This is a genomic window from Dactylosporangium sp. NPDC049140, assembly GCF_040648435.1.
In genome coordinates, this window is the sequence record NZ_JBEZDS010000037.1 from 1 (window position 1) to 56442 (window position 56442).

A 56442-nucleotide genomic window follows, 5' to 3' on the forward strand; every position below is an offset into this window, starting at 1 on the left:
ATCTGGTGTCCAGTTGATGGTCGCTGTGCCGTCGGGCCCGACTGGCGCGGTCTGCGTCGTCGTCTCGAAGTCGAACGAGTAGGCGAACTGCGTGCCACCGGGCACCTTTGCGGTGAACGTGAAGGAGCCGCTGACGCCGGCTCCGCCCGCCTCGGCGCTCTCTGGGTAGTCCGTCGAGCTGACCGTCGGCGTCGTGTCGAAGTAGAAGTAGCTTTGGCTTGCCGGGGACACCCAACCGTTCGACCCCGTGCTGGTGACCATGCGAACCGGCACGACTGGCATCTACTACGGAGCCGATGGCTGGCTCGACTACTCCATGTGCATGCTGCGCACCACACGGCTCAACGGCTACTACCGCGACCCGATACTGCTGCAGGTCCGGCACTCCAGTGGCGCGGGTGAACGTGTCGAGGACCCGTGGTTCACCGGCTATGAGACAACTCCCCGCTGGCTGCGGCTGCAGCGACGTGGCGTCGGCATGCGCAGTATCGATCGCGGCTTCGCGCTTGATGTTCCCGACGGGGAGGCATTGCGCGCAAAGCTAGCGGACATCTTCGACCGGCATGGGGTCGTGCACACCGCGGACGGGGTCGACATGCTTCCGATCCCCCGGCAGGAAGGCGCCGGCGGCCTCGACGCTATCGACCGCGTGGTCGCCGGAGCGTCATTGCTGCGCGACCTGGTACAGGCCGGCCTGTAGATGTCAGGATGGCTGAGGCGCGTGTCAGCGTAGGTTCAGGGTTCGCGTCCCTAGCGGCCCACCATCTGACCGGCACGTCCCCTGTGGACGGTGGTTACCGCCGTGCGGTTTTTGTCGGCCGCGACGCTCTCGGCGCTGTTGGGTGGCTCGGGCGGGGCAGTGGCAGGTCGGATACATCGCAGTCGCTGTTATGGTGCCGAGCCACCCGCAGATGTCTGTCCCATCGACACATCCGCCAAGCCGCGGGCGCATGATGCAACACCGACTGAATGGCGTACCCCGTTCGCAGATGGGGGGCGGCGGCGGTGCCGTCGCCTCCCATCTGCATGGGGTTCGCCCTTACCGTGCGGTCGGGTGGATCGTATGTGGCGTGGCGGCCGATGCCGGCGCCGCGGCGGGTGCGGCGGTGTTGGTGCCGCCGGTGACCGGCAGGCCGCCGGTCGGGACGAACATGCCGAGGTGGAGCGTGCTGCCGGTGGGGGCGGTGGCGATCGGCAGGACCGGGTAGGCGTTGCCGCCCGGACGCACCGAGGTGGAGATGTAGTCGCCGAACATGCGGCCCTGCGACGTGTTCGGGATCCACGACAGGTTCATCGGGCCGGCCAGCTGGGTCGAGCCGCTCCAGCTGGCGCCGCCGTTCGTGGAGGAGATGTAGCCGGTGCTGAGCTGGCAGGTCGCGGCGGTGCATGAGGTGTTCGGGTAGAAGTAGTACGTCAGCCCGATCCGCGCCGATGCGCCGGAGGTGGAGACGTCGACGCCGATGCCGGGGATGAAGTGGTCGACGGTGCTGCTGGTCGCGTCGATCGGCACGCGGGTCGGCGCGGCCCAGGTCGTTTCGCTGGTCGACTTGGCCAGGACGATGTCGTTGGCCGGGCAGCCGGAGCGGAAGCGGCAGTCGGACCAGGTGACGTACACGGTGCCGGCCCCGTCGACCTCGGCCGAGGGCAGCGTCTCCTCGCGCAGCCCGCCGGCCACGGTGTGGTGGCTGATCGTGGACACCTGTACGGTCGAGTTCCAGGACGCGCCGCCGTTGGTGGAGCGGAACGAGCGGATCGTGTCCGACAGCCCCAGGTAGGGCACGAGGACGTGGCCGTTGGGCAGCACGACCGGCTGGCCGCCGAGGCCGGTGTGGGTGCCGCCGGGGGCGAGCGCGGCGCCCCAGGTCGCGCCGCCGTCGGTCGAGGTCTTCATCCGGATCGAGTCGCCGGAGCTGGTGATGTCGTACTCGGTGTAGCAGTTGCCGTAGAACGGGCTGGCCGCGGTGTTGTCGCAGACGATCCAGTTCTTGTCCAGCGAGCCGGTGGCGGTGGTGACCGGGCTGGACCAGGTCAGACCGCCGTCGGTGGAGCGGCTGGTGAGCACGTTGACCGCGGAGCCGCTGATGCCGAGGCTGGAGATCAGCCAGACGTTGTGCTTCGCGTCGTAGGCGACCGAGGCGTCGCTGGCCTGGCCGTAGGTGCCGCCGCCGTTGGTGGTGATGCCGGGCAGGAAGCCCTTGGTCCAGGTCGCGCCGCCGTCGCTGGAGCGGGCCCAGCCGATGTTGGAGGCGCCGCCGCCGGAGACCCGGCCGACCTGGAACGCCGAGACGATGGTGCTGCCGAACGCGAACGTGTCCGGCTCGACCTCGCTCTGGTGCTGCGCCTGAGTGTCGGTGTACGGGTCGGTGCTGACCTGGGTGAACGCGACGTTGGCCGCGGCCGGGGCGGTGCCGAGCAGCAGTGCGGCGAGGGTGGCCACACCCGTGGTGAGGGCGCCGACAGGGACCGTGCGTAGGAGGGTGCGTGGATGCATGGTGACATCGCCTCTCCGGGAGTGCGACGGCGAGGGTTTCACCGTCGCCAATCCCGTTGGTATCAGAACCACCATCCAGAATAAATAGACAACTGTAGATTTATTGTGGGTTTTGGCTGTGGCCGGTTCGTCCGGCCACAGACCGGGGTGTCGTCCGGCTAGGGGTTGATCTCGACGTTGGTGAAGATGTCGGTCTCGCCGATGCCGGTCTGCGCGATGGCACTGTCCCGCCCGTCCGTCCACACCGGGTAGACGGCCTTGGTGCTGGCGGCGAGGCCGTTGTAGTCGCCGATGAACGCGCCGCTTCCGAGGAAGCCCAGGTTCGGGTCCCAGTCCTTGGTGCTGATCTTCGCGCTGGTGAAGCTGGCCGCGTTGTTGCCCGATACCGCCTGCCAGGTGTTGATCCGGACATTGGCGGGGTCCTGGCGCCGGTCGAACCAGATCGCATAGAACCGGCCGTTCTCATCGGAGGCGGCCCAGGGCAGGAACTGGTCGTTGCGGGCGGGTGTGCCGTTCGCGCCGGTCGACAGGAATGCCGAGTCGGACCAGTGCAGCCCGCCGTCGGCGGAGGTCTGGTAGGAGATGTCGGCGGCGGACAGTGGGCGGTTGATGTTGTTCTGGTAGACGTACAGCAGGGTGCCGGTCCGTGGGCTGTAGGCCAGCGACACGGTGTTGGGTGCGCGGAAGGCGGTCGGCGGCAGGGTGTCGTCGCGGGCGTCGTCGAGGAAGTCGGCGTATTGCCCGGGCTTATCGATCTGGACCGGCTGCGGCAGGAACGTCGCGCCGCCGTCGGTGGACTTCTGGAACAGCAGGTGCGGGTCGTAGGAGGCGTTGCACTCTTCGGAGACGAAGCCGATGTCGAGTGCGCCGTTCTGTTCTACGACCGGGACGCTGAACTGGTTCGCCGACAGGCCAGTGCCGTCGCCGCCCGGGTTGTCGGGCTGAATGGCGGTGTGCGCCCACGTGGTCAGGGCCGGGTTCTCGGTCGGGATTGTGTCGGTGTACGACAGCTGCAGCGGGCAGTAGTCGCTGAACCCGTCGGGCTGCAGGTGGAACTTCGTGTACGTGACGTAGAGCCGGCCGTAGTGCGGGCTGGTCGGCGTGTTGTCGACGGCGATGAGTTCCTTGTCGTTGAAGATCGACTCGTCGACGGTGCCGGTGGTGTAGTCGTAGTTCGACGCGGCGCGGGCGGCCTGCCGGCCGGGGGTCCAGGTCTGGCCGTTGTCGACCGACTTGTAGACCTGGATCTCGGAGTAGGCCTGCGACCGGAAGAAGCACAGCTGCGACAGGTAGAACGCACCGTCGCGGCGGCTGTAGGCGACGCCCGGGTCGCCGCCGTTGCAGAAGTCACCGGTACCGCGGAACTGCGGCGTGATGCGGGTGCTGGCCCAGTGCTTGCCGCCGTCGGTGGTCCGCATGACCACCACGCCGCCGCTGACATAGTCGTTCGCGGCGGCGACCGCGATCAGCGGGTGGTTGACGTTGTAGGCGACCGCGGTCTCGTTCTGCGGCAGCGGCGGGTTGCTGTCGTCGTTCATCTGCACGTTGCCGCCGGCGGCCTTGGGTGCGGCGACGTAGCCGCCGGCGTTGGCCTGTGTTGCGGCCCGTGAGTTGGCCGCGGCGGCGCCGGCTCCGGAGGCGGCGTACATGGCTCGGACGCCGTTGGAGATCCCGCCGGGGTACTGCTTGATGTGGCTGATCCACCGCGGTTCGCTCGCCGCGTTTGCCGTTGTGGGAGCGACCAGTGCGCCGGCGACCAAGGCCAGTGCGGCCACCGTGGGAACAGTTCGTCGCATGACACCTCCATGCAGGCAGAAGGCTCAAGCTGACCTGCATTGCTTCGCCATCGTGCCAGTGCCGGTGAAGTCACAGGCCGTGCTCAAGATGACGAATTGACGCTAACCCTCGTCGATGCCAGCGGAACCCTTGCCGTTACCCGACGTACGTGGGTCAGCGCAGGCCGTTGTCCAGCCGCATGGTGATGGAGGTGTAGTGCCCGGCGGCCACGGTGACCGGCAGGTTCGTCGGCCGGCGGGCCGGGCCGCCGCCAATGAGGACCGGGCGTAGCAGGTAGCTGCCGGCGGGTACGGCCACCGTGAAGTGCCCTTGGGCGTCGGTGTCGACCGTGGCGACGACCGCCTGGGCAGTCGCGTTCAGCACCGTGAGCCGGGCCTGGACCGGCGTCGGCGTGCACGGCGGGTCGGCCCTATCGACCGGGCAGGCGATCATGACAGTCTGCCCGGCGATCCCCGTACCGGCCGGGACGCTGCGGGATGGGCCCGGCGCGGCCGTGCTCGTGGGCGGCCCACTGGTCGGTGGCTGCGCGGTCGACGGGACGGCGGACGGCGGAGCGTAGGTAATCGTCCGGGCCGTCGCCGGTTGTCCCGTGTCGTGCGAATCGGAAGCGCATGCACTCGGCGCGGCGACCAGGAGCGCCGCGGCAAGCAGGGCGAACAGTGTCCGAGGCATGACGATGTGATGCTACCGCCGCCGCAACGGTTCCGCCGGTGTGCCCGGACGTTCACAGTATGGCGAATTGCGAATATCGCTATGTCATCTGGCCTCATATGCGCCCATCGCGTTGTGTCATCTCGTTGCGACCGGCGGGAACGACTATCTTTCGGATGACGGGTCGACCGGCCGTGGCCGTGTCGCTGCAGGGATCGTCGAGGAGCACAGATGACGACGCCGTCAGCGGACCGCTTCGAGCAGGTCAGCATGCTGTTCCGGGCGTTGGCGGCGCCGGTGCGCCTGGCCATCGTGGAGTTGCTCGTCCTGCATTACGAGCTGCAGGTGCATGAGATCGTGGCGGCCGTCGGCGTCACCCAGGCGCTGATCTCCCAGCATCTACGGGTCCTGCGCCAAGCCCGGCTCGTCGTCCGGATTCAGGACGGCCGGCGGGTCACCTACCGGCTGCGCAGCGCCGACCTGAGCAGTGTGGTCGGCGCCGGCCTGGCGTACTACGACGAGCCGTCATGACGACGCCGGCGGTCGCCCTGCGCGAGTTCAAAGACCTGCTCTACGGGCTGTACGTCGCCGCCGGCCGGCCCCCGTTCAGCAAGATCGCCGACGATGCCGGTCGCATCGCCGGCGAACTCGGCGCCGCACGCGGCCCGTCCCCGGTCACCGTCGGGGCGATCCTGAGCGGGCACACCGGCCTACCCGGCGAGGAGTACGCGGTCATGGTCGGTGTGGCGCTGGGCCTCCGTACCGACCGTGATCCGGCCACCGTCGGCGAGCAGGTCCGCGCCGCTTGGCGCACCGCGCACGACGCCTCGCGCGGGTCGTTCGGCCGGCGCCTGGGCGTATCCGTCGGTGCCGCGGATCCGTTCGCGTTCGGCGTGCACCGCGCGACTCGGCCGGGGCGGGAACGGCTGCCGCCGTACGTCCGGCGCCCGCACGACGACGTCGTGGCCGGGATCGTCGCCGCGGCCCGCGCCGGTGCCAGCCGGGTCCTGGCGCTCGTCGGGCGGCCGGGCGCGGGCCGCAGCCGGGCAGCGTGGGAGGCCATCCGGGCGCTGCCGAGCCTCTGGCGGATCTGGCAACCCGCCGACGGGGCGTCGGCCACCGACATCACCACCGCGCTGAGCGACGCGGGGCCGTACACGATCGTCTGGCTCACCGACGCCGCGCACCTACTGGAACCCGATCCCCCGCTCGCCGAGGCGCCGGTCGTCACCGCGCTACGCGCGCTGCTCGACGATCCGGCCCGCGCGCCGGTACTCGTGGTACTCACGCTCTGGCCGCAGCAGTGGACGACGCTCACCGCGCGGCCACTGGCCGACGAACTGGATGTCCACGCCGACACGAGATCGCTGTTGTACGGCAACGACGTCGCCGTACCGGACACGCGCGGTGCCAGGAAGATCTGCGAGGTGCTGCGGCGGTACGACACGGCGCCACCGGCTGCCAGGGCGCTGCTCGACGCCGCCGTCGACGCCCGCCGGTTCGGCTTCCCACCATGGCTGTCCGGCGCGTTCCTGCGGCACGCCGCCGGGGACGGCCGACCGGCCGACGACGTCGCCGCGGCCATCGCGTTCGCCACGGCGACGCCGGCCCTCCTGACCATCCATGGCTCGGATGCATACCGGCTGGTCGAGTGTGTGCACCACGACGTCGCCGCCCGCCGCTGCACCGTGTTTCCGCCAGTCCGGTTCTGGGACGCGGTGACCGCGACCGTGACTGACCCGGGCACGTTGCGCTCACTGGGAGTCCATGCCGAGCGGCGCGGCCGGCTGAACCGGGCCGGGCACATGTACCGCCTGGCGATCGAGCAGGGCGACACCGCCGCCATGGGCCTGCTGGTGCGGCTGCGTGAACGGGCCGGCGATCGAGCCGGCGCCGACCGGCTGGCGATGCTCGCCGGCGACCACGGCGACCACATCGCACTGCGGTGGCTCGCCCTGCGCTGCGACGGCGACGGTGACGCCACGCGGGCCGACACACTGGCCACGGCCGCAGCCGCGCGTGGCGACGCCACCGTGGCCTGTGCGCTCGCCCAGCGGCACCCCGGTTCGGAGCGGGCCGAGGCGCTGTATTGGACCGCCGTGCAGCACGGCGCGCGGCTGGAGGTCGCGGCGCTGGCCGCCATGGCCCAGGATCGCGGCGACCTCGCCACCGCCGAGACGATAGCCCGGCAGGCCGCGGCCACCGGCGACACCACCGCCCTGCAGCGGCTCGCCGACGCCCGCCGCCGGGCCGGTGAGCTGGACGCCGCGGAGCGGCTCGCCGTCGCCGCCGCACAGTACGGCCACCGCTTCGAGCGGCGGCTGCTGGCCGAGGAGCGGCGCCGGTTCGGCCGGCGGCCCGCGGTGGAGTCCTTCCTGCGCCGCGCCGCGGCCACGGTGAGCCCGGGCGACGCGCAGCGCCTGACCGCGCGTGCCGCCACCGATGCGGTCGGGGCCCTGGCGATGGCGTTGCGGCTGGCCAGCCGTAGCCATACCGGACCGCTGCACGCCCTCGCCGTGCTGCGCCAGCAACGTGGCGGCACCAGTGCCGCCACACGGCTGGCCGTGACGGCCGCACGGTACGGCGACCCGTCGGTGCTGGCGGAGATCGCCATGGCGAGGGGCCGCCTCGGCGACATCGCCGGCGCCGTTCAGCTGGCCGAGCGGGCCGCGGAGCTCGGGGACGGCACCGCACTGCGCAAGCTCGCACGGTCGCGGCGCCGAACCGGTGATCACGCGGCGGCCACCCAACTGCTGCGACAAGCCGCCGCACACGGCGACCCCGACGCCATGTTCGACCTCGCCCGGGCCAGGCAGGAGGCCGGCGACCGCTCGGGCGCCGAGGCCGGTTACCGCGACGCTGTACGCGGCGGTGTCTGCGACGCCGCGCACGCCTTGGCCCTGCTGCGGCAGGACACCGACCCGCCCGCCGCCGCCACCTTCGCGCGACGGGCCGCGGATCTCGGCGATCCCACCGCGCTGCGCGACCTCGGTCGCATTCGCGAACTCGCCGGCGATCGGACGGCGGCGGCTGACCTGTACCGGCAGGGCAGCGACCGTGGCGACACCGCGTCGGCCCAGCTGCTCGCCCGGCTGTGGGACAGCGACGACCGGCCCACTGCCGCAGGCCATGCCACGACCGCCGCCGAGCAGGGCGACACCATGCCGATGCGGCAACTCGCCGACCTGTGGGCGGCTGCGGGTCGGCAGTCCGAGGCGGACGAGCTGTACTGGTCGGCGTACGAACACGGCGACGCGGACGTGCTGATGCGGCTGCCGCACATGCGCGCCGAGGAACGGGGTGATCAGGTCGACGCAGACCGGCTCGCACTGCAGGCAGCTGATTGCGGCCGGTATCGTGCGGTGGCCGACCTCGGCGCGGCCCGCGAGCTGACCGGGGACCTCGCCGCCGCGGAACGGCTCTACCTGCAGGCGGCGACCGCCGGCGCCGCTGTCGACCTGCGCAACATGATCCGCCTGCGGCTGTCGTCGACGCTCGACGTCTCCGAGTGCATCCCGGAACTCTACGAGCATGCGTTGCGCAACGGTGTTGCCGGAGCCGGTCTCGCGCTCGCCCGGGTGCGCCTCGCGCGCGGCGCCGTCGGCGAGGCGGCGGCCTTGTGCCGGCGGGCGGCCGACCGGGGTGAACCGGGGGCGGTGGCGGAGCTGGCCCGCCTCCACCGCCGCACCGCAGACGGCGCGGCCGCCGCCCTGATCGACCGATACGGCCTGCAGGACGACGGCCGCGCCGCCAATTCGTTCCGTTGGTGAAGTGGTGCCGATGGTTACGGTTTGATCAGGCTGATCCGGGTGCCCCAGTTGGCCAGCGCGGTGCGGGTGCCGCCGCAGCTGCCGAACGGCGTCGCCTCGTACTGGGCGAGGGTGCAGGTCTGGCCGATGTACTCGCTGGCGATCCAGATGTTGTTGCCGTCCACGGCGGTCGCGCCGTAGTCGCCCCACCGCGGGCGCGGCGGGTCGTTGAAGGCGCGGTAGCCGCTGAAGCCGTCCTGCGGGCCCAGGCCCGCCTTGGCCAGGTAGATCGTGCCGGCGCCGGTGCGGCCGTCGAACGCGGAGTACGCCGCCGACGGGAAGTAGCCGTCGCCGACCAGAGTGAACGCCATGACGCCCTTGCCGGCCGCATTGACGCCGATGGCCGGGTACGTCAGGTTGTTGCCCGCGAGGCCCAGCTGGCCCTGGGCGGCGAGGTCGGCCCGCACGGAGCTGCCGCGCAGCGACGGGCGCACGATGTACCAGCCGATGCCGGCCTTCGTAGCGCCGCCGACGCTCACCGCGGTGTCGAGCGCGCCGTAGAGCTTGCCGCCGGCGTAGGTGACCTGCTGCATGCGGGTGTCGTTGCTGTCCAGCGGCGAGAGGGCCTCGGGCTTGAACGGGTCCGGCGCGCCGAGGATGAACGTGGCGCACGGGTCGTCGTTGAGGCACTCGCGCAGCGGCGCCGGCCCGGACTTCTGGTTCGCCGCGGGCGGCAGCGAGTACCGCTGCACCCCGACCCGGGTGTTGCTCAGCCCGAGGCTGGGCGATGCGGAGTCGAGGGACCAGCTGTTGGTCAGCGCCCAGGTCACGATGCTGTCCGACACGTAGTCCTTGGTGCCGGTCGCCTCCTCGGCCGCGTTGGAGGACAGGAAGAACTCCGTGCCGCCCTGCGCGTAGGAGTAGTCCGCGACCGTCGGGGACTGGGCCGGCCAGACGGTGAAGCCGTTGCGCCCGCGGTCGGCGCCGGGGGTGTCGAGCTCGGTGACGAGCACGTCCGCGTCGCCGCGGGCCAGGGCCCGCTTGGAGAACGCGTAGATCTGCGCGCTGTTGTACTCGGTGCCGAAGAACGAGTACTCGTTGGTGGTGATGTAGAAACCGAACGCGTCGACGCCGATGTGCGGGTAGTCGCCGATACAAGGGCAGTGCGGGTGCACCGGGGTGCCGTTGCTGCCGTCGTCGGTGACGTCGAGCCGGTAGATGTTCCAGGTGCCGGTCGGGTCGGACGCCACCGCGATGTCGAGGTGGTTGCCGCCGGTGAGCTCGCCGTCCGCGGTCTGGTCGAGGGTGAGCACGACGAGGAAGAACTTGTGGGTGCTCGGGTCGAACAGGCAGACCGGGTCGGTGAGCTCGGGGCCGAAGACGCCGGTCGTGCGGTCGATCACCGGCGGGTAGCCGAAGAACGTGTTCAGGTCCACCACGCCGGTCTGGCCGGTGCCGTCAGCGTTGTAGACCCGGAACGCGTCGTTGACCGCCTCCACGACGTGGCCGCCGCCCGCGCACAGGGCCTGGTCGGGCGGCTCGAGGGTGAACTGGTTGCCGTTGTTGGCGGTGCGCTGCTGCCGCTGGGTGAGCCCGTCGAAACTGGTCACCAGCTGCGGACCGTTGCGGATGACCCCGCCGGTCAGCGACGCGCCGGACGGGCTCGCGGCGCGCGCCGGCGCCAGGCTGCGGTGCGGGCCGGCGGGCCGCTTCGCGGTGCGGGCCAGGCCCGCGGCCTCGGGCCCGGCGTCGCGGGGGATCTCGGTGTTGATCGAGGCCGGCTCGCCGGTGCCGGTCCCGGTGACCTTGTAGGAGCCGGTGCCGACCTTCTGCACGTGCCGGGTATTGGCGGCGGAGGCGGCTGATGCGCTGCCTGGCAGAGTGAGCGAGCCGAGGACGGTGGCCAGTGCCGCCGCCGCGACCACACTGCGTCGTGTGGACATGGGTCTCCGTTCGTCAGCGGAATGGAGGTTGCCAACGACCCAATGCGCCCGGTGTCCCGATCGGGACCAAGGTCGGCGATGGGCCAAGCGCCAGTCTTGACCCGGACCCGGCGTTTGGAAAGCATCAATACGAAACCCGTCACTTTGATCACTACAAATGTGCTATGCCCGCAAATCCCGTACCCTCTGCATGAGGAACCATCCAGCGATACGTGACAGTGTCGATTCGTGGGCGCCTCCTACCCTTTCCTTCACCCTGCATCCGCCGCTTCTTGATCTGCACGCTTTGATATTGGCGGGCCGCTGGATGAACGATCAGCCGTGCATGCGCCGGCGAGTCCTGACCGGCGCCTCGGTTTGGGAGGGAGCGGGCCTTGCCGCCTGCACTGCCGCCAACTAGGCATCGACGTGTCCTCATCGTCGCGGGGTTGTCCGCGATCGCGCTCACCGTGGCCGGCGCGCCGGCCGGCGCCGCACCGGGCAAGCCGCGCCCGGCCCGCGCGGGCGACCTGGCCGCCACCGGCCACCGCACTGCGAAGGGCGCCTCGACGTTCTCGGCCAAGGCGGCCGGGGAGGACGAGGAAGAGGGCTCCAGCGACATCATGGAGCAGGCCGACCAGTGGAACGAGGCCCGCAGCTCGCCGGGCGTCGTCGCGCCCGGCGCCTACTCCGCCGCGTGGGCGCAGCTGCAGTCGCTGCCGCACACCGGCGGGCGCTGGGTCGACGAGACGGGGCTGCCGTACAACGCCGACGACCCGCGCTACCGCGACATCAACTCCAACTCCTCCGGCGGCGCCGGCAACGTGACCGGCCGGATCACCGGCCTGGCCGCCGACGACCACGGCTACGTGTACGCCGGCTCGGCCAACGGCGGCGTGTGGCGCTCGTCCACGGGCGGCGGCAACTGGCATCCGATCTCGGACAAGCTGCCGTCTCCGGCCACCGGCGACCTGCGCCTCGACGGCAAGGGCCGGCTCTGGTACGCCACCGGCGAGGCCAACACCAGCGCGACCAGCTTCGTCGGCGCCGGCGTGTTCGTGCTCGGCGACCCCCGCCACGGCGAGTTCAGCGCGAGCAGCCGGGTCGGCGGCACCGAGCTGGAGAGTACGACGATCCGGGCGCTGCGCTTCGGCGGCGACAAGGTCTGGGCGGCGACCAGCCGCGGCGTGTGGACCCACTCCACCACCAACCTGTCCGGCCCGTGGAAGCTCGAGTTCGCCCCCAACCCGGACTACCTGCCGGGCGGGTCGAAGGCCGGCGACGCGAGCGCGCCGTACAAGAACATCGCTAACGACGTCGCCATCGACCCCAAGGACCCGTCGAAGGTCATCCTGGCGATCGGCTGGCGCAGCGGCGACGACTACAACGGCTTCTACACCAAGGTGGGCGGCGCCTGGCAGCGGACCACCCTCGCCGGTGACATCGCCAGCGACCCGGACAACGTCGGTGCGGTCACCTTCGCCGCGTCCGCGGACGGCTCGAAGTACTACGCGATCGAGCAGTCGCCCGAGCAGCTCAACACCAACCCGGACAGTGGCCTGGGTGGTATCTACGCCTCGGACTCGGGCTCGCCGTTCGGCCCGTGGAAGCTCGTAGCGGACTACCACAAGCTGGCCGCGTCGGGCTCGGCGAACACCTCGCCGGGGTACATGCCGGGCATCCAGGCCTGGTACAACCAGTTCCTGCAGGTCGACCCGAAGGACCCCAAGCACGTGTACCTGGGCTTGGAGGAGGTCTTTGAGACCAAGGACGCCGGGGCAACGTGGACCACGCCTGGGCCGTACTGGAACTTCTACTTCGACTGCTGGAGCATCGATCCGTCGAAGCAGACCGGCGACTGCCACCAGACTCCACACTCCGACCAGCACGCGATCGCCATCGGCAGCAACGGCGGCAAGCCGTATGTGATCGTCGGCAACGACGGCGGCGCGTACCGCCGGCCGGTGAACGGCCGGGCCGACGCGTCGGGCCATGCCACCGACTGGGCGTCGCTCAATGACGGCAGCATGGACGTGCTGCAGTACTACTCGGTGGGTGTCGGCGCCGACCGGCAGGGGCACAACGCGGGGGTCGCGATCAGCGGCGGCCTGCAGGACAACGGCGAGTCGATCCTGCGCCCCGGCGACAAGGTGATGGGCTCCAACTTCGGCGGCGACGGCGGCGACACCATCGTCGACCCGAACAACGGCTGCAACATCGCGGCGGAGTACGTGTACCTCGCCCTGTCGGTGACCAACAACTGCGCGGTCAACGACGGCTCGTGGACGACCGACCCGAGCAAGGTGTCCAGCCGCAACGTCGCCCCGCCCGACAACGCCCTCGGCTCGGCCGGCGCCCGCTTCATCGCGCCGATCGCCGCCGACGGCAAGGACTGGGTGGCCGGCGGCACGCACGTGTGGATTCAGCACAAGGGCTTCGACATCCAGTCCGGCGCGGACTGGATCAACGTGTTCGACCTCGGCGCGGGCCACGTGGCCAGCGGCGTCGCGATCTCCGGCGGCATGGTCTACGTCGGCTGGTGCGGCCCGTGCAACAACCAGGGCTTCACCCGCGGCATCGCGGTCGGCAAGGCGGACGGGACGGGCTGGCACCAGCTGACGCTCCCGGTCGACGGGGTCATCCCGAACCGGTACGTCTCGGGCTTCGACGTCGACCCGGCCAACCCCAACCACGTGTTCGTCGCGATCAACGGGTACTCCCGCAAGTGGACCGAGGGCCCCGGCGCCGGCGTCGGCCACGTCTTCGAGTCCCGCGACGCGGGCGCGCACTGGACGGACATCTCGGCGAACCTGCCCGACATCCCGGCCAACGCGGTGAAGGTCCTCTGGGGCGGCGGCCTGGTCGTCGGCACCGACCTCGGCGTGCTCTACCGTCCGGCGGGCCAGACGGGCTGGAAGGTGCTCGGCCGCAACCTGCCGACCACCACGACGATGCAGCTGCGCACCGGCCTGGGCGGCTGGCGTCTCTACACGGCCACCCACGGCCGGGGCATTCAGTCCTACGACCTGTGGCAACTGCTGCTGTTCGGCTAGCCCAGCGGTACAGCCCCACCTGGTGGCCCGGAAGCTTTGGCTCCGGGCCACCGGCCTGTCATTTCCCGGAACGGATTAGGCCGGTGGTCGGCGGTTGCCGGCGTTCGGCTCGCTCCCGTGTCGGATCACGGTCAACGTGATGCACCGTGACGGCTCCACGACGAAGGGTGAGTCCTGGCGATCGGGTTCCTGACCGGTCGCCGATTTTGTTGGGCACACATCGTGAGGGAGTGACGGGACATGCACCGAAGATTCACTCGTCGATGGATCCACGCGACGGTCGTCGCGATCGTGGTGGCCGCGCTGGGGTTGGCGGCTCCGTCCGCGCCAGCGTTCGCCGCGAACGGAGATCTGGTGCAGCAGACGGGTTTCTCCCAGTCATGCGGCAGCGGCATCGGCGTCGGGATCGCGTTCGACGGTGAGAACCTCTGGTACAGCTGCTTCCAGAGCAGTCCGGACCTGTACAAGGCCAACCCGATCACCGGGGCCGTGCTCGGCTCCTACAACGTCGCGGGTGGGCTGGGCGCACTGGCCTGGGACGGCAAGCGCAAGAAGATCTGGGCCGGGTGGGGCGGCGCGGGCACCAGCGGCGACGTGCGGCTGATCGACCCGGCCACCGGCACCGGCGCGGTGGTGTTCAACGCGGCTGACGCCGGCGCCATCGACGAGCTCGACGACGGGCTGGCCTACGACGCGCAGGACGACACCCTGCTCATCAGCCCCGACACGTCCACCACGATCTTCCACTACAGCACCGCCGGTGCCAGCCTGGGCAGCTTCGGCTGGTCGGGCAGCGGCTGCTACAACAGCGGCGTGGCCATCGGCGGCCAGCTGCTGTTCGAGGGCTCCGACGGCTGCAACCACGTCTGGGTCGTCCAGCGCAGCAACCATGCGCCCGCATTCGACTTCGCCACCGGCGCCGGCGGGGTCCGCGACGAGGACCTGGAGTGCGACAGCGTCACCTTCTCCCCGAAGACGGTGATGTGGTCGATGGAGGCGTACGAGCCGCGCCGCGCAATCGCCTTCGAAATCCCGCCCGGCTCCTGCGCCACCGGCGGCGGGGTCGACAGCGACGGCGACGGCCTGCTCGACGAGTGGGAGACCAACGGCGTCACCATCGACCCGGACGGCGCCGGCCCGATCGCACCGCAGTTCATCGACCTCGCGGTGATGGGCGCCGACAAGAACAAGCCCGACATCTTCCTGCAGCTGGACTGGATGGCCGACGCCACCCACAACCAGAAGCTCAGCGCCGCGGCGCTGAAGACCGTCGTCGACGCGTTCGCGGCCTCGCCCTACACCAGCCCGACCGGGTCGGTCGGCATCAACCTGCACATCGACGAGGGCCCGACGAGCATCATGAACTCGGCGACCAACGCGACATGGGGCTCGCTGAGCAAGGCCAAGCAGCTGGGCTACGTCGCCAACCTGGGCACCTCGGGCGCCGGCGGCTACGACTGGAGCGCGTTCCAGACCCTCAAGGACGCCAACTTCACCCCGACCGGACGCACGCCGATCTTCCACTACGTGATCGCAGCCCACAACTACGACTCGACCACCTCCTCGGGCATCTCCCGCGGCATCGGCGCCTCCGACCTGATCGTCAGCCTCGGCTCGTTCACCAACGGCACCGGCACCGACAACGAGCAGGCCGGCACGCTCATGCACGAGCTCGGCCACAACCTCGGGCTGCACCACGGCGGCGGCGACGACACCAACTACAAGCCGAACTACCTGAGCATCATGAGCTACGGCTTCCAGCTCGGCGGCGTCATCAAAGGCGGCGTCGCCGGCACCTTCGACTACTCCCGCTCCGCGCTGGGCAACCTCAACGAAAGCAGCCTGAGCGAGCCGGCCGGCATCGGCGCGGCCGGCTACGGCACCCGCCACTGGTGCCCCGCCTCCGGCACGTACGTCGCGGTCAACAACGCCGGCGGTGCCATCGACTGGAACTGCAACAGCAACACCACCGACACCGGCGTGTCGTTCGACATCAACAACGACGGCGGCAACAGCACCCTCAGCGGCTACAACGACTGGGCCAACCTCAAGCTCAAGGGCGGCGCCATCGGCCTGGCCGGCGCCACCCCGGACCTGCCGACGGTCACCCCGGACGAGACCCTGACCGTCGACGAGGCGCACAAGAGCCCGCCCGCTTCGACCGGGTACACCTTCACCGGCTTCTTCTCCCCGGTCGACAATCCGCCCACCGTCAACGTCGCAAAGGCCGGCAGCGCGATCCCGGTCAAGTTCAGCCTCGGCGGCAACCAGGGCCTGGACATCTTCGCCGCCGGATCACCGTCGTCGCAGCAGGTGACCTGCGACGGCGGGGCACCCGTCGACGACATTGAGCAGACAGTCAGCCCCGGCGGTGCCACACTGACCTACGACCCCGCCAGTGGCCAGTACACCTACGTCTGGAAGACCGACAAGTCATGGGCGGGCACCTGCCGTCGCCTGACCGTGGCGCTCAACGACGGCACGCAGCACGTCGCCGCCTTCAAGTTCAAGTAGCACCGAACCCGTGGCAGGGGCACCCGGTGCCCCCTGCCACGACCCGAAAAAGGCGACCGATCATGACCCGGGAACTGTTGCTCAGCGTCGTCGTGCTGACCCTGGCGACGGCGTGCGGACCGGCCGACGCTCCGGGCGCGCCCGATGCCGTAAACACCGCCTCGTCCGCGGCCGGGAGCGCCGGCCCGTCGCCGGCCGCAAGCCCGAGCGGCATCACATCGCATGAAGCGGGCCGGATCGCGCCCCTCGCGCCACCCTCGCTCACCGCCGTCGCGGACGCCGGGAGGGTGCGACTGGAGTGGCCGGCCACGGGCGAGGACCTGGCGTACTACCAGTGTCTTCGGCGCCCGGCCGAAGCCGGCGTCTGGCAGTCGGTCGGGCGGGCCCCGGCCGCACAGCACACCTACGTCGACCCCGAACCGGGCGACGGCCTGTACATCTACGGCGTCCAGGCGGTCGCGGTGTCAGGTCTCGCCAGTCCGATCACCGAGAGCCAGGTGGTGCGGATCCGCTGACACCGGTCGGTGGCCGGCTTCCGGGGCCGGCCACCGACGGTTCAGCGGTGCTGTGTCGGGCGGGTCAGCAGGTGCCGACGCGCCCGATCCGGGTGCGCCAGGCGCCGCCCGCGGCGAAGTACTGCTGGGCCACGACGGCGCAGCTGCCACTGGCGACGGTGGGGTCGATCGCGACTGAGGAGTAGTCACCGAACCGGGTCTGGCTCGTCGCTGAGCCGTTGATCAGGACGGCGCCGGTGCCGATGAGGTTCGGCACGCCGCCGCCGGGGGCGACGGAGTCGACGGTGTCGGAGGTGGCGATGTTGTTCGCGGTGTCGGTGTAGGCCCAGTTGACGTAGATGAAGTTGCCGCCGCCAGGGTTGTTGGCGACGCCGATGGAGGGGTTGAAGTCGTCGCTGCTGCTGCTGCGGTAGGCCAGGGCGACGGTGGCGGTGTTACCGGCGATGCTGATGGCGCCGTAGCGCACGCCGGGGAAGCCGCCGATGTCGATGCCGTGGGCGAACCAGATGAAGTTGCCGTCGTTGACCGGCGACCACGCGATACGGCCGTCGAGCGGGTCGAGGGTGGTCGGCGTGCCGGGCTGGTTGATCCGGCGGGTCGGGGCGTTGAACGTCGAGCTGATGGTGGCCTGCAGCGTCAGGGCGGCGCCGGCGCCACCGCTGTTGGTGAGCCGGTACAGGCGGTAGCCCGTGCCGGGGACGGAGGCGACGAAGTAGCTGAACGGCGTCGAGATCATCGGAATGCCGGCGTTGGAGACCGGAGCGCTGAGCGACGCGGTGGTGAAGGCGCTGAAGCTGAATCCGGCGCCGGCGTAGACGGCCGATTTCGGGATGCCGAACACGGTGGCGTTGTGGCTGGTCGGGGTGAAGTTGTCGGTGCCGAACAGCAGCGCGTTGCTGTCCTGGCCGAGGATCGGGTAGTCCAGCAGGGTGCCGGCCGGGAACGACCCGCCGCTGAACGTGATGCGGTAGATGAACCAGCTGCCGCAGGCGTCACTGCTGGTGCTCGCCCCGACCCACAGCGCCGGGGCCGCGGTGGTGGACGCGGGGACGACGGTCAGGGTGAGGCTGTAGCGGTTGTTGACGTTGTCGTACTGCACGCGCGGGTCGGACAGGCTGTCGGTGGTGCCCAGGAAGCTGGCCAGGCTGAAGCTGCACAGCTGGGTGCCGGTCTTGTTGGTGGTTTGCAGCCGCAGGTTGACCGCCTCGAGGATCTGGGTGCCGCCGACGGCAGCATTGACATCCGGCGGCTGGCAGCCGCCGCAGCCGGTGGCCTGATCGATGCCGGCGAAGTTCGCCACCGTACCCGGCGCCGTCAACGGCTGGACCGGGCGGCTCGCGAGGCTGTTCGGGCCGCGCGCCCCGGTCACCGTCGCCGGGACGGCCGGCTTACTGCCGGTGCTGGGTCGCGACGGCAGCAGCGCGGTGCCGCGCCGTTGCGCCGGGACCGTGGCGTCCGCCGCCGCCGCGGACGGCGCGGCCGGCTCGGCCGCACTCGACAGACTGCGCGCGTCGACGGTCCGGGCGGTGGCGACCCCGACGCCGGCGACGGGGGCCCGGCCGGCGAGGCCGTCGGCGATGGGGGCCGCCGACGCGGGTGTCGTGCCTGCGGCCACGGCCACGGTGGCGACGGCCGCCACCACCAGCATGGCTCGTGAGCGTGTTCGCACTCGGTTCTCCCTCGTGTCACTGGAACGGCTCGTGGAGCGGATGTCCGGCCGGACGAGGGACGCCCCTGCGCGCCCCGATGGCAGCCTGTCATCGACGGATTACGGAACGCGTGCATCGGTCGGATGGTTGGAACCGGCCGGGCGTGCCATAGATGTATTGACGCTGATCTGTTAATGCCGGTTCCAAGAGGCGGCATTCCGGCGCCGGTGTTGCGGCTGTAATAGATCAACAGATATCTATCTTTGAAGTTACTTTTCACTTAGTCGCGGAAAATGGCATCTCTTCTGAGAAATTCGGCTTGATCAGCAGCTTCGCCTCGTTACGTTTTGCGAAACGGGTGGAACCGGCGGCGCCGGCCGGCCGTCAAACTGGGCGTCAGGACTCGCGATGGGAGCCGTACGCGATGAGGGTGACCGGCACGGCAGTGATGTGCGCGGCGTTGTTCGTGGTGCTCGCCGGGTGCGCGAAGGCCGGCAGCAATCCGGCCGAAGGAGCCTCGGGCGTGGTCAGCGGCAGCACTCGGGGCGGCTGGAGCGGTTCTCCCGGGTCTGGTGGTTCAGCGCCTGCGGTGCCGGCCCGTCCGGCGCCATCAGCAGCGACAGGTGCGCCGACCGGCGCCACCGGCTCGTGCGGCTCGGCGCGCGTGACGGTCAGCCCGGGTGCCGGTGCGGCTCCGGTCTGCCTGCGCGTCGGCGAACAACTCGTGCTCGACGCGCCGTCGTCGCCGACTCAGCCGTGGCAGCTCTTCACCAGCTCCGATACACAGACGGTGACCTGCGACAGCAGCCAACAGCCAAACGGCTCGGCCACCGCAACCTGCCGGGCGATACACCCGGGCGCGGCCACGATCAGCACCGGCACCGCACCGTTCGCCGGTGACCCGCACGGACCGCCGCAGCAGCAATGGCAGCTCACCGTCACCGTACCGAAATAGGCGGCGAAGCCGCGCCAACGCGCGCGAACGCGCCGATCGACCAAGGCCGCATATCGGACCCATCAGTGGGGCAGCGGCGGCGGCACGAACGGCCTACCTCCGTCGTCGATGCGGCTGACCTCACGCTGGACGCGGTGCTCCCGGGCGCGACGCCTGCGCGTGGAGTGCCGGCGGTTGATGTCATGCGGATCGTGTGGCTGGCCGATGTTGGCGGGGAACGATGGCGGCGGTGGCCTCGGCGGCCGCGTGTGCGACCTCTGGGAGGACGGCGCCGTAGAACTTGGCGGTGAAGTGGGGGCTGGCGTGGCGGAGCTGGTGGGAGATGACCCGCATTTCGACGCCGGCGGCGAGGCCCATGGTGGCTGCGCCGTGCCGGAGGTCGTGCAGTCGGATCGGTGGCAGGCCGGCCTGGGTGGCCAGGTGGTGGATGGTGATGGTGCCGGCTTCGAGGTCGGCGTCGTCCCAGCGCAGCCCGCAGGCTTCGCCGCGGCGCAGACCGGTGAAGGTGACCAGGTGGTAGAGGGCGTAGAGCCGGTCCTGAGCGTGGTGGGCGTGGTCGAGGAACCGTCCGGTCTGTGCAGGGGTCCAGATCATCACGGGGCTCGGAACCTTGCCGGTCTCGCGCCAGGTGGCGACGCGTTGGTCGGTCCACACGGTGGGTTTCGGTGGCTGTGCTGGTGGCAGTTCGACCATGCGGGCGGGGTTGATGTCGATGTAGCGGTAGCGGGTGATGGCGTCGTTGAGGGCTTTGCGGAGGGTGGCGTGGATGCGGTGCAGGGTGTTCACACCGACGGTGCGTTGGCCAAGGACCTGATCGCGGGTCGCCTGGTCGGGGCTGGCACGCAAGGTGCGGATGATGCTGTTGTGTTCCTCGATAAGTTCATACATGGCGTCGATGTGGCTCGGGCGGAGCCGGTCGATGCGCCGGTGGCCGAGGTGGGGGATCAGGTAGCGGCGGATGTGGGTTTCGTAGCCGCGGAGCGTGCCGTGTTTGATCTTCTTGCGGCTGCTGAGCCACTCGGTGAGATAGGCCTCGACGGTCGGGAGTTCGGTCGGGGTGATGTCCAGGTGCAGCCAGCGGCGCAGTTCGTCCGGGGTGGGGATCGGCGCGCCGGCGTTCACGGCGTTTTCGATGAGGTCGCCTGTCCTGGTGACGGTGTACTCGTCGGTCGGGTCCGGTACGGCGAGCGCGGCGCGGATCTGGTCGAGGATGGTGTTGGCGTCGGCTTGGGTGGGGTAGGCGCCGTGGCGGAGGACGCGGCGGGTGCCGTCGGCCCGCGGGGGGATATCGATCTGCCAGTGCCATTGGCCGTGGCTGCGCGACCACGCCCCGTCTGACCGGCGCAGCTGCGGGCAGCGTTGCCCGAGCCGCCGTCCTGACGTCTGGTCGCGGCAGCCGCAGCGTTTGAAGGTACTGCCTCTCACGGTTCGTCTCCTCGGCCGGTGTGTCCGCGTCGGCGCGGGCGTATGGAATCCGCTGGGTTGGGCGGTCGCTGCATCCACCCTCGATTCCGGAGCGGGATCAAGTCGCTGATGCGCCGCCCCTGGCCGCGGGGCGTCGCCGGGTGCGCACCGCCGGAGGAGGGGCACGACGAGAACGATGACGCGGGTGCCGGCCCTGATCAGCGGGACTGGAAAGGCGTCGGCCGCGGCAAGGCGGTAGGCCTGGGATCGGCTGATCCCGAGGACGATGCAGCCGTGGTGAGTGTGGTGATGACGCCGAGGGCGCGGACGCGCGCCGCGGTCCAGGTGCGGTCGGCGGCCGGCGCGTGCGTGATCGTGGGGGAGCGGTGTCGGTGGGTGGCCATCGTGGTATGTCTCCTCGTCACGAAGCGTTGAAGGCTGGCGAGATTGCGTTCCAGGTGCTACGCCAGCGGGCGACGCGCTGACCACCAGGCGATCGGACCGGCCGTGTGTCGCGATGCACTTAGGTCCGGGTCGGCCCGCGATGCGAATCGTCGAACTACGGATCAGACGGTTTGGGCTTAAGTCCCTTCGGGCTGACGTGGTGGCAAGGGCAAGCCAGCCCGTTCGTGGACCGGCTCGGGAGCCGCCGCCACGGCGGTCCGGCCGCCGCGCCGCCCAGGTCCGAAATGACCTATGGGGTATTGCGGGGAATCGCAGCGGCACGTCTACGGTGCCGCCGCCATCATTCTCGTACGTGTGTGCGAACGTATGGTCATGGTCATGGTCTCGGACGAGCTACGGGTGGAATGCCTCAACCCGCGGGAACGCCTGGCCGTCGCGCGGATTACCGCACGGTCGAAAACTGCACGCTGCACCGTGGCCAGACGCCGGTCGCGGCGCACACGGCGATCGGGGCCGACCTCGCGCCGTACCCGGCCGAACGGCGGCGGCTCGTCCTCGCGCACGCTGCCGCCGCATACGTCGGCGGCACCTACCCCTACGAGGTCGCGTGTGTGGGCTTGCTGGCAGACTGCGGCGCCGACCTCGACCTGGCCGTGCGTATCGCCCTCCACCGCACGACACTGCCAGGCAGCACCATCAGCGCCGAGCGGCGGCGTCGGCTGCTGTCGTTCCCGCCGGACACCGAGGGTGGGTCCGGGCAGGTCGACAGGGGCCGGGGCCGTCGCGTCGGCGGTGGCCGTGCGTACCGACCGGCCGCGAGGTTGTGCCGTGGGTGCTGCCGGTTCGTCGAGCTGGCGATGGTGCAGCAGGGTAGGGTCAGAGCCGTAACCGCTGGTCACGGGGTGATTTTGGTGCGGCCGCCGGTTGAGCCGATGCGCGCTGTCGCGGTCCGGGAGCTGCCCGCCGGCCTGGTGTATGCGCCGAAATGGGACGGGTTCCGGGCCCTGGCGTGGGTGCTCGAGGGCCGGGTCCTGGTTCAGTCCCGGCAGCTGCGGGACCTCACCGGCTACTTCCCGGAGATCCGCCGGCTGCTGCGTGGCCTGCCGGTCGGGACGGTCCTGGACGGCGAGCTGGTGATCTGGGCCGCTGACCGTGGCCGGACGAGCTTCACGGCGTTGCAGGGCCGGGTAACCGCCGGGCGCCGGCTGGCCCGCGAGGTGCGGGATCGGCCCGCCCACAACGTGGTGTTCGATCTGCTGCAGGACGACCGTGGTGAGCTGACCGCGCTGCCGTTACGGCAACGGCGGGCCCGGCTGGAGGCGCTCCTGGCCGCCGCGCCACCCCATCTGCAGCTGTGCCCGCAGACCACCAGCCTGGCCGAGGCGCAGACCTGCTCGCATGCGGGCTCGGTGACGAGGCGGCGCAGCGGCCGTGGCTGGCCGCGTGGGAACGGGTCGCGACCGCCCACCAGCCTCGCCCCGCAGGTGCCGAGCGAGTCCGGCAGGCCCGGCCACGCCTACTCGGCGTGCACGCCTCCCATCCAGATCCCCGACGCTTCCGGCGAGTTGCCGCCGTACGTGCCGCGCGACCTGGACGCGAACCTGCGCGCCGCGCTCACCGCCGCTGCCGCGCGGGGCGGGTTCGTGCTGCTGATGGGCGGGTCGTTGGTCGGCAAGACCAGAGCCCTGTACGAGGCGGTCCGGGCCGACTTCCCAGACGCCGGCTTCACCCAGGTCCTCGCCGCTGGCTCAGCCCTGATCCAAGGCTGGGAGCAAGCCTACGACTGCTACGGCAAAGCCGTCATCACCGCCGCCCTCGATGCCCGCGGGCCTGCTGCAGGCTCGCTCGTGCCGGGCGGTGATACGTCTGGCGCGTTCGGCGAGGACGCCGGCGCGGTCACGGAGCGGGCGTGGGGCGAGCGGGTCGCTCGCTTCCGCGGACCAGGCAGCCAGTCGTTGGCGTTGTTCGTCGATGTCCCGGTCGGTGTATGCGAGGTTCAGGCAGGCCGATCGGCATTGGGACTCGTCGGGTCCGTCGTCGGCTGGTAGTCCGGCTGCGAGTATGGTCTGCTGGCAGGCGGCGGTCGCGGTGCGCCATACGCAGGTCATGGTGTCCCCGTGGTGGATGTTCGCGTCGGCCTGGGTCAGGAGCCGCTCGATGTTGCGGACCCCGGTGACGACCCGGCCCGCGAAGTGGGCGCTTCGGGCGGTCCGCGCGCGGTATTCGTCGGCCGACGGACCGGACACGTGCTCACCGTCGGCGAGGAGCGCCGCGTCCTGTTCGGTCTGCTCCAGGATCAGCTCCAACCGTTCCACGGTGTACTTCCACCTCGAGGCTGACCCCGCTGTGCACGGCGAGCCGGTCATCGCCGAACCGGCCAAGTACGCCGAGCTTCGCCGGGCACCGCTGGACGCGCTGCCGAGGCCGCTGCTGTGGTACACCGAGATTGGGGTCGAGCTGTACCGCTCCGGGCGCGTGTACGCGGCGCTGGACTGGCCGGTCGGAAGCGACGGACCGCGGTGAACGGGCCGGCGGAACGGGCGTGGGACGCCGAGTACCGCGCCGGCCGGTACACCACCGACGCACCGGTGGCGTACCTCGACGACGTCATCGCCGCAGCGCGGACGGCCGGCGCAGGACACGGATTGGAGATCGGGTGCGGCAACGGCCGGCATCTGCTGCCCCTGCTCGACGCCGGGGTCGACATCACCGGTCTGGACATCTCCGCGGAGGCGATCGCCCAGCTGCGGGCGCGCCGCCCCGATCGGGCGACCCGGTTCGTCCACGGTGACCTGACCGTCCTGCCGCCCGAGCAACAATGGCCGTTGGTGGTGGGGATTCAGGTGTTCCAGCACGGCGACCGCCGCACCGCCCATGCTCATGTGCGTGCAGCACAGGATCGGGTGGCGGTCGGTGGGCTGCTGTGCGTGCGGGTCAACGCCGCCGGCACCGACGTCTGGCCCGACCACGACGTCACCGAACGCCACCCCGACGGCGGGTTCACCGTGCGGTACCTCGCCGGGCCGAAGACCGGCCTGGACATCCGCTTCTTCGGCGCGACCGAGCTGAGCCGGCTGTTCGCCAGGTGGACCCCGATCCTGCCCATGCGGGCAGACACGACCTGGCGGCAGCCGCCCGGCGTCGGCCAGTGGACGCAGTGGGAAGCGATCTGGCAACACCCCCACCAGCGCCCCGGATTGCAACGGGGGGGCTGAGGCGCGGTCGCATCAGATCGACGATCAGGGGTGGCAGCCCCTGTCGCGCCCTCTGTCAGGCGGCTGCGGCGGCGGTCGCCGGCTCCTGGCTCCAGGCCACGTCGATCCCGTTGCCGGGCGCGCGGTCGATGGTGATGGTCGCGCCGTCGAGGACGTCGCCGGTCAGCAGCGTACGGGCGATGCGGGTCTCGATCTCGCGTTGCAGGAACCGGCGCAGCGGGCGGGCGCCGAAGACCGGGTCGAATCCCGCCTCGGCGATGAAGCGCCGGGCCGCCTCGGTGACCTCGACGGTGATCCGCCGGTCGGCGAGGCGGTTGCGGAGGTCGTCGAGCAGCAGGTCGACGATCCGTTCGATCTCCGGCAAGGTCAGCGGCTTGAACAGCACCGTTTCGTCGATGCGGTTGAGGAACTCCGGGCGGAAGTGTTCGTGCAGGGCCGTCATGACCCCTGCGCGGGCCTGTTCGGTGAGCTGCCCGTCCGCCGTGACACCCTCGATAAGGTGCTGCGATCCGAGGTTGCTCGTCATGATGACGACCGTGTTGCGGAAGTCGACGGTGCGCCCTTGGGCGTCGGTCAGCCGTCCGTCGTCGAGCAGCTGCAGCAGCGTGTTGAACACGTCGGGGTGGGCCTTCTCGATCTCGTCGAGCAAAACGACCGAGTAGGGCTTGCGGCGCACCGCCTCGGTCAGCTGTCCGCCCTCCTCGTAACCGACGTAGCCGGGCGGCGCGCCGACGAGCCGGGACACGGTGTGCCGTTCCTGGTACTCGCTCATGTCGAGCCGGACCATGTTGTCCTCGGTGTCGAACAGCGCCGCAGCGAGGGTCTTGGCCAGCTCGGTCTTGCCGACGCCGGTGGGGCCCAGGAACAGGAACGAGCCGATCGGGCGGCGCGGGTCCTTGATACCGGAGCGGGCGCGGATGACGGCGTCGGCGACGAACTGGACGGCCTCGTCCTGACCGATGACCCGCTCGTGCAGGACATCCTCGAGGTGCAGCAGCTTGTCCCGTTCGCCCTCCAGCAGCCGGGCGACGGGGATGCCGGTCCAGCGCGCCACGATGCCGGCGATCTCGTCGGGCGTGACGACCTCGCGCAGCAGCCGGTGCCCGCCCTGCTTGGCGGTGAGCCGTTCCTCCTCGGCGCGCAGCCGCCGCTCCAGCTCCGGCAACTTGCCCAGGCGCAGCTCAGCGGCCCGGTCGAGGTCGTAGCCGCGTTCGGCCGCCTCCGCTTCCCGCCGGATCCGCTCGGTCTCCTCGCGCAGACTCTGCACCTTGCGGATCGCCTGGCGTTCGGCGTTCCACTGCGCGCGCATCGCGTCGACCTCGCCGCGCAGGTCGGCGATCTCCCGCCGGATTTGATCCAGCCGGGCGGTGCTGGCCGGGTCGTCCTCCTTGGACAGCGCGGCCTCCTCCATCTCCAGCCGCAGCAGGCGCCGGGCGGCCTCGTCGAGCTCGGCCGGCTGCGAGTCGATCTCGGTGCGCAGCATCGCGCAGGCCTCATCGACCAGGTCGATGGCCTTGTCCGGCAGGAACCGGTCGGCGATGTACCGGTGGGACAGCTGGACCGCGGCGATGAGCGCCCCGTCCTGGATGCGCACGCCGTGGAACACCTCGAGGCGCTCACGCAGCCCGCGGAGGATGGTGACCGCGTCGTCCGGGGTGGGCTCCTGCACCAGGATCGGCTGAACCCGGCGTTCGAACGCGGCGTCCTTCTCGATGTGCTTGCGGTACTCGTCGAGTGTGGTCGCCCCGATCATCCGCAGCTCGCCGCGGGCGAGCATCGGCTTGAGCATGTTGCCGGCGTCCATCGACCCCTCGGCGGCTCCGGCGCCCACCACTGTGTGCAGTTCGTCGACGAACAACAGAATCCGGCCCTGCGCGGCGGTCACCTCGGCGAGAACGGCCTTGAGCCGCTCCTCGAACTCGCCGCGGTACTTCGCCCCGGCCACCAGGGAGCCCATGTCCAGCGCGAAGATCGTCTTGTCGCGCAGCCCCTCCGGGACGTCGTTGTTGACGACCCGCTGGGCCAGGCCCTCGACGATCGCGGTCTTGCCGACCCCCGGGTCGCCGATGAGGACAGGGTTGTTCTTCGTCTTGCGCGACACGATCTGCACGACACGGCGGATCTCCTCGTCGCGGCCGATGACGGGGTCGAGCCGGCCGGCGCGGGCGTCGGCGACGAGGTCACGTCCGTACTTGGTGAGGGCCTCGTAGGCAGTCTCCGGGTTGGCGGAGGTGACCCGCTGCGCCCCGCGCACCTCGGTGAGCTGGGTGAGCAACCGCTCCCTGGTTACGCCGAAGTCGTGCAGGGCCCGGCCGGCATCGGTGGAGCTGCCCTCGTCGACGAGTGCCAGGAGGAGGTGTTCGACGGAGATGTACTCGTCCTTGAGGCGGCCGGCCTCGCGTTCGGCGGCGTCGAGGTCCGCGGCGAGCCGGCGGGTGACGCTCACCTGGCCGGGCTGGGCGCCGGGCCCGGTCACGCTCGGCCGGCGCCGCAGGTCGCGTTCGACGCGGTCGCGCAGCTGTTCGATGTCGACGCCCATGCCGGTGAGCAGCCGCACCGCGACACCGTCGGGCTGATCGAGCAGGCCGAGGAGCAGGTGCTCGCCGTCAACGTCGGTGTGGCCGTGCCGCATCGCTTTCGTCTGGGCGTCGTGCAGCGCCTGCTGGGACTTCTCGGTGAGTCGGTTCAGGTCCATGTCCGCCTCCTGAGTTGCGCCTCGAGTTCGTCGATGCGGGTGAGCAGGTCGAGCACGATGCCGACCGCCGCGTAGTTCAGCGGCAGGTCGGCGTGCAGCCGGCGGATCCGGGCAACCTGGCTGAGCTGCGTCTGGGCGAAGCAGCGGTTGCCGCGCTCGTCGATGTGCGGTTCCAGCAGGCCGAGCGCGACCAGCCGGGAGATCAGGTCCGGGTGCAGGCCGGCGGCGGCGGCGAACGCGTCCGTGGACAGGTAGGGGCGGCGCATCAAGGCGTATGTCATCGGTCACCTCGCGGGTTGTACGACGACACCGTCGCCAGTTCCTCGAACAGGCGCCGCTCGGCGTCGCTCAGCTTGGGGGGCACCATGATCTTGATTTCGGCGTAGAGGTCGCCGGGCGCGCCGCGCGGGTTCGGCAGGCCCCGGCCGCGCAGCCGGAGCCGCCGCCCCGACTGCGTGCCGGGCGGGACGTCGACCCGCAGGGTGCCGCCAGGCGTTTCGACCGGCACCGTGGCGCCCAGGGCCGCCTCCCACGGCGCCATCGGGATTTCCACCGTGATATCGCGGCCGCTGAGTTTGTACCGGGGGTGCGGCGCGATGTGCACCACCAGGTACAGGTCGCCGGACGGGCCGCCACGCGCGCCGCCGGAGCCCTGCCCTGCAAGCCGGATCCGCTGCCCCTCGGTGACCCCGGCCGGGATGGTGACCTCGTACTCGCGGGTGCGGCCGGCGGGGCCGCCGGGCAGCGTGATCCGGCGCGGGCCGCCGTGGTAGGCGTCTTCGACACTGATGGTGATCTCGGCCTCGGTGTCGGCGCCGGGCACCGGCCCACGTCCGAAACGGTCGCCGGCACCGCCCTGTCTTCCGCCGAAGATGCTGCCGAGCAGGTCTTCGATGTCGACTTCCTCGCCGATGCCGCCCCGACCGCCGAAGCCGGCGCCCTGACCGGGGAACCCGGCGCCAGCCGGCGCACGCTGCCGGGCCCCGGCGCGCTGCTCGACGTCGTCGGGCACCTGCCGCCACTGAGCGCCGAACCGGTCGTACTTGCGGCGGCTCTTCGGATCCGAGAGCACGTCGTAGGCCTCGGTGATGACCTTGAACCGGTCCTCGGCGCCCGGCTCCTTGTTGACGTCCGGATGGTTGCGGCGGGCCAGCGTGCGGTACGCGCGCTGGATCTCCTCCGCCGTCGCGGTCCGTGGGACGCCGAGGACCTCGTAGAAGTCGCGCCGCTCAGCCGCCATCGGATTCCCGATTCGTGTCCGACCCGTCGCCGACACTCCCGGCGCGGGCCACGGCTACGACGGCCGGGCGCAACAGCAGCGTGTCGCCGCCGTAACCCGGGCGGATGATCCGAACGATGGTGCCGGTCGGCACGCCCGGCTCCTCGACCGCCTCGGCCGCCTCGTGCCGGAGCGGATCGAAGGGCTCACCGACCGCGCCGACCGGGCCGAAGCCGAGGCGGGCCAGAACCTCCCCGGCCTGCTTCCGGACCTGCGCGACGCCCTGCACGATCGCCTCGGGGTCCGAACCGGCGTGGCGCAGCGCGAGATCCAGGTTGTCCAGCACGGGCAGCCACGCCGCGGCGACCCGCTGCCGCTCCGCGGCGACCCGCTCGGCGCACGTCCGCTCGGCTCGCTTGCGGGCATTGTCGGCGTCGGCGATCGCCCGTTGCGCCCAGTCCCGCACCTCGGCCAGCGCTTGATCCTCCGGCCGGGCCGCGCCCTCGGCATCGGGCCGCGGCGCCTGGCGCACCGGCTCATCGGCGGCGTTGTTGATCCCCTCGCCGTTCGGCTCGGCCATGGCTCACCCTCCGCTGAACTCCGCGTCGATGACGTCATCGGCCGCCGCCGACCCACCGGGCTGCCCAGCCTCCTGGCCCGCGGTCTGTCCTCCACCGGCCTGCTGCTGCGCGGCCGACTGCAACGCGAACATGATCTGCCGAAGGTCGTTGGTGAGGTTCTGCACCCGATCCATCGGCGCCTGCCCGTCGACGGCCTGCCGGGCTTCCTGCACGAGCATCCCGGCCCGGGCCCGCTCGTGTTCGGGGACCTGATCGCCGAGTTCGTCGAGGCGGCGCTGCACCTGGTGCGCGACGCTGTCGAGCTCGTTGCGGGCGTCAATCTCCTGACGTGCCTGCTGGTCCGCGGCGCGGTGCTGCTCGGCTTCGCGCACCATCCGCTCGACCTCGTCCTTGTCCAGCGTGCCGCTCTCGGTGATGGTGATCTTCTGCTCGGCGCCGGTGTCCTTGTCCTTCGCGGATACGTTGAGGATGCCGTTGGCGTCGATGTCGTAGGTGACCTCGATCTGTGGTTCGCCGCGCGGCGCGGGGCGGATGTTCTCCAGCCGCATCCGCCCGAGGACCCGGTTGTCGGCGGCCCGTTCCCGCTCGCCCTGCAGCACCACCACGTCGACGGCCGGCTGGTTGTCCTGTGCCGTGGTGAACGTCTCGGTGCGGCGGGTCGGGATCGTGGTGTTGCGCTCGATGACCGTCGTCATGAGGCCGCCGAGGGTCTCCACGCCCAGCGACAGCGGGGTGACGTCGAGCAGCACGACGTCGCGCACGTCGCCCTTGAGCACGCCGGCCTGGATCGCCGCACCTAGCGCGACGACCTCGTCCGGGTTCACCGTCATGTTGGGGTCCTTGCCGCCGGTGAGCCGGCGTACGAGGGCCTGCACGGCCGGCATGCGGGTCGCGCCGCCGACGAGGATGACCTCGTCGAGGTCGTCGGCCTTGACGCCGGCGTCGCTCATCGCCTGCCGCATCGGGCCGTTGGTGCGCTCCAGCAGGTCGTGGGTGAGCGCCTCGAACGTCGAGCGGGTGAGCGTCGTCGTGAGGTGCTTGGGACCAGCCGCGTCGGCGGTGATGAACGGCAGGTTCACCTGGGTCTGGGTCACCGACGACAGCTCGATCTTCGCCCGCTCGGCGGCCTCGGTGAGCCGCTGCAGCGCCTGCGGATCCTGGCGCAGGTCGATGCCCTGCTCCTTGCGGAACTCCTCGGCGAGGTGGTCGACCAGGCGGTGGTCGAAGTTGTCGCCGCCCAGGTGTGTGTCGCCGGCGGTCGCCCGCACCTCCACGACGCCGTCACCGACGTCGAGGATGCTCACGTCGAACGTGCCGCCACCCAAATCGAACACGAGGACCGTCTCGTGGCCCTTCTTGTCCAGGCCGTAGGCCAGCGCGGCCGCGGTCGGCTCGTTGATGATCCGCAACACCTCGAGGCCGGCGATCCGGCCGGCGTCCTTGGTCGCCTGCCGCTGGGCGTCGTTGAAGTACGCCGGGACGGTGATGACGGCCTCGGTGACCTTCTCCCCCAGGTACTTCGCCGCGTCGTCGGCGAGCTTGCGCAGGATCTGTGCGGAGACCTCCTCCGGCGAGACCTGCTTCCCTCGGATGTCGAACCGGGCCGTCCTGTCCGGCCCCGGTACCACGTCGTACGTGACCGTCCTGACCTCTTCGGTGATCTCGTCGAACTTCCGGCCGATGAACCGCTTCGCGGAGTACACGGTGCCCTTGGGGTTCAGCACCGACTGCCGCCGGGCGAGCTGACCGACCAGCCGCTCGCCGGTGTCGGTGTACGCGACGACCGACGGCGTGGTCCGGCTGCCCTCCGCATTCGGCATGACGGTCGGCTGGCCACCCTCGAACGCGGCGATCACCGAATTGGTCGTGCCGAGATCGATACCTACAGCTCTGGCCATGACCGGCTCCTTTCGGGGATACGGCTGATGCGTCGCCAACGGGTCCGTACGGCACCGACGGGCGCCTCGAACGTGCCCGGCCCGGCCCGTGAGCACCGCGGCCGCATGGCGTCGCGCCACGTCGACCGGGGTGCCCTCGCGCCGTGCTTGCACATCTTGGTCAGCACAATCCGCGGTACCGCCCGGTCAGCTCCGCTGGCCCGGGTTCTTCCCGCCTCGCGGCTGCGAATCGGACTGCTGGGCGCCGCGCTGCGCCGTCTGCTGCTGACCCGTGGCGGACTGGCCGGGCTGCTGACCGGTGCGCTGACCGCTCTGGCCCGTCGGCCGGCCGCTCTGCTGGCCCGTTTGCTGCTGGCCCAGCCGCTGCTGGCCCTGCTGGTCTCCCTGCGCCTGGATCTCGATCCGGCGCGGCTGCGCGTCGCTGGCCTTCGGGACCGTGACGGTGAGCACGCCGTTGCTGTAGGCAGCCTGCACCTGCTCGCTGTCGATGTCGCTAGGCAAGTCGATCATGTACTCGAACTCGCCGGTCTGCCGCCCCTGGCGACGCACGACGCCGCCGCGACCGCGCTCCTCGAACGCGCCGGAGATCCGCAGTTCCTCGCCGCGCATCTCGAGGCTGACGTCCTCCGGGTTCACGTTGGGCAGGTCGACATCGACGACATAGGCGTCCTCGGTCTCCTCCACATCGACCGGCGGCGACCAGCCGGCCGCTGCGCCGATCCCGGCATCGCCGCCGATGAGCGACTGGATGAGCTGACCGAACCTGGTGTTGAGCTCTTCGACCTCGCGGCGCGGATCCCAGCGGTACGCCGGCGAGCCAGCCATCAGCCCGCCGCGGCGCTGCCGGGACGAGAATGGTGCGAGTGTCATCGTGATCGGTTTCCCTTCCGGGCGCGAGTTCTGGCGTTTCCCCGACCGTTGTGCGGACACAGGTGAATCCACGTCCCTTGCCCCGGATGACGGCCGGGCCAGCGCTTCGACGAGTTTTGTCGGGCATCACCGCCTTAGCCGGGCCTGACGGGTCGCGGGCCACGACGGCGGATGCGGCGATTCACTTCACGGGGCGATGACGATGCGGTTCTCGACGGCGGTCACGCCCGGCGCCGACCAGGCGACCCGTTCGGCTTCCTCCCGCTCGGCCCACGACCGGACTTGACCGGTGAGCACAACCTTGTCGTTCGCCACGTCGACGTTCACGTGCTCGGCGTCGGTCTCGGCGCTGCGTACCAGTGCCTCCTCGATCCGCGTGCGCAGGTCTTTCGGTGACGGCAGCACCCGCGGACGCGGACGGACCGAGAGGAGATTGGTCACTCCGCGCACACCGGGCAGCTTGTCCACGGCGCGTTGCGCGGCCCTGCGCTGATGCTCCCATTCGACCTCGCCGCGCAGCGTGACCCAGCCTTTGGATACCGTCACCTCGACATGCTCGATCGGAATGAACGCATCCCATTCCAATGCGCGGACGGCAGACGCGGCGATCTCGGGGTCCGGCAGCTGCGCCGCGATCGGCAACCGGACCTCGATGTCGTCGGCGACCGCCTTCACCCCGCGGATCCGGTGCACCGCACGCTCGGCGGCCAACTTCTTCGGGTAGCTGTCGACCCATCCGGCCAATGTCACCACGCCGTCGTGTACCCCGACGGCTATGGCGTTGGGCTGCAGGCGGGAATCCCACCGTAGTTCCTCGGTCACGTCCCGCTCGATGTCAGCGTCGGCGCGCGTGAAGGTTGCGGTACTCATGTTTGCTCCTTCCGCCGGACCACGTTCAACCGTTCTTCGACCGGACCGGCGCGGGACCACCCGGTAGGAGTGACGTGGGCAGCAGCTCGCAACCGGCATCACGACAGCGAGAAGCGCAACCGCGGCCCTGCGGGGGTCGGAACGGCGCCGGCGACTACGTGAGGGTTGTCGCGGTGTCGTCGGCGGCGCGGCCTGTGTTCTGCAGGTACTTCCACACCAGCTGCACCGCCGCGGCGCCTTCGCCCATGGCCGAGGTGACCCGCTTGATCGACCCGCTGCGCACGTCACCGGCGGCGAACACGCCGGGCAGGCTCGTCTGCAGCAGAGGCCGTCCCTGCGGGCCCGGCTCGTCGCCGTCCGGGCCGGTGAGGATGAAGCCGTCCTCGTCGGTGGCGACCCGAGCCGGCAGCCAATCGGTGCACGGCTGCGCGCCGATGAAGACGAACAGCGAACGGGCGGGAATCTCCTGGCGCTGCCCGGTGCGATCGTCCTCGACCACGAGCCGCTCGAGTGTGTCGCCGCCCAGCAGCTCACGCACCTCCGTGCCGAGGTGCGTCGCAACGCCCGGTGTCGTCTCGATCCGATCCACCAGGTAGCGCGACATCGTCTCACCGAGGTCCCTGCGGGCCAGCAGGTGCACGACCCGCGTATACCTCGACAGGAACAGCGCCGCCTGGCCCGCCGAGTTCCCACCGCCCACGACCGCGACCGGGTCGTCGCGGCAGAACAATGCCTCCGAGAGGGTCGCCGCGTAGTACACGCTGCTCGCTTCGAACTCGTCGAACCCCGCAACGTCGAGCTTGCGGTACCGGGCACCGGTCGCGATCAGGACGGTCCGGGTCGTGACCTCACCGCCGTTGTCGAGTTTGACGACGTAGTTGCCATCCCGTTCCTGCAGCCCGCACGCTCGAGCCGGCACAGTGAACGTGGCTCCGAACTTCTCGGCCTGCACGACCGCCCGCTCGGCCAGTTCCCCGCCGGAGATCCCGGCCGGGAAGCCGGGATAGTTCTCGATCCGCGACGATCGGCCGGCCTGACCGCCGGTGGCGAACTCGTCGAGGGCAACCGTCACCAGCCCTTCCGACGCGCCGTAAACGGCGGCGGCGAGGCCTGCCGGGCCGGCCCCGACGACGGCGAGGTCGCACACGATGACGCCAGGTCGGGGTGCGGGCAGGCCCACCGCCTGGGCCAGCTCCGCATTGCTCGGGTTCCGCAGCACCTGCCCCGTCGGGCAGATCACCACCGGGGTCTGCTCCGGTCGCACGTGCAGCCCGCGCAGCAGCGTCTCGGCGTCCTGATCCTTCTCCAGGTCGACCCATTGGTAGGGAATACGGTTGCGAGCAGCGAACTCGCGCAGCCGCCGGTTGTCAGGCGAGAAACGGGATCCGATGATCCGCAACCCGGCGCCGCGGCCGATGAGCAGGGACCGGCGGATCAGGTACGCCTTCATGATCAGGTCACCCAGCGTGGAGTCCTGCGCGACAACGGCCTTGAGACGATCGACCGGCACCCTCAGGACGTCGCCGGGCTCGCGCACCTGCGAGGTGCAGAAGGCCGCCTGGCCGGTGATCAGGCTCAGCTCACTCAGAAAACGTCCGGGGCCGTGCACGCTGATGACCCGTTCGTCGCCGCCGAACCCCTCGACATCGGCCACCTTGCCGGCGAGCACGACGAAGAAGTCGTACTGCTCCTCGCCCTCCTGGATGAGTACCTCGCCGCTCTGTGTGTGGTGGCGTTGTCCCTCGGCGGCCAGGGCCTGGATGTGGGCGTCGTCCAAGCATGGGTACGCCCCGGAGCGGTCCGGCGTTTCGACCGGCATGTTCGAGTCACCCCCTGGAACCAGGAATGCGAGCTACCGAAGCGTGGCTCGCAAACCCCTCGTTCCGCGTCAGAGGTCCGGGTGCATGATCACCTTGGTCCAGCCGGGCTCGCGCTTGTCGAAGTGCTCGTAGCCCTCTGGCGCCCGGTGCAGCGGCAGCTCATGCGACACGACGTACGATGGCCGTGCGTTGTCCTGCTCGATGAGGTTGAGCAGCGGCCGGTTGTACGCCTTGACGTTGCACTGCCCGGTGGCCATCGTCTGACCCTTGGTCCAGAACGTGCCGTAGTCGAAGGCGACCTTTCCCTGCTTGTACAGCTGTTCCGGGCTGCCGGGGTCCTCGGGCGTGTAGACGCCGACGACGCCGATCGTGCCGGCGAACTTGACGGTCTGCACGAGTGCGTTCACCGTCATCTCCGGGTGCTCCCGCCCGGACGGGTCGTGGGCCTGGTATCCGACGCATTCGCAGCCGCGGTCCGCGCCGAGACCGTTCGTCTCGTCCATCACCCGGTCGACGACGGACTCCTTGGACGCGTCGATCGGAATAGCACCGATCTTCGCGGCGAGCTCCAGCCGGTCCCGATGATGATCGACCACCATGATCTTGGCGGCGTTCTTGATCGTCGCCGAGAGCGCCGCCATCTGACCCACCGGCCCGGCGCCGTAGATCACCACCGACTCGCCGGGCTGCACGCAGGCAAGCTGTGTCGCGTGCCAGCCAGTCGGGAATATGTCGGCCAGCATCACGTAGTCGCGCTGCCGGTCCCGGTCGCGGGCGTTCTCCGGCAGCACAAGGCAGTTGAAGTCTGCGAAGGGCACCCGCAGCAGCTCGGCCTGACCGCCGTTGTACGGTCCCATGCCGGCAAAGCCGTACGCCGCGCCGGCCATGTCCGGGTCCGGGTTCGCCCGCAGGCAGAACGCGGTGAGGCCGTGCTCGCAGTTCGCGCAGTGCCCACAGGAGATGTTGAACGGCAGGCACACCATGTCACCGACGCGGACCTTGTCGACGCCCGCGCCTACCTCGATGACCTCGCCGAGGTTCTCGTGGCCCAGGATCCGGCCGGTCTCCATGCCGGTACGGCCTTCGAACATGTGCAGGTCCGAACCGCAGATGTTGGTGGTGGTGATCCGGACCAGCACATCCTGCGGGTGCTCGATACGCGGGTCCGGCACGTCCTTGACCGCGACGTTGCGCGGTCCCTCATACACGACAGCTTTCACAACGGCGCACTACCCAGCCGGTGGACGCCGAATTGGCCTGCCGGGCGAGCCGCGGGGTTAGGCGAACTGCGGGTGTTCGAGCGTCAATTGGATCTCCGACGCGAGTCGCAGGGTCCAGCCCGGCGACGCCCTGAACCTCAGGATTGGTTTATCGCCATGTCTTGGGGCGCGATAACGTCGCGACCGTTCGCCTTCGCCGTCGCCTGTGCGATCAGGAGCAGGTCGTAGACCTTCTTGTCAACAAAGTCGCCGTAGCGCTTGAGGTCGCTCTTGTCCACGTCCAGGCTCGCCGCCGCCCGGAAGAAGCGCTCAAACCGCTCGATGGCCAGCACCGGCATCCCGATACCTCCTGTTCAGTCGAGTTGTCGGCACCTATCCGCAATCGAGCCGCGCATGCCGGCACGTCAGCGGCTGAAGGCGCCGTCGCCTGCCAGTGCTGGCGGTGATGCTGCGCGAGGACGTCACCGCGTACAGCGTGTTCGACGTCTCGCTGGCGCTGCGTGAGAGCGGCTGGATGTGGCGAGCATGTCCGGAAGCTGGCCAACGACCTGGCGGGCCAGGTCCGCGGTCGGTCCGGGCGACGCGACCAACCCGACGATCACAGGGAGTAACTCGTAGGCACGGCAGTGGGGTTCCGTTGCGTGGCTGGCGCCGCCGGCTTCAGCCTTCGGCGTCCGCAGCTGCCTCGTCGACGGCGAACTCCAGCTCCGCCAGCGAGTAGCCGCCGTCGTGCCGACCGCCGTTGATGAAGAACGTGGGCGTGCCGTTGACCCCGCTGTGGACCCCACCGACGAAATCCGAACGGACCTTCTCGAGGTACTGGCGGCCGCGGATCGCCCCTGCGATCGCCTCGTCGTCGAGCCCCACCGCCTCCGCGCCCGCGAGGATGGTCGCCGCGTCGAGCTCGTTCTGGTGTTCGAAGAGCCAGTCGTGCATCTGCCAGAAGCGGCGCTGGGCGCCGGCCGCCTCGGCGGCTTCGGCCGCCATCTCCGCGAACGGGTGGAGGTTCGTCAGCGGGAAGTGCCGATACGCGAACCGAACCGTGCCCTGCCGCCGCCGCAGCAGCTCACCGACGATCGGGTGCGCCCTCGCGCAGTACGGGCACTGGTAGTCGCCGTACTCGACGAGCGTGACCGGCGCGTCGACGGGTCCGAGCGAGTGATCGCGTTCGGTGACAGGCGCGACGAGCCGGGCAGTCGCGGTCTGCAGCGGCGATGTCATGGCGTCTCGTCCTCCAGCCCATCACGGCGCGCCTGGTTCGCCTCACGGCGTCCGGCGACCTGCTCGGCAATGTCCGCATCCCGATCGGCATCCGGCCGCATCTGCGCGCCCTTGCGCTCGGCGGACAGGGCCTCCAGCGCATTGAGGATGCCGTCCGCGCCCGGGTTCAGCCCGCGCGGCGACAGGTCGCTCCAGAACACCACGCCTTCCGGGTCGACCACGTACAGCGCGCGTTCGGCGACGCCGTCATCGTCGGAGTACGCCCCGTACCGCCGGGCCACTTCACCCTTCGGATGGAAGTCGGACAGTAGCGGGAAGCGTATGGCCCGGTCTTCGGCGAACGCGCGGTGACACCATGCGCCGTCGACCGAGATGCCCACGGGGATGGCGTTGTAGCGGGCGAACTCGGGCAGTACCGCCTGGTACAGCGCCATCTGGTCGCCGCAGACCGGGCTCCAGTCCGCCGGGTAGAACGCGAGCACCACCGGCCCACCCCGCAGGTCCGACAACGCCACGTGCTGGTCGGGCGTGCTCGGCAGCACGAAGTTCGGCGCCCGTTGACCCGACGACAGCAGCTCTCGTCCCCTCGACATGACACAATCGTCGGCGCGCCCTGGGCGAGACCGGACCACCCTGTCGAGGTGGGCAGGGCGCCGTATCGCGCCGCCGGGGTGATCAGCGGACGCCGGCAAGGGTCCTGTCGGCCCATTGCCGCAACGCAGACGCGGGCGCGGCACCCGACTTGCGCGCGAGGACCTTCCCGTCGTGCATGATCAGCAGCGTCGGCACCGCCTTCACGTCGAACCGGCGGGACAGCGCCGGAGCGGCGTCCACGTCGACCTTGACGAGCTTCACCTCGCCGGCGAGCTCCCGGGCGACCTGCTCCAGGGCGGGTGTGACCATGCGGCACGGCCCGCACCAGGTCGCCCACAGGTCGACCACCACCGGGAGGGCCGACTGCTCAGCCACGGCGGCGAACGTGGTGTCGGTCGCGTCGGCGATCCACGGCAGAGACTGATGGCAGTTGCCGCACCGCGGGACGCCGGGGGACGCCGTGGGGACGCGGTTCCTACGCCCGCAGTACGAGCAGGCGACGATCTCACCGCTCACGCGCCGGGCCTACCCCCATCCGTGGCGGTCATGCACCACGTGTGCCCACGCCACATCCGCGGCGCGGCGATCCGTTCCGCCTGGCCCGGAGAGGCCCCGCTCCGCTCGCGGTCAGAGGACCTCGAGCGGAGCGGCGCCGTCCGGCGGCGGGAACGCGCGGTCGAGGTCGGTGAAGTCCTCGGCGGTGAGGCGCACGTCCAACGCGGCACGGTTCTCCGCGGTCTGCTCCGGGTGGGCGGCCTTCGGGATCGTGGTGATCCCGTCCTGGCGGACCACCCACGCCAGCGCCACCTGCCCCGGGGTGACGCCGTGGCGCTCGGCGACGGCGACGACCGCCGGGTGGCGCAGGACGGATCCCCGGTGGTCGAACGGCGCGTAGGCCATCACGGTCAGCCCGGAGCGCTGGCACGCCGGCAGCAGATCCCACTCGATACCGCGACGGGCCGAGGTTGTACAGCACCTGGTCGGTCTGCGCGGCGTGGCCGTCGGGCACCGCGGTGACCTCTCGCAGGTCGGTGGTGTCGAAGTGGCTCCGTTGCGTTAAGCGTTGACAAGGTCGGGGCAGCCTTGAGCGGTGAAGTCGTCGATCCGCCTACGCCGGTGGCTGCCGCCGAGGTCGGCGTTCGCCGGCTTCAGGTTCCCGCCGGAGGTGATCGTCGTCGCGGTGCGCTGGTATCTGCGGTACTACCTGTCCTACCGGGACGTCGAAGAACTGCTCGTCGAGCGTGGCGTCGAGGTCGACCACGTCACGGTTTACCGGTGGGTGCAGCGGTTCACCCCTCTGCTGGCCGACGCTGCCCGGTTCGGCCGCCACGCGCCGGGCGACAGGTGGCAAGTTGACGAGACCTACGTCAAAGTCAACGGCGTCTGGCGCTACGTGTACCGCGCGGTCGACCAGCACGGGCAGGTCATCGACGTGCTCGTCTCGGCACGCCGTGACGCTGACGCGGCGCGGAGGTTCTTCCGCCGGGCGCTGTCCACGCTGAAAATTACGCCCAGCGAGGTGGTCACCGACGCCGCCGCGGTCTACCCCGCGGTCCTGGACGAGCTGATCCCGTCCGCGTGGCACCACGTCGAGCAGTACGCCAACAATCCGATCGAGGCGGATCACAGCCAACTCAAGCAGCGGTTGAGACCGATGCGCGGGCTACGAACGGACAAGACCGCGCGGGTGATCATCGCAGGGCACGCCTTCATGCAGAACCTCCGCCGCGGTCACTACGAATTCGCCGTCGACGCCCCGCCGGCAACGCGGGTCGCTATTGCGTTCTCCGAACTCGCCCAAGCGATCTGACCGCAAACCCAGGCACGGGTTCAACATGTCCGCCGGCCCACAACGCAACGGCGCCCTTCTGCCTCCTCGTCAAACGGGCTGGTGTCCCACCGGGCCGGCTTCACGACCTAAGCTGCGGCGCCGCGTCTCTCGCCCACGAAGCCGGAGCCGACCTCATCGACGGCACCCGGCTGCGGGCCGTGGACTCCCCAGCCGAGCGCCACCCAGGCGTGCGGGATCCGCGCGGTGAGCATTCGCGATGTCCGAGGACGCCCTCGGCGGCGGTGGCTTCGCGGCGTAGGTCATGCCGCCACGGAGCGGGCCGGCGCTCTGCCAACGGAATCGAGGTGTCGCAGCGCCTGCACGTAGGACGTGATCAGTCCCGTCTCGAGATATGGCACGCGGTGGACGTCGCAGAACGCTCTGACGATGTGTTGGGCATGGCGCAGGTTGCCTCGCGGCATTGATGGGAACAGGTGATGCTCGATCTGGTAGTTCAAGCCACCCAGCGCGAAATCGATGAGCCAGTTCCCACGGACATTGCGCGACGTGAGAACCTGCCGCCGCAGGTAGTCGGCGCTGTCGGCGGCACTCAACGTCGGCATGCCCTTGTGGTTCGGCGCGAACGAGCAGCCCAGATACAACCCCAACAGGCACTGATGCACCGCGATGAACACCAACGCTTTCATCGGTGAGAGCAGCAGGAAGACAGCCGCCAGGTAGCCGGCCACGTGTACGCTCATCAGCAGCCCTTCACGCGTGCGGGCCTGGGTACGGTCCGCGAGGAGATACCGCACGCTGGACACCCGCAGGCTGACGGCCTCCAGCAGCAGCAGCGGGAAGAACGCCCACGCCTGATACCGAAAGAACCGCCGCGCGATCGGACCGCTTGCCTGCGCCTGGCCGGTGGTGAAGATCACCGCCCCGGCGCCAATGTCAGGGTCCTTGTCCTCGTCGTTCGGATGGGCGTGATGACGGCTGTGCTTGTCCACCCACCAGCCGTAACTGAATCCGACGCCGATGTTCGCGAGGACCACGCCGAGGACGTAGTTCGTCGGTCCGGACCGGAAGATCTGGCGGTGCCCGGCATCGTGACCGAGGAAGCCCAGCTGCGTGGACACCACCGCGGCATATGCCGCCACGACGAGCTGCCACCACGAGTCGCCGACCAGCACGAACGCGCTCACTCCGACAGCGCACAAGACGAACGTGAAGGCGATCTGACCGGCGTAGTAGCCGGGACGGCGATCCAGCAGACCAGCCCGCTTGATCTGCTGGGACAACGCTGAGTACGCGCTTCCGCGCGGACCCACGGTTGGCGGATCGCCATCTTCAGCTAGCACCGTAGGCCCTTGTGTTGACCAGGCCCTTGTATTGACCGCATCACTACTCCAGCCGCACGTCGATGAGTACGAGGTGCCCCCGGGGTCCTGGGCGACTTGATCTCGTCTACCCGTCCTGCACGACGGCTAACCCTCGACAGCGGCACTGCGCCACCCTCCAATGGACCGACGACGGGCTACAGCCGTTCGGCGTGCCGAGGCAGAACAACCCGACGGTGTAGGACACACAGTTCCAGGCACTCGACGCCAACGTAAGCCGTGCGGACCCGAGCCCGAACATCTCCTTCACCGTCCGCGCCGAGTTCGCGACGGCGTTCCTTTTGGCGTCGGCGTTGCTTCTGGCGACGGTGTCTCTGACGGCGACGGCTGCGCGTGGCGCGCGAATGCAGCTGCACCGCCTTGGCGGTCTACGTCCCACCACTCGCACCGTTCGGTGCCGGACAGCTGGTACCGCAGGTCCAGGACCTCGGTGCCGGCGGTGCGCAGGTCGTCGTAGTGGGAGTCGGCGAACTGCTTGCGCAGCCACCGCCGGATGTCGCGGTAATCCGGCTCTTCGCACAGTGGGGTGGTTGCGATGCGGCCGGCCGCCCACCGGGGCCGCCGCACGACCGGCGCCGGTTTGGGACACAGAGTGCGGGTAGCCGCCGCGCGTCGGCCCGATCTGGTCGGCGCTTCCCGGCACACGATGGAGGTACGGTGTTCACGCACGTCAAGGACCTGCAGTTCGAGGTTCGGGTGGAGCGTCCCGATCCTCGGTTCGCCACGTTGCTGCAGGAGCAGTTCGGCGGCGCAAACGGTGAGCTTGCTGCGGCGATGCAGTACTTCACCCAGGCGTTCATGCTGCGCAAGCAGGACCCGAAGATGTACGACCTGTTCATGGACATCGCCACCGAGGAACTGAGCCATCTGGAGATGGTCGGCGCGACCATCACGATGCTGCTCGACGGTCTCAACGACGACCTGAAGCACGCCAACGAAACCTGTGACTGGATGCCGCTCGTCGGCAACGCGGCCGGCCGTGATCAGGTGATGCATCAGGTGGCGACAACACCACTGTTCATGGCGCTGACCGGCGGCGGCCCGGACGTGGTCAACGCCGCGGGCGCGCCGTGGACCGGCACGTACGTCAACGCCAACGGCGAGCCCTCCGTGGACCTGCGCAGCAACATCGCCGCCGAATCCCGCGCGAAGATCGTCTACGAGTATCTGAAGCAGTTCACCGACGACCCGGGGGTTCAGGACACGTTGACGTTCCTGATGACCCGCGAGGTGGCGCACTTCCAGCAATTCACCGCAGCGCTGAACGAAATGCCGGTCAACTTCCCGCCCGGCCGACTCCCCGGCGACGACCGCTTCCAGAACGTCGCGCTGAACATGTCCGACTCCGGGTCTGACCGCGGGCCGTGGAACCAGGGCCAAGGCCCATGGCCGGCCGGCACGGAATGGCGTTACGTCGAGCAGCCCACAGCCTGGGTCGGCTCCCCCGAGCGCCACAACCGGGGCGCCGACCCGGGCGCCACCCGCACGCCGGCCGTCGAGGGCACACCGCCGTTCGTGCACCAGCAGCACGTGGCCGAAGCAGGTGCGGCATCGCGGTAGCCGAATGCATGGGCGCCGGGCGAGCTCAGGCCATTGCTTGTACTGGCTCGCCCGCAGCGCCCCGCCACATCTCAACGGGTCATCGCTGGCCTTCAGTGTCAACGGCCATGGTGTTGCCACGGCCACGGCCACGGTTCAGTTCGGCCAGGGCGCTCTGAACCAGCGGCCCTGCACCGTCGCACCGCCGGCACGAATCGTCCGGAAGCGTTGACTGCCACCTACCACCCTCGTCGGACGCAGCCTAGCCGACCCGGTATCGCAGGTAGACCACGCCGTTGCCGAACCGGCGCTCGTCCAGCAGTTCCAGCTCGAGGTGGAGACCGGCGGGTAACGCGCGCGTTCCTCCACTCACAACGACGGGGTTGAGCAAGAGGTGGCACTCGTCCACCAGACCGGCCGCGAGCGCCTGCGCCGCAAGCTGCGGACCCCGGACGGTGACGTCTCGTCCGGCGGCTTCTTTCAGCCGGCGGACGGCATCCGGGGCGAACTCCCGCTCGAGCCGGGTCCGCGCGCTGGAGGCCGCGTCCAGCGTCGAGGAGTAAACGACCTTCTCGGCCGCCTGCCAGATCCGCGCGTAGTCACGCACAACGGCCGGCTCGTCCTCGCCGATGGAGGCGGTCTCCCAGTAGATCATCGTCTGGTACATCCGGCGCCCGCAAAGGTAGGTGCCGACCGGCCGTTCCCTGTCGTTGACGAAAGCGAGCACCTCCTCGTCGGGCGCCGCCCAGTCGAAGTCGCCGGTGTCGTCAGCGGTGAAGCCATCGAGCGACGCGATCGCCGAGTAGATGAGGTTGGCCATTGCCCAATCTTGCCAATGCCGCGCCCGGTCACCGACCGGCACCGCCCCGCTCCTCGCCGTGCTACGGGAGCGATTACCGCACCCGCAACCTCCGGCGCCGCTGCCTGCGCGGCTGCCGCGCACCCTGGACCGCACCCGCCTCCGGCTGGCCCTCAACGATCCTCGAGGCGTTTGCGCAGTTCACGGCCAGGGTACCCCGAGCATCGACCCCAACCGCAGGTGCAGGGAGAGTCGATGTCCACCGACGCGATCGTGATGCTCAAAGACGACCACAAGGGCGTCAAGCGGCTGTTCAAGGAGTTCCAGGCCGCGCACGGTGGGCCACCGGCCCGCAAGGCGAAGATCGTGACGCAGATCCTCGAGGCGCTGACCGTGCACACCTACCTGGAGAACGAGGTCATGTACCCCGAGGTCCGCAGCCTGCTGCCCGACCTCGAGGAGGACATCCTCGAATCGTACGAGGAACACCACGTCGCCGACGTGCTGTGCCTCGAACTGTCCACGATGGACGCCGACGATGAGCATTTCGACGCGAAGGTCACCGTGCTCATCGAGAACGTGTCCCACCACATCGAGGAAGAGGAGCAGGACTGGTTCCCGAAGGTCCGCCAGGGCCTCGGCCGCAACCAGCTGCAGGAGATCGGCGCGAAGATGCTGCAGCTCCGCCCTAACGCACCGACGAAGCCCAGCCAGCCCGCCGCGCTGAAGAAGGCCCTCGACGCCGTCCGCGCCTGACCACCGCCGCAAACACAACGAGGGGGGCCGGCGGGCCCCCTCTTGCTGTACTAACGCAGTGCGCCTTCGAGGTCGGCCCCGTCACCTTCGAGCGGCCCTTGATGTGACGCCGCTTGGCCTCCGCGTACAGCCTCCTGCGCGTCGAGTCGAGTTCGTCACTCGGGCGCTCGCCGACGACGTACCAGCCCCGGAGACCATGCGCCGGCTCGTCCACGCGATCCTCACCCACCAGCATGAGCAGTTGCAGGACGATGCGACCGCGCTGCTCATCCACTGGCACCCGGACACCGGCGCCACGGCCTGTGCAAATCGCATCATCCCGCCGATGCAGGCCGGCGGCTGGCTCCCTCACACGCTGCGGAGACCTCTACACCGGCTTCGAACCGCGCTCACCCGCCACCATCCGGCACGGTGATGCCGTGACCCGCTCCCAGCAGCACGGATGGGGCGCGGCGCGCGGCACCGATGGGTCCTCCAGCGCATCAATACCTGCCGTGCATTTTGTCGCGGGTCTGTGGACACCCCGGTACGATCGGTCGTACGCACGATCGCAAGGTTGCCCCAGACCTCGACACTCGGCTCGCGGGTGAGGGGTGTGCAGGTGCAACAGGATGGCCTATGGGCCTTGACCGTCTCGACGACTCCGACGACCACTGCCGTGTACGTGTGCCTCGCGGGCGCCATCGATGCAGTTACCGGACCGCCGTTACAGGATGTGGTCGAACAGGTTCGCGACGCGGCGCCGGGCGCGGTGCTCATTGATCTTGCCCGGGTGACGTTCGCAAGCTCCGCGTTGGTCAACTTCATTGCCCGGATACGCATCGCCGTGGCGCCGGAGGCGGTGGTGGCAGTGTGTCGGCCGACGTCCATGACCCGTCTGCTTCTGACACTGACCGGCATGGGTTCGATTCCCATCCTGAACACTGCGGAGTCACCGCTTGACGCCGATCGGCATTCTCCAGCAGCGGGCGGTCAGTCATGAGGAGGTCCTGACGGAACAAACTGCAGACGGTGTTGCGAAGCCGGCTCGCGATCGAGCAGGCCAAGGCGCAGTCGAGCAGGTCCGCAATGTCGACGTCGATGTGGCCTTCGACATGATCGGGGCCTACGCCCGCCGCGCCGACAGCCGCCTCAGCGATGTCGCCCGCCTGGTCGTCACTGACCTGGCCAGCCTGCCCGACCTGGCCAAGGCGGAACTGCACTGACTGACCGTGGCCGAGTCGGCACGACGCTGCACCGGGTCGCTGCGGTCAGCCCGATCACCGCGAAATGGGCCGGTCTGCGCAGCGGCCGCGCCATGGCAGCCCGCCCGTGCCAGTACCCGCCCGCGGCACGGACGCACTGCCGCACTGGGACTACCGCGTTGGGACGAGCATGCTACGCAGCCGTCCAGCGAGGCCGCGCATCACCGACCCCGGCTTCTGTTGCTCACCCGCCAGCGCCGACACGGCGATCAGCGCGCCGGTCAGTACAGGCACCGACCACTGGGCGACCCGCTGTTGCCGCTGCACAGAACGGACTTCAGGAGGGGTCTCCGCGGACGGCTCCGTCACCCCCTCGACCGGTACCTCGGCCGCCTGCTCCAACTCCTTGCCGAGCTTTCGGCTGTACACGGTGGCGCCGAGCGCCGCGAGGGTGACCGCGGTCTTGGCGGCACTCATCGCGCCGACGCCCCGCTGCCCGACGACGCGTCGTCGTTCGGAGGCCAGGATGCCGGTTGCCCCGATCAGGTGGGCGCCAATCGCGGCGAGATTGATCGGGGCCCAACGGTCCCAGCCAATCGACGAAATCGTCAGCCGTTCCCGCGGATTGCCGGCTTTGCCGGCTGCGCCGTTGAGGCCCACCGCACCCATCAGCGAGCCGCCGAACCAGGCGGCAAGGCCGGTGTCGTGCATCGATCGCAGGATCGTATCCCGCTCGCCGATGCCGTTGCTCTTCGTCATCGTGTTCGCCATCATGACGCCGCCTTACCCGTCCGCACCTCGTACATGTCCGCATCCGGGGCGGATCCGGTGAGGGTTCGGCCCGGCCGACGTGTCACGGCGTGCGATCCAACCTGGAGTGGTCGCCGGCTGGTTGTGAGGGGTAAACAATCAGGGCTACCTCAGAGAGTGATCGCCTGTTGCTGGGCATAACCGTGCGCGGCCGTCGTGGGTGGGTGGGCGTGTCGGTGTGTCCATTCGGGACGTTGGTGTGCTGTAGTCAGTAGGTACCGATGTTGGAGGAACTGTCGCGGGAAGAGCTGATCGGGCTCTGCCGACAGTTGATCACCCGGGTGGCAGAGCTGGACCAATTGCGGCAGGCCAACGCCGAGTTGACCGACCGGGTGGCGCAGCTGGAACGGCTGGTCTCGCGGAACAGCAAGAGCTCCGGTATGCCGCCGTCGAAGGACGACAATCCGGGCCGGACCCCGTGTCGTACCATGTCGAAGAAGAGGGCAGGACTGGTATCCGAAGGCCCGCGACGGTCTCGGCCGCGACCAATCGCGAGAGATCGGCGCGAAGATGCCGGCTGCGTGCTCACCACCGGCATGTCGCACGGCGGCCCGCGCCGGGCCTCCCGGTCGAACCGGTCGAGGCGCAGGTGGAACACGACAACACCGTCGAGCGGCGGCAGCTCCTCGAAGTCGAACGCCGGCTCGGTGCGCCGCTTCGTCGGCTCTAGCCGAGTTAGAGGTCCTAACGAAATGATCGAGCCGGTCAGGGCCGGTGAGATCGATGATCTAGAGTGGCGCTTCGTGCGCAAGGGCGAGCGGCTGCCTTGGATGGTGCCGGACGAACTGTGGGAACGGATCGAGCCGCTGCTGCCGCAGCAGCAGCGGAACTACCGTTACCCGGGACGCAGACGGCTGCCGGATCGGCAGGTGCTGTGCGGGATCTTGTTCGTGTTGTACACCGCGATTCCATGGGAGTTCCTGCCGCAGGAACTCGGGTTCGGCTCTGGCATGACGTGCTGGCGTACTGCTCGCGCTGATCGATCTCGCCGTGCGGGCGGCTACCAACCGGATCGCCGCCGCCGCGCTCACGACCGGCGACCCGCATCGCCTGCTCGCCGCCACCGCCAGCGGGGTACTGCTCGGCGGCGGATACCTCGCGCTGGCGTTGCTCACCACGTCCCAGGCGGCGGGGTGAGAACGTGGCCGAGCTGGGTTGTGGTCAGCCGCCATGCCAGCGCGGCGGCGGACAGGCCGCCGATGCCGCCCGCCACCCAGGACGCGGCGCGAGCCGAGGATGCGGTGGCAGCGCACCCGCGACTCATGCCGGTACGGCTCGATGAGCGCGCGGAGCGCCTCACCGTCGCCGCTGCGCGCCAACGCCGGCAGATCCCCGGGCGAGCGCCGGATCCATCGCGTGTCGGCTCCTTCTCTCCGTTGTTCCCCCTGCGGATGGATGGACACCGCCGGGGCCGGAAGGTCGTCGGCCTGGGCCGAGATCTGACATGACCGAGCAGTGCACCTCCGCCGTCGAGGGCGGCGCGCACAGGCGGCGAGCTCAGCGGCCCGCCTGCGGCGGCGGGGGTGCGGCGGTCGTGGTCGGCCATGGTGCGGCCGGCGGGGCGGAGGCGACCTTTCTATCTCCTGTCGGCCGAACCTGAGCGCGGAGCGGTGCGGCACGAGAGGCCCGGCGACGGTCCAACGTTTGTCGAGTCCGTCGCGGGGGATCTACCTCCCACCGCGGATGACGAGATGACGAGAGGAATCCCGCCGCGGCCAGGCTGCGCAGCATCGCCGCCACAGGTGTGATCCCACTGCCCGCCGTGAGGAACAACAGCCGGTCGGGAAGCGGCTCGGGTAACACGAAGTCACCCTCGGCCGGGGTGAGGCGAACGATCGTCCCGGGCGTCGCGTGGCGCACCAGGTACGGCGACACCAGCCCGTCCGGGGTGGCCTTGACGGTGATCGTGAGGCACCCGTCGGTGCGGTGCGGTGACGAGGACAGCGAAAAGGGACGCCAATGCCGGACACCCCGGACGTCGACCCCCACCCGCACATGCTGCCCGGCGCGATGACCCGTCCACCCGATCCCCGGACGGATCGTCAGGCTCGCCGTGGAAGCGGTCTCCGGCCGCACATCCTCGACCCGCCCACGCAGTTCCCGCCGCGACCACAGCGGATTGACCAACCCGAGATAGTCATCCGGTAGCAGCGGCGTGGTCAGCCAGGCCGCCGCGTGCAGCAGCCGCCGACGTACGGTCAACCCGCGGCGCCACCCGACGACGGTGGCCAAGGTGTCGGATGACGTCAACCGGTGCACCCCCTCAACGGCGCGCAACCTACCCCTGTGCACCCGGAGCTAACCGCCGCAGCCGACCTGCTATGCCAGCACCGCGCCCGACAACCGTGGCCGCCAGGCAGGGTTCCGTTGCGTTGAGCGTTGGCAAGATCGAGGCAGACGTGAGCAGTGAAGTCGTGACCCGCCCGCGCCCGTGGCTGCCTCCGAAGTCTGCGACGGCCCGCCATCTCGGCCGAGCATTTGGCGTTGCCGGGTGGTGAACACCGCGAGTGGCTTCCGGCGGGCGAGCAGCTGCGAGATCACTTCAGGGTCCATGGCGGTGCCGCCGCGTGCGGACGCGGGGGCTGCGGTGGACCGCTCCGTCCGCACAACGACCGACGAGCACGGCGCAGGACGGAGATAGCAGCCCGCCCACACGGCCACCGTGCACGTGTCGTAGGAGGCGCTACGGCGCCCTGGTAGCGGTCGGTGTGAATGGATGCTGTCGTTACTGCTGGGGGTTGGCCTGCTGCTCGTGGCGCAGTCCGGGGCGATCAGGCGTAGGGTGATGATGTCGCTCCGATCCCTGGTGACCGTCGAGCCAGGGCCGTCCCCACTGCGGACTTCGGCGTTCAGGCCTGCTGCATTTGTCGATGCGCTCCCGTCGTACCCGAAGCGGCCCACAGTTCCGCCCGCAAGCGCTCGCGCTGCGGGACGCGATTCATAAGCAATGCGAAGGAACGTGAGCGCGATGGTCAACATCGCCAACGACCACAGCACCGCATCCCGCAACGCCATCGGCACCGCCGCCAACCCGCTCGTCCCGGACTGGGACGTCACCGGATACCGGCCGGCAGATCACGGCGGTGCCAGCCCTGCCGCCAACACCGGCGACCGTCATGTGTCCGCACCGGCATCGACGGCCCATGCAGACACACGTTCGGCGACCGCCGCCCGGTATCTGGTGGCCGGGATCCGGCTGGCGCTCGGGTGGATCTTCCTGTGGGCGTTCCTGGACAAGGTCTTCGGCCTCGGGTTCGCCACCCCATCGGCGCGGGCCTGGATCAACGGTGGCAGCCCGACCAACGGATTCCTGGGCTCGGCCAAGGGCCCGTTCAGCGGCTTCTACCATGCCATCGCCGGGACCGCCGTTGCCGATGTGCTGTTCATGGGCGCGCTCCTCGCGATCGGTGTCGCGCTGCTGCTCGGCATCGGGATGCGGCTCGCCGCCGTCGGCGGCGCACTGCTGACCGTCATGATGTGGACCGCTGTGCTGCCCCCGGCCAGCAACCCGTTCATGGACGACCACCTCGTCTACGCGGCCGTCCTGATCCTCTTGGCGCTGCTCGGCGCCGGGAACACCCTCGGACTGGGCCGCAGCTGGGCCGCCCTGCCGCTGGTGCGCCGCGCACCCTGGCTGCGGTAGCCGCACCGGCCACCGGCTGTACCTCCGTACGTCAGCCGATCTCGTCGGGTCCGACCGCTTCGGCCGCCGGACCCGACAGGGCGGACACCAACCTCGAGAAGGTCGCCATGAACGATCACCGCGAAACGCGCGACCGGCGCATCGTCATCGGCGTCGACGGCTCGATTCACTCCAAGACGGCGCTGCGCTGGGCGATCACCCAGGCCCGGCTGGTCGGCGCGCCGGTCGAGGTCGTCAGCGCCTGGCAGGAGCCCGTGCTGATCGGCCACTCCTACGGCGGGCCACCCCTGCCGTATGAGGGCGAGAGCATCGCCACCATCACCGAGAAGGTCCTCGCCGAAACGGTCGCGGATGTCACCGGTCAGCAGGACCAACCCGTCGAGATCCGCACCCGCGTCGCGCAGGGTCACCCGGCCCAGGTCCTGCTGGAAGCGGCCGCCGGCGCGCAGATGCTGGTCCTCGGCAGCCGTGGGCACGGCACGCTCGCCGGGATCCTGCTCGGATCGGTCAGCCAGCACTGCGTGCAACACGCACCGTGCCCCGTCGTCGTCGTGCCGCAGGACCCCGCCCCGTCCCGCCCGTAAGCCGCAGCCGTCGGCGTCGGCCCAGCAGCCAGCGAGGAACACCGCGTCGTCGTATCCCTCACGTCGTGGACGCCATCCACGTTCGCGGGGGTTAGGCGCATGACGCGGGAAGCGGGTCGACGTTTCGATCCCGTCTCGTCCTGCACTGCTCATCTGTCGCGGCCGCATAACCTTTGAGTGTCGGAGGCGGCTCATGATCGCATCGTTGGTGCGCAAATATCCGGATAGGGCAGCGTGGTGAGCGTCGACCGCAGGTTGCGTCTGTGGGGCCTCGCTGCAGCATATGCGGCCAGCGGACCGGTCACTGTCGCACATGTGTGCGCCGCGGCGACCTCTACCACCGTCACGGACGGTGCCGCCATCGCCGTGGCGCTGACCGCAACCCCCCGCGAGACCATCTACAGCAGCGACCGGACCGCTTCGGAGATCGAGGAGCTGAGCCTGACCCTCGGCGAGGGTCCTTGCGTCGACGCACTCGGTGGCACCCTGGTGCTCGTTCCCGATCTCGGCACTGTCCAGAGCCGGGCGCGGTGGCCCGTTTTCGCGCCGGCCGCCGTGGAGGCGGGTGTGCAGGCGATCTTCGCGCTGCCGCTCCGGGTCGGCGCGATCCGGCTCGGTGTCCTGGATCTCTATCGTGCCGGACCGGGCGAACTGGATCATGAGCAATTGCTCGACGCGCTGATGCTGGCGGACACGGCATGCGCGCTCCTGCTCGATGCTGTCGACACCGCGCTACCAGCCTCGGGGCGCATCCCCGAATCGGCCGGCCTTCAGCACCCGGAAGTGCACCAGGCCACCGGCATGGTCAGCGTACAACTGGGACTGTCTGTGACCCTTGCCCTGATCCGCCTTCGGGCCTATGCATATGTCCACAACCGGCGGCTACGGGACGTCGCGGGCGACGTGGTCACCCACCGTCTACGATTCAACCCCGAGGGCTCCAGCGGCAATGGTCGATCCGAAGGTGACTGAGGTGGCGCGTGCCGTGCTGCCCGGTCTGTCCCACGCTGCAGGCGACCAGCAGGCGCGCGGCATGATGCATGACCAGGGGGCTTGAGATGGCTGAGATCGCATTGGCCGACGTGCTCGTCGAGATGGCGGACACACTCGTCAACGACTTCGACGTGATCGACTTCATGCACGTGCTGACCGAACGGTGCGTGCAGCTGTTGGGCGTCTCCGCCGCGGGGATCTTGCTCACCGATCAGCAGGAGACCCTGCAACTCGTGGCGGCCTCCTCGGAGCGGGCCCGGCTGCTGGAGCTGTTCCAGCTGCAGACCGACCAGGGACCCTGCGTCGACTGCTTCACTACGGGACGGCCGGTATCGGTGTCCGACATACGTTCCGCCGGCCGCTGGCCCCGATTCACGGCCGCGGCGGCGGAGGTCGGCTTCATCTCGGTCCATGCCCTGCCGATGCGTCTGCGCACCGAAATCATCGGGGCGCTGAATCTCTTCGGCGTCGAAGCCGGGGCGCTGGACGACGACAAACTCCGAGCCGGCAAGGCCCTCGCCGACGTCGCCACGATCGGGCTGCTGCAGCAGCGCGCGATTCGCAGCCGCGACACCCTGACGGATCAGCTGCAGACCGCGTTGAACAGCAGGGTCCTGATCGAGCAGGCGAAAGGCGTCCTTGCCGAACGTCTGCACCTGGATCTCGACCAGGCCTTCGCCCTGCTGCGCCGCGCCGCCCGCACCCGCAACCGCCGCCTTTCCGAGCTCGCGCAAGCCATCGTCGACGGCACCGAGAACCTCTCTGCCACGGTTCGCTGAGCGGGAGCGACCCAAGGCAAGGCCGGCGACCTGCGCGACGGTGCCGGTGACGCGGTCCTCGCTGCCGCGGCTGATCGACTCGTCCAAGCCGGCGAGCAGCGGGACGTAGGCAGCGGGCACGCCACCTTGGACGAGGTGGGCGGTGCACTCCTGGACCGAGCGGCTGTGGTGGTGGATGGGATGCCCCCGCAGCGCGGCGACGAGCTCGCACACCTCCGCGTAGCGCGGACGAGCTCGGAAGGACGACCCGCTGGAGACCGGACCCGGCTCCGGCGGACAGGAACCGGGCCACTGCCGGTGCCGGGTCCGAGCCGTCGGTGGGTGTCGGCGTCGGCGTTCACCGGCGACCTCGACGCCGGTCGCGCTGCGGGTGCCGACGACTACATTGCCAAACCGTTCGCCAATGCCGAGTTGCTTACCCCCGCGACAACGCGTAGGGGACGTTGCTGGCGCCCGACCTCGGCTGCGGCGGTGCTGAGCTGGGCCGTCGACTCTGGAACAGGTCACGGCATCGTGCTGGGCGAGGCTGACCCGGTAGACCCATACGCGCACATGACATCGGTCGCAGAAATGACCGACGGTGACAGATCGGTCCGATGTGGGTTGGTAGGGCGTAGAGTGATCGTGTCACTCCGGTCCCCAGTGGCAAGGTCCTGTAGGCGTTACGGACTCGCCGGCCACCTGAGGGGTCAACATGACTGAGACCACGCCTTCGTTGATCGTTATCCGTGCGGCTGGTCGGGCTCCGGCGGTGTCACGATGAGCACGGCCGTCTTCCCGGTGCGACGCACCGAGCCCGCGACGTTGTCGGCGCGCCCGCCGGATCGCTGGAAGCCGCGCCCCCCGTACTGTGGCGAAACTGTCCACATCGGACATTCTAGTGTCGGACGCGCGCCAGGCGTACGCCGACGTGCTGCTGGCCCGGCTTGGCGAGATGGCGCCCGGCGATACCCGCAGGCTGGCGGCCTGGACCCGGGCGATCGAATGGTATCTGCCGATGTCGGTGTATCTGGCCCGCCGGTACGGTGGCCGCGGCGAACCCCTGGCAGATCTCACCCAGGTCGCCGCGATCGGGGTTGATCAAGGCGATTGACCGGTACGACCAGACCCGGGGCGTGCCGTTCGCCAACTATGCCGTCCCGACCATCGTCGGTGAGATCAAACGGTATTTCCGGGACACCGGCTGGACCGTCCGGGCGCCGCGCCGGCTGCAGGAACTCGGTCCGCAACTCGCCTCAGCCGGCGAGGAGTTGGCGCAGGTGCTGCACCGCTCACCGACGACGGCGGAGTTGGCCACCCGGTTGGGCGTCAGCAGCGACGACGTGGTGGAAGGTCAGCGGTGCGCGAACGCATACCGGCCACGGTCGTTCGAACAGCCGGCGCCAGGCGCCGACAGTCTGCTGCTGTCCGACGTCCTCGGCGGGCCCGATCCCGGGCTCGACGCGGTCGAACAGCGCGAAACGTTGCGTCGTGGCCTTGCCGCGCTGCCTGCACGGGAACGGCACATCATCGCCCTGCGGTTCGTCGGCGACATGACCCAGGCGCAGATCGCCGCAAGGATCGGGGTGTCCCAGATGCAGGTCTCGCGGCTGCTGACCCGTTCCCTGGCCCGGCTACGCGACGGCATGCACGACGACACCGACGGCACTCCACGCGTCCCGGGCCGGAAGGAAGCCAAGTACACCGCAATGTTCGACGCGGTGTTCACCGCTGTGGGCATCAGGATCGTGCGGACGCCGCCGCGGGCGCCGCGGGCGAATGCCTATGCCGAGCGGTGGGTACGAACCGTACGCCGCGAGTGCCTGGACCGGATCCTGATGTACAACCCGCGGCACCTGCTCACCGTCCTCGCGGGAGTACGTCGCGCATTACAACGAACACAGACCACATCAGGGACGCGGTCAGCGCCCTCCAGCCGTCGAGTCCTTGCCGGCACCGGTCACCGATCTCGCCACGGTCCGGATCCGTCGCCGGAAAGTCCTCAATGGACTCAACAACGAGTATTCCAGGCAGCGTAGCCAAGCCGAGTTTCAGAACGGTACACGCCAAGCCTGGTCAGATCTTGCTGGCGTGGCTGCTGGCGCAGAAGCCGTGGATCGGCCGGTTCGGCCGGGCCGCGCTGTCGGCCGGCGCGGTCGTACAGCTCGCCGGCCTCGCCGCGCTCGTGACCGTCCTCGTGCAGGGCTGGCCGCACGTCAGCCTGTGGGCCACCGCGGGGCCGCTGGCCCTGGCCGGCGCCGGGCAGTCGATACTGTTCGTCGGCCTCTTCCGCAGCGTGCTGGCCGACGTCCCGACGCACCTGGGCGGCGTGGGCAGCGGCGTGTTGATCACGCTGCAGCAGAGCGGCCTCGCGCTCGGCACGCTCTACCTGGCCCTGGCGGCGCACAACACCGCGCACGCGTTCGCCACCGTGGAGTACGTCCAGATGGGCATCGTCGCGCTGCTGGCAGTCGGCGCCGCGGCGCCTCCAGGCCGGGCTTTACGGGGTGATGGCCTTGAGCGCGACGGTGTACCAGATGGCTTACTTCCCACCCGAGCCCACGGGGCTCGCGGCGGAATGCACCGGCGGTATTACCTACCGCGTTGCGGGTGCGCGCAGCAAGGGCGCGGCGAGCTTCTCGTTGAGCTCGTCGAATGAGATTCCGAACGTCTCGCGTACGACGACGCCGTCGCGGGTGATGAGGAAGGTGGCGAGGTCGGTATAGACGCGATCGACGCACCCGACGCCGGTGAGCGGGTAGGTGCACTGGGGCACCAACTTCGGTGTCCCGTCCTTCGCGAAGAGGGTCATCATCACGTAGACGCTTTTGGCGCCGATGGCGAGGTCCATCGCCCCACCGACCGCGGGGATCGCGTCCGGCTCCCCGGTGTGCCAGTTGGCGAGGTCGCCGGTGGCTGCGACCTGGAAGGCGCCGAGCACGCAGACGTCGAGGTGGCCACCGCGCATCATCGCGAACGAGTCGGCGTGGTGGAAGTACGCCGCTCCGGGCAGTTCGGTCACGGGGGTCTTGCCGGCGTTGGTGAGGTCGAGGTCGATCTCGTCTGCGGTGGCTGCGGGTCCCATGTTGAGCATGCCGTTCTCGGTGTGCAGCACCACGCCCGAGCTTTCGGGTAGGTGGTCGGCGACCAGTGTGGGCTGGCCGATGCCGAGGTTGACGTAGGCGCCGGGCGGGATGTCCTTGGCGACCAGTGCCGCCATCTGGTGCTTGTTCAGGCTCACACTGCCACCACCCTGTCGACGTAGATGCTCGGCGTCACGACCGCTTCGGGGTCGAGATCGCCGGTCTCGACGACCTCGTGTACCTGGGCCACCACGAGCGTGGCCGCGGTCGCCATCACCGGCCCGAAGTTGCGGGCGGTCTTGCGGTACACGAGATTGCCCATCCGGTCCGCGCGGTGCGCACCGATGAGCGCGACGTCGCCCTTGATCGGGTGCTCGAGGACGTAAAGCCGACCGTCGATTTGCCGGATCTCCTTGCCCTCGGCCAGCGGTGTGCCGACGCCGGTGGGCGAGAAGAACGCCCCGATGCCGGCTCCCGCCGCACGCATGCGCTCGGCGAGAGTGCCCTGCGGCACGACCTCGAGCTCGATGCGCCCCTGGCGGTACAAGCCGTCGAAGACCCACGAGTCGGACTGCCGCGGGAACGAACAGACGACTTTGCGGACCCGGCCCTTCGCCAGCAGTGCCGCGAGACCGGTGTCGCCGTTCCCGGCGTTGTTGGACACCACCGTGAGATCCGAGGCGCCCTGCTCGATGAGCGCGTCGATGAGCTGCACCGGCATCCCGGCCATGCCGAAGCCGCCGACCAGGACCGTCGACCCGTCCTGGAACCCGGCGACCGCCTGGGCCGTGGTGTCGCAGATCGTGGTCCTCATGACACGTTGTCCAGCACGCCCTGCAGCGCGACCGCGGCGATATCGTCGGGGCACACCTCGGCGAGGGCACCGCCGAAGCGGCCGAACGGCGTGCGGGCCGCGGCGTAGAGGTAGGCGGAGCACATGCCCCCAACGTACGACGGCCCGTCCATTGGATCCAATACTGAATCTTGCACAATTGATAACCTGAATGCATGGAACTGCGGCAGCTGCGCTCGTTCGCTGCGCTCGCCGAGGAGCAGCACTTCGGTCGAGCCGCGGCGAGGTTACACATCGCCCAACCGGCACTGTCCCAGCAGATCAAGCAGCTTGAACGTGAGCTCGGCGTCGGGCTCGTCGACCGCACCACCCGCCGGGTGGAGCTGACCAAGGCTGGTCGCCGCTTCGCCGACCACGCCCGTGCCGTGCTCGCGTCGGCCGATCGGGCGTCGACCGACATGGCGCTGGTCGCCTCCGGCCACGCAGGACGGGTGTCGGCGGGCTTCATCGGCACCTCGACGTACGACCTACTGCCCCTGGCGGCGCGCGAGGTGCGCAGCGAACTCCCGGACGTGCAGCTCGACCTGCACGGGGAGCTGCTCAGCCCAGCCCTTGTGGCCGGGCTGCTCGACGGCACCTACGACCTCGTGGTGCTGCGGCCCGACGGGGTGCAACGGCGCGGGGTCGAGATGCGCACGCTGCGCCGTGAGCCCCTGGTGGCGGTACTGCCGGATCGGCACCCGCTCGCCGGGCGGCGGAGCATCGACCTCGCGCACCTGGCGGGTGAGCCGTTCGTCATGCACTTCTCGGGCCACCGCTCGTCGATGCACGAGCATGTGCTCGCCGCCTGTGCCTCTGCGGGCTTTCGCCCCACCTCGGTCATGGAGGTCGGCGAGACCGCCACCCTGGTTGTCTTTGTGGCGGCTGGCCTCGGCGTCGCGCTGGTGCCCGAGCCGGTGCGGAGCCTCGCCCTCCGCGGCGTCTCCTATGTGGCACTCAACGGCGCATCGACCGTTGACCT

Annotated in this window: 53 protein-coding genes and 3 pseudogenes (1 of these 56 only partly in view); 26 read left to right on the plus strand and 30 right to left on the minus strand. The window is 69.9% G+C overall.

What is annotated here, in order from left to right; translation table 11 throughout:
* Positions 1–261 (minus strand): hypothetical protein (locus AB0B76_RS40600; RefSeq protein ID WP_360385752.1); only part of this gene is annotated, 261 nt, incomplete at its 3' end.
* Here AB0B76_RS40600 and AB0B76_RS40605 point away from each other — a divergent pair.
* Positions 248–700: a hypothetical protein gene (locus AB0B76_RS40605; RefSeq protein WP_360385754.1), complete on the plus strand. Its 453-nt coding sequence runs from the start codon at positions 248–250 to the stop codon at positions 698–700. The two genes, AB0B76_RS40600 and AB0B76_RS40605, sit on opposite strands and share 14 nt — an antisense overlap.
* Positions 701–1039: 339 nt before the next feature.
* On the opposite strand, the gene AB0B76_RS40610 is transcribed toward AB0B76_RS40605, so the two are convergent.
* From AB0B76_RS40610 to AB0B76_RS40620, 3 genes are all read right to left on the minus strand, one after another.
* Positions 1040–2491, minus strand: a complete 1452-nt coding sequence (locus AB0B76_RS40610) for a sialidase family protein (RefSeq protein ID WP_360385756.1) — start codon at positions 2489–2491, stop codon at positions 1040–1042.
* 158 nt (positions 2492–2649) lie between these two features.
* Complete coding sequence (locus AB0B76_RS40615) at positions 2650–4287, minus strand: sialidase family protein (protein WP_360385758.1); 1638 nt, start codon at positions 4285–4287, stop codon at positions 2650–2652.
* Between the two features lie 154 nt (positions 4288–4441).
* On the minus strand, positions 4442–4720 hold the full coding sequence (locus AB0B76_RS40620; protein ID WP_360385760.1) for a hypothetical protein: 279 nt from the start codon (positions 4718–4720) through the stop codon (positions 4442–4444).
* Positions 4721–5170: 450 nt separating this feature from the next.
* On the opposite strand from AB0B76_RS40620, the gene AB0B76_RS40625 reads away from it, so the two are divergent.
* On the plus strand, positions 5171–5470 hold the full coding sequence (locus AB0B76_RS40625) for a metalloregulator ArsR/SmtB family transcription factor (RefSeq protein ID WP_360385762.1): 300 nt from the start codon (positions 5171–5173) through the stop codon (positions 5468–5470).
* Positions 5467–8709: a hypothetical protein gene (locus tag AB0B76_RS40630; RefSeq protein ID WP_360385764.1), complete on the plus strand. Its 3243-nt coding sequence runs from the start codon at positions 5467–5469 to the stop codon at positions 8707–8709. Before AB0B76_RS40625 ends, AB0B76_RS40630 begins: the two co-directional genes overlap by 4 nt.
* A 14-nt stretch (positions 8710–8723) precedes the next feature.
* Here AB0B76_RS40630 and AB0B76_RS40635 read toward each other — a convergent pair whose 3' ends face one another.
* Positions 8724–10631, minus strand: a complete 1908-nt coding sequence (locus tag AB0B76_RS40635; RefSeq protein WP_360385766.1) for a hypothetical protein — start codon at positions 10629–10631, stop codon at positions 8724–8726.
* A gap of 428 nt (positions 10632–11059) precedes the next feature.
* Here AB0B76_RS40635 and AB0B76_RS40640 point away from each other — a divergent pair, with 428 nt between their 5' ends.
* From AB0B76_RS40640 to AB0B76_RS40650, 3 genes are all read left to right on the plus strand, one after another.
* The gene (locus AB0B76_RS40640; RefSeq protein ID WP_360385768.1) at positions 11060–13663 is read left to right on the plus strand and encodes a glycosyl hydrolase; all 2604 of its coding nucleotides are present in this window, start codon (positions 11060–11062) and stop codon (positions 13661–13663) included.
* Positions 13664–14017: 354 nt separating this feature from the next.
* Positions 14018–16177: a PxKF domain-containing protein gene (locus AB0B76_RS40645; RefSeq protein ID WP_360385770.1), complete on the plus strand. Its 2160-nt coding sequence runs from the start codon at positions 14018–14020 to the stop codon at positions 16175–16177.
* Between the two features lie 62 nt (positions 16178–16239).
* Positions 16240–16692 (plus strand): hypothetical protein, encoded by a 453-nt coding sequence (locus AB0B76_RS40650; protein WP_360385772.1) that lies wholly within the window; start codon positions 16240–16242, stop codon positions 16690–16692.
* A 64-nt stretch (positions 16693–16756) separates the two neighbouring features.
* On the opposite strand, the gene AB0B76_RS40655 is transcribed toward AB0B76_RS40650, so the two are convergent.
* On the minus strand, positions 16757–18340 hold the full coding sequence (locus AB0B76_RS40655) for a hypothetical protein (protein WP_360385774.1): 1584 nt from the start codon (positions 18338–18340) through the stop codon (positions 16757–16759).
* A 320-nt stretch (positions 18341–18660) separates the two neighbouring features.
* On the opposite strand from AB0B76_RS40655, the gene AB0B76_RS40660 reads away from it, so the two are divergent.
* The gene (locus AB0B76_RS40660; RefSeq protein WP_360385776.1) at positions 18661–19296 is read left to right on the plus strand and encodes a hypothetical protein; all 636 of its coding nucleotides are present in this window, start codon (positions 18661–18663) and stop codon (positions 19294–19296) included.
* Between the two features lie 180 nt (positions 19297–19476).
* Here the strand turns inward: AB0B76_RS40660 and AB0B76_RS40665 are convergent, their stop codons facing one another.
* A complete protein-coding gene (locus tag AB0B76_RS40665) occupies positions 19477–20721 on the minus strand; it encodes a tyrosine-type recombinase/integrase (RefSeq protein ID WP_360385778.1) in 1245 nt (414 codons plus the stop codon).
* Between the two features lie 740 nt (positions 20722–21461).
* Between AB0B76_RS40665 and AB0B76_RS40670 the strand changes: the two genes are divergently transcribed.
* From AB0B76_RS40670 to AB0B76_RS40680, 3 genes are all read left to right on the plus strand, one after another.
* A complete protein-coding gene (locus AB0B76_RS40670) occupies positions 21462–23153 on the plus strand; it encodes a hypothetical protein (RefSeq protein ID WP_360385780.1) in 1692 nt (563 codons plus the stop codon).
* A 268-nt stretch (positions 23154–23421) separates the two neighbouring features.
* The gene (locus AB0B76_RS40675; protein WP_360385782.1) at positions 23422–23628 is read left to right on the plus strand and encodes a hypothetical protein; all 207 of its coding nucleotides are present in this window, start codon (positions 23422–23424) and stop codon (positions 23626–23628) included.
* Complete coding sequence (locus AB0B76_RS40680) at positions 23625–24320, plus strand: class I SAM-dependent methyltransferase (RefSeq protein WP_360385784.1); 696 nt, start codon at positions 23625–23627, stop codon at positions 24318–24320. Before AB0B76_RS40675 ends, AB0B76_RS40680 begins: the two co-directional genes overlap by 4 nt.
* Positions 24321–24375: 55 nt before the next feature.
* Here AB0B76_RS40680 and clpB read toward each other — a convergent pair whose 3' ends face one another.
* The 14 genes from clpB to AB0B76_RS40750 form a co-directional block, all read right to left on the minus strand.
* Complete coding sequence (gene clpB, locus AB0B76_RS40685; protein WP_360385786.1) at positions 24376–27015, minus strand: ATP-dependent chaperone ClpB; 2640 nt, start codon at positions 27013–27015, stop codon at positions 24376–24378.
* Positions 27006–27296: a chaperone modulator CbpM gene (locus AB0B76_RS40690; protein WP_360385788.1), complete on the minus strand. Its 291-nt coding sequence runs from the start codon at positions 27294–27296 to the stop codon at positions 27006–27008. Before AB0B76_RS40690 ends, clpB begins: the two co-directional genes overlap by 10 nt.
* The gene (locus AB0B76_RS40695; RefSeq protein ID WP_360385790.1) at positions 27293–28255 is read right to left on the minus strand and encodes a J domain-containing protein; all 963 of its coding nucleotides are present in this window, start codon (positions 28253–28255) and stop codon (positions 27293–27295) included. The genes AB0B76_RS40690 and AB0B76_RS40695 overlap by 4 nt, the downstream gene beginning before the upstream one ends.
* Positions 28245–28814: a nucleotide exchange factor GrpE gene (locus AB0B76_RS40700; RefSeq protein WP_360385792.1), complete on the minus strand. Its 570-nt coding sequence runs from the start codon at positions 28812–28814 to the stop codon at positions 28245–28247. The genes AB0B76_RS40695 and AB0B76_RS40700 overlap by 11 nt, the downstream gene beginning before the upstream one ends.
* 3 nt (positions 28815–28817) lie before the next feature.
* On the minus strand, positions 28818–30713 hold the full coding sequence (gene dnaK / locus AB0B76_RS40705) for a molecular chaperone DnaK (protein ID WP_360385794.1): 1896 nt from the start codon (positions 30711–30713) through the stop codon (positions 28818–28820).
* 186 nt (positions 30714–30899) lie between these two features.
* Positions 30900–31643: an Hsp20/alpha crystallin family protein gene (locus AB0B76_RS40710; protein WP_360385796.1), complete on the minus strand. Its 744-nt coding sequence runs from the start codon at positions 31641–31643 to the stop codon at positions 30900–30902.
* Between the two features lie 126 nt (positions 31644–31769).
* Positions 31770–32453, minus strand: a complete 684-nt coding sequence (locus AB0B76_RS40715) for a BON domain-containing protein (protein ID WP_360385798.1) — start codon at positions 32451–32453, stop codon at positions 31770–31772.
* 154 nt (positions 32454–32607) lie between these two features.
* On the minus strand, positions 32608–34272 hold the full coding sequence (locus AB0B76_RS40720) for an FAD-dependent oxidoreductase (RefSeq protein WP_360385800.1): 1665 nt from the start codon (positions 34270–34272) through the stop codon (positions 32608–32610).
* 69 nt (positions 34273–34341) lie between these two features.
* Positions 34342–35481: a glutathione-independent formaldehyde dehydrogenase gene (locus tag AB0B76_RS40725; RefSeq protein ID WP_360385802.1), complete on the minus strand. Its 1140-nt coding sequence runs from the start codon at positions 35479–35481 to the stop codon at positions 34342–34344.
* 149 nt (positions 35482–35630) lie between these two features.
* Positions 35631–35831, minus strand: a complete 201-nt coding sequence (locus tag AB0B76_RS40730; RefSeq protein ID WP_360385804.1) for a DUF1931 family protein — start codon at positions 35829–35831, stop codon at positions 35631–35633.
* A 322-nt stretch (positions 35832–36153) separates the two neighbouring features.
* Positions 36154–36714 (minus strand): DsbA family protein, encoded by a 561-nt coding sequence (locus AB0B76_RS40735; protein WP_360385806.1) that lies wholly within the window; start codon positions 36712–36714, stop codon positions 36154–36156.
* On the minus strand, positions 36711–37307 hold the full coding sequence (locus AB0B76_RS40740) for a redoxin domain-containing protein (RefSeq protein ID WP_360385808.1): 597 nt from the start codon (positions 37305–37307) through the stop codon (positions 36711–36713). Before AB0B76_RS40740 ends, AB0B76_RS40735 begins: the two co-directional genes overlap by 4 nt.
* Positions 37308–37389: 82 nt before the next feature.
* Positions 37390–37824 (minus strand): thioredoxin, encoded by a 435-nt coding sequence (gene trxA, locus AB0B76_RS40745; protein ID WP_360385810.1) that lies wholly within the window; start codon positions 37822–37824, stop codon positions 37390–37392.
* Positions 37825–37935: 111 nt separating this feature from the next.
* Complete coding sequence (locus AB0B76_RS40750) at positions 37936–38208, minus strand: aldo/keto reductase (protein ID WP_360385812.1); 273 nt, start codon at positions 38206–38208, stop codon at positions 37936–37938.
* Between the two features lie 220 nt (positions 38209–38428).
* Between AB0B76_RS40750 and AB0B76_RS40755 the strand changes: the two genes are divergently transcribed.
* The gene (locus tag AB0B76_RS40755) at positions 38429–39118 is read left to right on the plus strand and encodes an IS6 family transposase (RefSeq protein WP_360385981.1); all 690 of its coding nucleotides are present in this window, start codon (positions 38429–38431) and stop codon (positions 39116–39118) included.
* 281 nt (positions 39119–39399) lie between these two features.
* Here AB0B76_RS40755 and AB0B76_RS40760 read toward each other — a convergent pair whose 3' ends face one another.
* Entirely contained in the window at positions 39400–40380 is a 981-nt protein-coding gene (locus AB0B76_RS40760) for an acyl-CoA desaturase (protein WP_360385814.1), read from the minus strand.
* A 459-nt stretch (positions 40381–40839) separates the two neighbouring features.
* On the opposite strand from AB0B76_RS40760, the gene AB0B76_RS40765 reads away from it, so the two are divergent.
* Positions 40840–42039, plus strand: coding sequence for a manganese catalase family protein (locus AB0B76_RS40765; RefSeq protein WP_360385816.1), 1200 nt, complete (start codon positions 40840–40842; stop codon positions 42037–42039).
* Between the two features lie 241 nt (positions 42040–42280).
* Here the strand turns inward: AB0B76_RS40765 and AB0B76_RS40770 are convergent, their stop codons facing one another.
* Complete coding sequence (locus tag AB0B76_RS40770) at positions 42281–42838, minus strand: dihydrofolate reductase family protein (RefSeq protein WP_360385818.1); 558 nt, start codon at positions 42836–42838, stop codon at positions 42281–42283.
* Between the two features lie 234 nt (positions 42839–43072).
* Here AB0B76_RS40770 and AB0B76_RS40775 point away from each other — a divergent pair, with 234 nt between their 5' ends.
* The 4 genes from AB0B76_RS40775 (at position 43073) to AB0B76_RS40790 (ending at position 44778) form a co-directional block, all read left to right on the plus strand.
* Entirely contained in the window at positions 43073–43573 is a 501-nt protein-coding gene (locus tag AB0B76_RS40775; RefSeq protein WP_360385820.1) for a hemerythrin domain-containing protein, read from the plus strand.
* A gap of 196 nt (positions 43574–43769) precedes the next feature.
* The gene (locus AB0B76_RS40780) at positions 43770–43988 is read left to right on the plus strand and encodes a hypothetical protein (RefSeq protein WP_360385822.1); all 219 of its coding nucleotides are present in this window, start codon (positions 43770–43772) and stop codon (positions 43986–43988) included.
* A gap of 180 nt (positions 43989–44168) precedes the next feature.
* Entirely contained in the window at positions 44169–44555 is a 387-nt protein-coding gene (locus tag AB0B76_RS40785; protein WP_360385824.1) for an STAS domain-containing protein, read from the plus strand.
* Positions 44512–44778, plus strand: coding sequence for a hypothetical protein (locus AB0B76_RS40790; protein ID WP_360385826.1), 267 nt, complete (start codon positions 44512–44514; stop codon positions 44776–44778). The genes AB0B76_RS40785 and AB0B76_RS40790 overlap by 44 nt, the downstream gene beginning before the upstream one ends.
* Before the next feature lie 150 nt (positions 44779–44928).
* Here AB0B76_RS40790 and AB0B76_RS40795 read toward each other — a convergent pair whose 3' ends face one another.
* Together AB0B76_RS40795 and AB0B76_RS40800 are read right to left on the minus strand one after the other, a co-directional pair.
* Entirely contained in the window at positions 44929–45531 is a 603-nt protein-coding gene (locus tag AB0B76_RS40795; protein WP_360385828.1) for a hypothetical protein, read from the minus strand.
* A gap of 244 nt (positions 45532–45775) precedes the next feature.
* Complete coding sequence (locus AB0B76_RS40800) at positions 45776–46318, minus strand: hypothetical protein (RefSeq protein WP_360385991.1); 543 nt, start codon at positions 46316–46318, stop codon at positions 45776–45778.
* A 19-nt stretch (positions 46319–46337) separates the two neighbouring features.
* Here AB0B76_RS40800 and AB0B76_RS40805 point away from each other — a divergent pair.
* Positions 46338–46532 (plus strand): annotated as a pseudogene (locus tag AB0B76_RS40805) (transposase); the annotation flags it as partial.
* A 25-nt stretch (positions 46533–46557) separates the two neighbouring features.
* Complete coding sequence (locus AB0B76_RS40810; RefSeq protein WP_360385993.1) at positions 46558–46704, plus strand: hypothetical protein; 147 nt, start codon at positions 46558–46560, stop codon at positions 46702–46704.
* Between the two features lie 582 nt (positions 46705–47286).
* Here the strand turns inward: AB0B76_RS40810 and AB0B76_RS40815 are convergent.
* Both AB0B76_RS40815 and AB0B76_RS40820 read right to left on the minus strand, forming a co-directional pair.
* Positions 47287–47799: pseudogene (locus AB0B76_RS40815) on the minus strand (FAD-binding oxidoreductase); the annotation flags it as partial.
* 240 nt (positions 47800–48039) lie between these two features.
* Positions 48040–48138, minus strand: a pseudogene (locus AB0B76_RS40820) (DNA-binding response regulator); the annotation flags it as partial.
* 397 nt (positions 48139–48535) lie between these two features.
* Here AB0B76_RS40820 and AB0B76_RS40825 point away from each other — a divergent pair.
* The 7 genes from AB0B76_RS40825 (at position 48536) to AB0B76_RS40855 (ending at position 54204) form a co-directional block, all read left to right on the plus strand.
* Complete coding sequence (locus AB0B76_RS40825) at positions 48536–49210, plus strand: hypothetical protein (RefSeq protein ID WP_360385830.1); 675 nt, start codon at positions 48536–48538, stop codon at positions 49208–49210.
* Positions 49211–49317: 107 nt separating this feature from the next.
* Positions 49318–49794 carry a universal stress protein gene (locus tag AB0B76_RS40830; RefSeq protein ID WP_360385832.1) on the plus strand — a complete coding sequence of 159 codons (477 nt, stop codon included), beginning with the start codon at positions 49318–49320 and terminating at the stop codon, positions 49792–49794.
* 237 nt (positions 49795–50031) lie between these two features.
* On the plus strand, positions 50032–50766 hold the full coding sequence (locus AB0B76_RS40835; protein WP_360385834.1) for a GAF and ANTAR domain-containing protein: 735 nt from the start codon (positions 50032–50034) through the stop codon (positions 50764–50766).
* Positions 50767–50852: 86 nt separating this feature from the next.
* Positions 50853–51566, plus strand: coding sequence for a GAF and ANTAR domain-containing protein (locus tag AB0B76_RS40840; protein WP_360385836.1), 714 nt, complete (start codon positions 50853–50855; stop codon positions 51564–51566).
* Between the two features lie 850 nt (positions 51567–52416).
* The gene (locus tag AB0B76_RS40845; protein WP_360385838.1) at positions 52417–52659 is read left to right on the plus strand and encodes a hypothetical protein; all 243 of its coding nucleotides are present in this window, start codon (positions 52417–52419) and stop codon (positions 52657–52659) included.
* Positions 52643–53584, plus strand: coding sequence for a sigma-70 family RNA polymerase sigma factor (locus AB0B76_RS40850; protein ID WP_360385840.1), 942 nt, complete (start codon positions 52643–52645; stop codon positions 53582–53584). Before AB0B76_RS40845 ends, AB0B76_RS40850 begins: the two co-directional genes overlap by 17 nt.
* Positions 53585–53628: 44 nt before the next feature.
* The gene (locus AB0B76_RS40855; protein WP_360385842.1) at positions 53629–54204 is read left to right on the plus strand and encodes a hypothetical protein; all 576 of its coding nucleotides are present in this window, start codon (positions 53629–53631) and stop codon (positions 54202–54204) included.
* Here AB0B76_RS40855 and AB0B76_RS40860 read toward each other — a convergent pair.
* Genes AB0B76_RS40860 through AB0B76_RS40870 form a run of 3 tightly spaced genes read right to left on the minus strand, consistent with a single transcriptional unit; the run spans position 54142 to position 55567 of the window.
* A complete protein-coding gene (locus AB0B76_RS40860; protein WP_360385983.1) occupies positions 54142–54765 on the minus strand; it encodes a 3-oxoacid CoA-transferase subunit B in 624 nt (207 codons plus the stop codon). The genes AB0B76_RS40855 and AB0B76_RS40860 overlap by 63 nt on opposite strands.
* Positions 54766–54782: 17 nt before the next feature.
* Entirely contained in the window at positions 54783–55442 is a 660-nt protein-coding gene (locus tag AB0B76_RS40865; protein ID WP_360385844.1) for a 3-oxoacid CoA-transferase subunit A, read from the minus strand.
* Positions 55439–55567, minus strand: a complete 129-nt coding sequence (locus AB0B76_RS40870; RefSeq protein WP_360385846.1) for a hypothetical protein — start codon at positions 55565–55567, stop codon at positions 55439–55441. Before AB0B76_RS40870 ends, AB0B76_RS40865 begins: the two co-directional genes overlap by 4 nt.
* Positions 55568–55636: 69 nt before the next feature.
* On the opposite strand from AB0B76_RS40870, the gene AB0B76_RS40875 reads away from it, so the two are divergent.
* Positions 55637–56442, plus strand: the 5' portion of a protein-coding gene (locus AB0B76_RS40875) for a LysR family transcriptional regulator (RefSeq protein WP_360385848.1). The gene runs 133 nt beyond the window's last position; only the first 806 of its 939 coding nucleotides appear in the window; the start codon lies at positions 55637–55639; the stop codon falls past the right edge of the window.

What these genes read in the sequence shown, in the direction of transcription:
- AB0B76_RS40610 (WP_360385756.1), bottom strand. Translation starts at nt 2,491, where the DNA reads ATGCATCCACGCACCCTCCTACGCACGGTCCCTGTCGGCGCCCTCACC.
- AB0B76_RS40615 (WP_360385758.1), bottom strand. Translation starts at nt 4,287, where the DNA reads ATGCGACGAACTGTTCCCACGGTGGCCGCACTGGCCTTGGTCGCCGGC.
- AB0B76_RS40620 (WP_360385760.1), bottom strand. Translation starts at nt 4,720, where the DNA reads ATGATCGCCTGCCCGGTCGATAGGGCCGACCCGCCGTGCACGCCGACG.
- AB0B76_RS40625 (WP_360385762.1), top strand. Translation starts at nt 5,171, where the DNA reads ATGACGACGCCGTCAGCGGACCGCTTCGAGCAGGTCAGCATGCTGTTC.
- AB0B76_RS40630 (WP_360385764.1), top strand. Translation starts at nt 5,467, where the DNA reads ATGACGACGCCGGCGGTCGCCCTGCGCGAGTTCAAAGACCTGCTCTAC.
- AB0B76_RS40635 (WP_360385766.1), bottom strand. Translation starts at nt 10,631, where the DNA reads ATGTCCACACGACGCAGTGTGGTCGCGGCGGCGGCACTGGCCACCGTC.
- AB0B76_RS40650 (WP_360385772.1), top strand. Translation starts at nt 16,240, where the DNA reads ATGACCCGGGAACTGTTGCTCAGCGTCGTCGTGCTGACCCTGGCGACG.
- AB0B76_RS40655 (WP_360385774.1), bottom strand. Translation starts at nt 18,340, where the DNA reads ATGCTGGTGGTGGCGGCCGTCGCCACCGTGGCCGTGGCCGCAGGCACG.
- clpB (WP_360385786.1), bottom strand. Translation starts at nt 27,015, where the DNA reads ATGGACCTGAACCGACTCACCGAGAAGTCCCAGCAGGCGCTGCACGAC.
- AB0B76_RS40690 (WP_360385788.1), bottom strand. Translation starts at nt 27,296, where the DNA reads ATGACATACGCCTTGATGCGCCGCCCCTACCTGTCCACGGACGCGTTC.
- AB0B76_RS40695 (WP_360385790.1), bottom strand. Translation starts at nt 28,255, where the DNA reads ATGGCGGCTGAGCGGCGCGACTTCTACGAGGTCCTCGGCGTCCCACGG.
- AB0B76_RS40700 (WP_360385792.1), bottom strand. Translation starts at nt 28,814, where the DNA reads ATGGCCGAGCCGAACGGCGAGGGGATCAACAACGCCGCCGATGAGCCG.
- dnaK (WP_360385794.1), bottom strand. Translation starts at nt 30,713, where the DNA reads ATGGCCAGAGCTGTAGGTATCGATCTCGGCACGACCAATTCGGTGATC.
- AB0B76_RS40715 (WP_360385798.1), bottom strand. Translation starts at nt 32,453, where the DNA reads ATGAGTACCGCAACCTTCACGCGCGCCGACGCTGACATCGAGCGGGAC.
- AB0B76_RS40720 (WP_360385800.1), bottom strand. Translation starts at nt 34,272, where the DNA reads ATGCCGGTCGAAACGCCGGACCGCTCCGGGGCGTACCCATGCTTGGAC.
- AB0B76_RS40730 (WP_360385804.1), bottom strand. Translation starts at nt 35,831, where the DNA reads ATGCCGGTGCTGGCCATCGAGCGGTTTGAGCGCTTCTTCCGGGCGGCG.
- AB0B76_RS40735 (WP_360385806.1), bottom strand. Translation starts at nt 36,714, where the DNA reads ATGACATCGCCGCTGCAGACCGCGACTGCCCGGCTCGTCGCGCCTGTC.
- AB0B76_RS40740 (WP_360385808.1), bottom strand. Translation starts at nt 37,307, where the DNA reads ATGTCGAGGGGACGAGAGCTGCTGTCGTCGGGTCAACGGGCGCCGAAC.
- AB0B76_RS40750 (WP_360385812.1), bottom strand. Translation starts at nt 38,208, where the DNA reads ATGGCCTACGCGCCGTTCGACCACCGGGGATCCGTCCTGCGCCACCCG.
- AB0B76_RS40770 (WP_360385818.1), bottom strand. Translation starts at nt 42,838, where the DNA reads ATGGCCAACCTCATCTACTCGGCGATCGCGTCGCTCGATGGCTTCACC.
- AB0B76_RS40775 (WP_360385820.1), top strand. Translation starts at nt 43,073, where the DNA reads ATGTCCACCGACGCGATCGTGATGCTCAAAGACGACCACAAGGGCGTC.
- AB0B76_RS40780 (WP_360385822.1), top strand. Translation starts at nt 43,770, where the DNA reads ATGCGCCGGCTCGTCCACGCGATCCTCACCCACCAGCATGAGCAGTTG.
- AB0B76_RS40795 (WP_360385828.1), bottom strand. Translation starts at nt 45,531, where the DNA reads ATGATGGCGAACACGATGACGAAGAGCAACGGCATCGGCGAGCGGGAT.
- AB0B76_RS40825 (WP_360385830.1), top strand. Translation starts at nt 48,536, where the DNA reads ATGGTCAACATCGCCAACGACCACAGCACCGCATCCCGCAACGCCATC.
- AB0B76_RS40830 (WP_360385832.1), top strand. Translation starts at nt 49,318, where the DNA reads ATGAACGATCACCGCGAAACGCGCGACCGGCGCATCGTCATCGGCGTC.
- AB0B76_RS40840 (WP_360385836.1), top strand. Translation starts at nt 50,853, where the DNA reads ATGGCTGAGATCGCATTGGCCGACGTGCTCGTCGAGATGGCGGACACA.
- AB0B76_RS40860 (WP_360385983.1), bottom strand. Translation starts at nt 54,765, where the DNA reads ATGGCGGCACTGGTCGCCAAGGACATCCCGCCCGGCGCCTACGTCAAC.
- AB0B76_RS40865 (WP_360385844.1), bottom strand. Translation starts at nt 55,442, where the DNA reads ATGAGGACCACGATCTGCGACACCACGGCCCAGGCGGTCGCCGGGTTC.
- AB0B76_RS40870 (WP_360385846.1), bottom strand. Translation starts at nt 55,567, where the DNA reads ATGTGCTCCGCCTACCTCTACGCCGCGGCCCGCACGCCGTTCGGCCGC.